Here is a 57671-nt window from a genome sequence, read left to right as displayed (position 1 = left end):
CATTCGAAACGTGAACGAAGACGATCTTCTAATGTCGGAATCTCCTTCGGTGGTCGATCGCTTGAGATTACAATTTGCTTACTCTCTTCATGCAATGCATTAAATGTATGGAAAAATTCCTCTTGCGTTTGTTCTTTTCCGGCAAGGAATTGAATATCATCTATTAATAAAACATCTACATTTCGGTATTTATTTCGAAAGTCCACCGCTTTATTATCACGAATCGAATTAATAAATTCATTTGTAAATTTTTCAGATGATAAATAAACGACTTTTGCGTTTGGGTTATGTTCGATCACATAATGTCCAATTGCATGCATTAAGTGGGTTTTGCCAAGTCCGACGCCCCCGTAAATAAATAGGGGATTATATGCTTTCGCTGGTGCTTCAGCTACAGCGAGTGAAGCTGCGTGAGCAAAACGATTACCAGATCCAATAACAAATGTATCAAAAGTATATTTTGGATTTAACATACTTTGTGGCAGATGATTGGACTCATCATTCATCTTTTTTGCTTTTGCAGGAGGATAGTCAACCTCCTCTTCAGTTTGACTTTGAGGAATAATAAAACGAATACTCAACTTTGCTCCTGTTATATCATAAATTGTTTCTGAAATTAGCTCTGAATAGTGAGATTCTAACCAATCACGGGCAAATTCATTGGGAGCTATAATGGTTAGTGTATCTTTTTTTAAAGCATGTGCTTTTGTTGATTTGAGCCATGTTTCATAACTTGGTTTACTTACCTTCTTTTCCAATTCCGTTAACGCACTATTCCATAAATCAGCGATATTTTCCAAGGGTGTCCCTCCTTTGCGAACATGATAAAAGAATAAGGTTGTGCAACAAATGTACAACCCCTTTGAACTTCAATGTATATTTATACGAAACGTATTTTAAAACCTAAAAACGTTGTTTGTATACGAGATAGAGTTTTCGACAAAAATAGCATATGTGGACAACTGTTTACCCACATGTGAGTATAACTGTCCACAAGTTATTCACAAATTGTGGATAAAGTTTAAATGTGTAAAAATTATTCAAGGTGAAAACACAACTATAATATCAAAAAAAAGTAGCCATAGCAATGAATTTTAGAAAGTTATCCACAAAATCAATACCTTGTGGAATAAACTTGTCCACAACACGATATACTGTGTAAAAGTCGAAAAATAATTTGTGGATATAAAAAAGTAAAAAATATATTTATCCACAAAAGAATGGGATACTTGTGAAAAAAGGTGTGAATAGATTTAAAGTGAATATTTGATGAAAATTTCGAGAACCATTGACATTTTCCTAGTTAATTAACTATAATTTATAAGACTGTCTTTAACAGATATTCCTCAGGGAGGTGTCATATAATGAAAAGAACTTACCAACCAAATAAACGTAAGCGCAGCAAAGTACATGGTTTCCGCAGCCGTATGAGCACAGCGAACGGACGTAAAGTGCTAGCAGCTCGTCGTCGTAAAGGAAGAAAAGTATTATCTGCGTAGACCACTGAACGATCAGTGGTCTTTTTTTCTAGCCGTAATGAATTTCCACTGATGAAATACAGGAGTGTCAATTGATATGAAGAAAAAGAATCGTATTAAAAAAAATGATGAATTTCAGGCCGTTTTTCAAAAAGGAAGATCTAGTGCCAATCGTCAGTTTGTTATCTACCAATTAGATAAGGAAACACAACCATACTTTCGAATCGGTCTTTCTGTGAGTAAGAAAATCGGGAATGCAGTAGTTCGCAATCGGATTAAACGTATGATTCGTCAATCCATTACAGAATTAAAAGATGAGATAGATTCTGGGAAGGATTTTGTTATAATAGCAAGGAAGCCTTGTGCAGAGATGACATACGAAGAGTTTAAGAAAAGCTTAATTCATGCCTTCAAACGTTCAGGGATAAAAATTACAAACAAGTAGCGTAGGAAAGGGAAAATGAATTACACTATATACATACCGAAACAAGGAGGAGCAGGCTGTGAAAAAGAAGATAGGCTTACTTGCCATGGTTATCGCTTTGATGGCGATTGCTGCAGGTTGTAGTGAAGTGAATCAGCCGATTACACCGAAAAGTACAGGGATTTGGAATGAATATTTCGTATACCCGCTTTCTCAGTTAATCACGTATTTTGCAAACTTATTTGGTAGTAATTATGGTTTAGCAATCGTTATTACGACACTTATTATTCGTTTTGCGTTATTACCATTAATGATTAAGCAAACGAAGAGTACAAAAGCAATGCAAGCACTGCAACCAGAAATGGTAAAATTGAAAGAAAAATATAGCTCTAAAGATCAAGCAACACAACAAAAATTACAACAAGAAATGATGCAACTATATCAAAAGCATGGTGTCAATCCACTAGCGGGTTGTTTGCCAATTTTTATTCAAATGCCAATTTTATTCGCATTTTACCATGCGATTATGAGAACGGCTGAAATTAAGCAACACAGTTTCTTATGGTTTGATTTAGGACATGCAGATCCTTATTATATTCTTCCTATTGTTGCTGCAATTACAACATTTATTCAGCAAAAGATTGCAATGACGGGTACTGTTGGACAGAATCCACAAATGGCGATGATGGTATGGCTTATGCCAATTATGATTTTAATCTTTGCAATTAACTTCCCAGCAGCATTATCTTTATACTGGGTAGTTGGTAACATCTTTGGTATCGCTCAAATGTATATGATCAAAGGCCCTGAAATTAAGGGTAGTAAGGCAGGAGGATCAAGCAAGTGAGTATAATTACTGCTAAAGGACAAACCGTCGAGCTGGCAGTACAAGATGCTTTAAGGCAATTAAAAGTTTCAAAAGAACAAGTAGATATAAATATTATCGACGAAGGCAAGCGAGGATTTCTAGGCTTGATTGGGAATCGACCTGCTGTGGTAGAGGTGATCGTAAAAAAAGATCCAGTCCAGGAAGCTGAAGAGTATTTACGTAATGTCGTTCAGGCGATGGGAGTGGATGTAGCGATTACAAAAAAAGTAAAGGGAAGAGATGTGGAATTCATTCTTTCTGGAAAAAATGTAGGTGTTTTAATTGGAAAAAGAGGTCATACTTTAAATTCTTTACAATATTTAACAAATCTTGTTGCGAATCGTAGTACAAAGCAATATGTTGGTATAACAATTGATGCTGAAAACTATCGTAGTAAGCGAAAAGATACATTAGAATCTCTTGCTTATCGATTAGCAAAACAAGTAGCAAGTACAAAGAAAAATGTTGTATTAGAGCCAATGCCTTCTTTTGAAAGAAAAATTATCCATCAAGCATTAGCGAATCATCCAAATGTTATTACATCTTCTGAGGGAAAAGATCCGCATCGGCATGTTGTAATATCTCCCAAATAACCGGTCACTCATTTGAGTACCGGTTTTTTCTATGAGTTTGTTCTAACAAGTTTTCATGTATCAAAATAAGAGGTTTATATGCAGATTTGACTGACGAAAAAATAGCTGTGGATAACTAAAAACACTAAACTTATCCACTGTGAATAAGTTTAGTGTTTTTTACATGAGGACATAATAAAATGAGTTAATATTCTTTTGTAGATAGGTTCATTATGGTATCCTAATAGTTTAGTGAAGGAAAAAATTATGTTGAAATAGAGAGAAATAAGCAAGTGAGGTGAAAGGACATGGAATTTGATACAATTGCTGCGATTTCCACGGCACTTGGGGAGGGCGCGATTGCCATTGTTCGAGTAAGTGGAGAGGATGCGATTGAGAAGGTCAATCGCATTTTTAAAGGAAAAGATTTAACAGCAGTATCTTCTCATACAATTCATTATGGTCACATTGTGGATTTAGATACAAATCAAGTTATTGAGGAAGTTATGGTATCTATTATGCGTGCTCCTAAGACATTTACACGTGAAGATATCGTAGAAGTGAACTGCCATGGTGGTCTTGTTTCTGTAAATAAAGTATTGCAACTGATTTTAGCACAAGGAGTACGTTTAGCTGAGCCTGGTGAGTTTACGAAGCGTGCTTTTTTAAATGGTCGTATTGATTTATCTCAAGCTGAGGCAGTAATGGATTTAATCCGTGCAAAAACAGATCGTGCAATGAATGTAGCGATTAATCAAATGGAAGGACGTTTATCCAAATTGATTGGTCGTCTTCGTCAAGAAATTTTAGAAACGTTAGCTCATGTTGAGGTAAATATAGATTACCCGGAATATGATGACGTGGAGGAAATGACACATCGTATTTTAATTGAAAAAGCAACTCATGTTCAAAATGAGATTGAAAAGATTTTGGAAACATCAAAGCAAGGAAAAATTTTGCGAGAAGGAATTGCAACAGCAATTATCGGAAGACCAAATGTCGGAAAATCTTCATTATTAAATAGTCTTGTTCAGGAGAAAAAGGCTATTGTAACAGATATAGCAGGAACAACTCGTGATGTTATTGAAGAATATGTCAACGTACGTGGTGTACCACTTCGACTTATTGATACAGCTGGAATTCGCGAAACAGAAGATATTGTCGAACAAATTGGTGTTGAGCGATCAAAAGAGATGATGAGCCAAGCTGATTTAGTATTAATAGTAGTAAATTATAGTGAGCCATTAACGAATGAAGATGAAGAGCTATTCCGTGCTGTACAAGGAAAAGATTTCATTGTCATTGTAAATAAAACAGATTTACCACAAAAGATTGAGATGGAACGCGTAACAGAATTAGCGAGTGAGAAACGTGTTATCACAACATCCTTAATTGAAGAAAAAGGCGTAGATGAATTAGAGAAAGCAATTGCTGATCTGTTCTTTGAAGGAACAATTGAATCAGCTGATATGACATATGTTTCTAATGCAAGACATATCGGTTTACTAACACAAGCAAGAAAAACGATTGGAGATGCAATTGCTGCAATTGAGAACGGTGTTCCAATTGATATGGTTCAAATTGATTTAACAAGAACATGGGAAATACTTGGTGAGATTACTGGTGATACAGTTCATGAAAGCTTAATTGATCAACTGTTTTCTCAATTTTGTTTAGGAAAATAATAAAGATCTTTCAAGATGATAGACGATAGTAGGAGGAATAAATAATGGGATACAATGCCGGTTCTTACGATGTCATAGTAATCGGTGCAGGCCATGCAGGATGTGAAGCTGGTCTTGCAGCAGCACGAATGGGATCAAAAACATTAATGTTAACAATTAACTTAGATATGGTTGCGTTCATGCCATGTAACCCTTCTGTTGGTGGACCCGCAAAAGGGATTGTTGTTCGTGAAATCGATGCATTAGGCGGCGAAATGGGACGAAATATTGATAAAACGCATATTCAAATGCGTATGTTGAATACAGGGAAAGGCCCTGCTGTACGCGCTCTTCGTGCGCAAGCGGATAAATTTTTATATCAACATGAATTAAAGAAAACCATTGAAGAAACGCCGAACTTAACATTACGTCAAGGAATGGTTGAACGTTTAATTGTTGAAGATGGTGTTTGTAAAGGAGTAATTACACAATCAGGTGCGGAATATACAGCGAAAACAGTTGTTATTACAACTGGAACGTTTTTACGTGGTGAAATTATTATGGGAGACTTGAAATATTCAAGTGGTCCAAATAACCAACAGCCATCTATTACATTATCAGAGCATTTAGAAGAGCTTGGATTTGAACTTGTTAGATTTAAAACGGGGACACCTCCTCGTGTAAATAGTAATACAATTGATTACAGTAAAACAGAGATTCAGCCAGGAGATGATCAACCGCGTGCGTTCTCATTTGAAACAACGAAGTTTATTTTAGATCAAATTCCGTGCTGGTTAACATATACAAGTGAAGAAACCCATCGCTTAATTGACAAAAACTTACATCGTTCTGCTATGTATTCTGGTATGATTAAAGGAACAGGTCCTCGTTATTGTCCATCAATTGAGGATAAAGTAGTACGATTTAATGATAAGCCACGTCATCAAATTTTCTTAGAGCCAGAAGGACGTAATACGCAAGAAGTCTACGTTCAAGGATTATCAACGAGCTTACCAGAAGATGTACAGCGTGAAATGTTGAAAACAATTCCTGGTTTAGAGAATGTTGAAATGATGCGCACAGGTTATGCGATTGAATACGATGCAATTGTACCAACACAGCTTTGGCCAACCCTTGAAACGAAAAAGATTAAAAACTTATATACGGCGGGGCAAATTAATGGTACGTCTGGTTATGAAGAGGCGGCTGGCCAAGGGATTATGGCTGGAATTAACGCTGCATGTCGCTCTTTAGGCAAAAAAGAAGTCATTTTAGGTCGTTCTGATGCTTATATTGGCGTTTTAATTGATGACCTTGTGACAAAAGGGACAAATGAACCATATCGTCTGTTAACTTCTCGTGCGGAATATCGTTTATTATTACGTCATGATAATGCGGATCTTCGCTTAACAGAAATCGGTCATGAAATTGGATTAATCCCAGAAGAGCGTTATGAACGTTATTCTCAAAAGAAAGAACAAATTGAACAAGAAAAGGCTCGTTTAGAGGGAATTATTATTAAACCACGTCCTGAAGTACAAGAGTTAATTCGTAGTGTTGGTGGAAGTGAATTAAAAGATGGTATACGTGCTAGCGACTTACTACGACGTCCAGAAATGACATATGAACATATTCGCTTACTTGCACCAAGTGAATTAGAAATCAATGATGAGGTTGCAGAGCAAGTTGAAATTCAAATTAAATATGAAGGATATATCGAAAAGTCCTTACAACAAGTAGAACGTATGAAGAAAATGGAAAGTAAAAAAATTCCTGTTGATATAGATTATGATGCTATTTCTGGTATTGCATCAGAAGCAAGACAAAAATTAAAAGAGGTTCGTCCACTGTCTGTAGGGCAAGCATCTCGTATCTCAGGTGTAAATCCAGCTGATATTTCCATTTTACTTGTATACATTGAACAAGGGAAAATTGCGCGAGTATCGAACCAATAAATAGTAAGGAGATATTGCGAGATGAACATAGAACAATTTCAATCTATGCTAGGAGAAAGAGGGATTTCCCTTTCTCCTAGACAATTAGAGCAATTTGAAATGTATTTTGAAACATTAGTAGAGTGGAACGAAAAAATGAATTTAACAGCGATTACGGAGAAAGAAGAAGTGTACTTAAAACATTTTTTTGACTCTATTACTGCTGCTTTTTACTACGATTTTTCAAATCCACTATCTATTTGTGATGTTGGCGCAGGTGCAGGATTTCCGAGTATACCATTAAAAATTTGTTTCCCGCACTTAAAAGTAACAATTGTTGATTCACTGCAAAAGCGGATTAACTTTTTGAATCACTTAGCACAAAAACTGGAGCTCAGTGACGTTGCTTTCTGTCATGATCGTGCTGAAACATTCGGTAAAAAAGAACATGTACGTGAATCATACGATATTGTAATGGCGCGTGCAGTAGCTCGCCTTTCTGTATTAAGTGAATTATGTTTACCGCTTGTAAAGGTTGGCGGAACATTTATTGCCATGAAAGGTGCAGCAGCTAATGAAGAGATTGAAAATGGTAAATATGCTGTAGAAGTGCTTGGCGGACAATTAGAAGAGGTATCTACGTTCCAATTGCCATTTGAAGAGAGTGAACGGAACATTTTATTAATCAAGAAAAAGCGCAAAACACCGAAAAAATATCCACGTAAGCCAGGTACACCCAATAAATTACCTATTGAAAAATAAATCTTATTAGACGTAAGATTAAATTATATAAATGGAACCGTAAATGTTTGATAAGGAATATGTTTATGTAGAATATTCAATAGGCCCAAAGGTGGTGGAATATGTATGAAAAATACGTTTTCTCGTTTATTTGGCTTTGGAGATAAAATGAGCGAACTCGAAATACAAAATGAAAGCCATGAAGATATAAATAAAAAGATACATGAAGAAATACATGAAATTCCGATAGCAAATATCATTCCAAACCGTTATCAACCACGGACGGTGTTTGATGATGCACGCATCGATGAACTAGCATTAACAATCCGTACGCATGGGCTTATTCAACCAATTGTTGTAAGGCAGTATGAAGAAGATTGTTATGAAATTATTGCCGGGGAAAGGCGTTTTCGTGCTGCAACGAAATTAGGATGGGAAAAGGTTCCTGCAATTATAAAAAACTTAAATGATACGGAAACAGCTTCAGTTGCTTTAATTGAAAACTTGCAACGTGAAGAGTTAACAGCAATTGAAGAAGCTGTTGCATATCAAAAGCTAATTGAGTTACATAATTTAACGCAAGAGGCACTCGCACAAAGACTTGGTAAAGGACAATCAACTATCGCAAATAAATTACGGTTATTAAAGTTACCTGAAGATATTAAAAGGTCATTATTAGAAAAAAGTATTACAGAGCGGCATGCTCGTGCACTTATTCCTTTGAAAAATGAAGAGTTACAGTTAAAAGTTTTACAAGAAATTGTGGAAAAACAATTGAATGTAAAACAGACAGAAGAGCGAATCGCAAAGTTACTTGAGGAAGTAAAACCGAAGCGTAAAGCAAAGAAAAAAGCGGTAAGTCGCGATATGAGGATTGCGATGAACACGATTAGGCAATCTTTACAAATGGTTGCAAAAAGCGGTTTGAATGTGAACTCTGAAGAAGAAGAATTTGATGAATATTATCAAATCACAATTAAAATTCCTAAGAAAAAATAATAGAGTGAAACTTTAATTGGTGGGGGCTTCATCCCCTACTGATTCGTAGTCTTCACGAACTGAGTTACCCGAAAATAGCGGGTTCAATATATGATAGAGGTCTCATCTTTTTGATGAGGCTTTTTTATTATATTGATACAAAAGAAAAACAATTTTTTAGGCGAAAGAGGATCATGTATTGAAACAATTCATGAGGTTTTTGTCTTATACATGACGGAAAAATAACGATATATCTTTTTTCTTATTGGAATGAAGAAGGAGTTTAAAAATAAATTTTGAAGTTTAATAAAGGACATAAAAGAAAATATTTGATTTCATGGTACAATAAATATAACTATTTTTAGAATAAGATAGAAAGGTTGAAAGTAGGTGACATCATGGGAAAAATCATTGCCATTGCTAACCAAAAAGGCGGTGTTGGAAAAACAACAACATCCGTTAATTTAGGAGCCGGATTGGCACAAATGGGAAAGAAAGTTCTTCTTGTTGATATTGATGCTCAAGGGAATGCAACAACTGGTGTTGGAATTGAAAAGTCCGAATTAGATCAATGTATTTATAATGTCCTTGTAGAAGACACAGCTGTTCAAGAGGTTATAAAGAAGACCGCAACTGAAAACTTAGATGTTCTACCCGCTACCATTCAATTAGCAGGAGCTGAGATTGAATTGGTGCCAACCATTTCCCGGGAAGTACGTTTGCAGAGGGCATTGCAACCAGTTCGTACTGAATATGATTACGTTATTATTGATTGTCCTCCATCTTTAGGTTTGTTAACAATTAATGCGTTAACAGCAGCCGATTCTGTCATTATCCCTGTTCAATGTGAATATTACGCATTAGAAGGATTGAGCCAACTATTAAATACAGTTCGTCTTGTACAAAAGCATTTAAATAAAAATTTAGCAATTCAAGGCGTATTATTAACGATGTTAGATGCGCGCACAAATCTAGGAATTCAAGTTATAGATGAAGTGAAAAAATACTTTAGAGATAAGGTATATCGTTCTATTATTCCACGCAATGTTCGTTTGAGCGAGGCGCCGAGTCATGGTAAACCGATTATGCAGTATGATGCTAAATCAAGAGGGGCTGAAGTATATATAGATTTAGCAGAGGAAGTGATTGCAGGTGGCTAAAGGACTGGGAAGAGGAATAAATGCATTTTTCCCTGATTTAGATGTGAAAGAAGAAGAAACGATTCAAGAGATTGCAGTAACTGAACTAAGACCTAACCCGTACCAACCTAGAAAAAACTTTCATAAAGAAGCGATTCAAGAATTAGCAATCTCTATTAAAGAACATGGCATTTTACAACCTTTAATTGCGCGAAAGAGTATTAAAGGGTATGAAATCGTAGCTGGTGAAAGAAGATATAGAGCTGCAAAGGAAGCAAATCTTGAAAAGGTACCAGTTGTTGTACGTAAATTGAGCGAGCAGCAAATGATGGAACTCGCTCTTCTTGAAAATTTACAGCGTGAAGATTTAAATCCAATGGAAGAGGCTATGGCCTATCAAATGTTAATGAATGAGCTAAATGTAACACAAGAACAATTAGCGAAGCGCCTTGGAAAAAGTAGACCGTATATCGCGAATTACACAAGGTTACTGACTCTCCCTTCATTTGTGCAAGATATGATTGCAAGTGGGAAGTTATCAATGGCACATGGACGCACCTTACTTACCATTAAGGATGAAGAACAATTAAAATCTTTATTAAAGCGCATTGAAAAAGAAGGCTTGAATGTTCGGCAATTAGAAAAAATTGTTCAAGAGATCAATCAGCGAGTTTCACGTGAAACAAAGAAGAAGAAAAAAGAAAGAAATATCTTTTTTATAGAACGTGAAACAATATTAAGAGAAAAGTTCGGTACAGAGGTGAAAATTAAGGAAACAAAAAAAGAAAAAGGGAAAATCGAAATCGAATTTTTTAATAAAGAAGATTTGAATCGAATTTTAGAACTACTTTCAGGGGGGAACTGAAAAGCAAACCATCTTATTATTTACAGATGGTTTGCCTTTTTTAATACAGATAACTTTTGATCTGTTTCTTTTATGCTTTGGGCGATTACATCGGCCATTTTCATCACTAAGCTTAATCTTGTATTTTGAAGCACAAAAAATTCCATAAAACCATTTAAATTTACAATGCCATGTATATGTAATTCTCCCACTGCTGGAAGTTTTTTATTCATTGCAGCGCCTGGTTTACTAGGTCCTTTTCCTACCGTTATGGAACCGATATTTTGTGACTTGCCAAGACATGCATCAACTGCAATAATAAAAGAATTCGGATTTGAAGATTGTATATTCTGAATATTTTCTTCGAGATTTAGAGCGTGCACAGGTTCATCAAGGGTGCCGAATACTTGGAAGTTTTGAATATTTATTTGTTCTAATTTTGTACCAACTAGCGGCCCAAGTGCATCACCAGTTGAACGGTCTGTTCCTATGCAAACTAGTATAAGTGGTGATTCGGTCGGTATGTGTGATAGTAAGAAATTGCTTAATATTTCTGAGGCTTCTACATCATGATGCATAACATTTTGTGATTCTTTTTCAAAAAAAGGTAAGCGAAAACTCCCAATATTCATGAAGCACCCATCCTTTTATTCATTTTTTTAATATGTTATACATTCTTTTTTTCTATTAAGAATATTACATTAAGCTAAGATGTGGGGAATTATAAGCATATATGTTGCAAATTATTTATAAGAGAGAAAAGAATAGTACCAGTATATATTTTTTTGTGTCATTTTATACCTTAATCAAAAGAGAAAGTGAAACTTTAATCAGTGGGGGTCTTCACCTCCCACTGATTATGAGCCCTCACCAATCGGGCTGTTACGGGCAGTTAATTTCTCACCTATCTTCCTTGTTTCTCTCTGAATCTTGAGGTGGGAGTCTTACTGCCCTAAAATAGCGGGATAAAAATGTAAATAAGATAGCAAAGTTTTTAAAGAAATAAGGGAAACTTCTGATACAATAAGGGATGAATAAAAGATTATTATTGGAGAGGTAAAACAGATGGATTTATTAACTAAATGGTTTGATTCTATTGATTGGTCCCATATTGGAATGGGAGCAATCAAAATAGTAGTTATTTTAGTGCTTGGTGCAATTGTAGTTAGAATTGCTAGGGCAATTGTAAGAAATGCATTTCGAATGGGCAGCCGTTCGCCGATTCAAATTTCAGAGCGCCGTACAATGACGGTAGCAAAACTGCTTGAAAATATTGTGGCATACGTTGTTATATTTATTATGCTAATTGCTATTTTAGGGATATTTGGCATTAATGCATCAGGTTTATTAGCGGGGGCAGGGGTAATCGGTTTAGCGGTCGGTTTTGGTGCCCAAAGTTTAGTAAAAGACGTTATTACAGGATTGTTTATTTTATTAGAAGATCAATTTTCAGTTGGTGATTATGTTCGCATTGGTCAGTTTGAAGGTGTTGTTTTAGAAATTGGGCTACGTACAACGAAAATAAAAAGTTGGACAGGCGAAATTCATATTTTACCTAACGGAGGCATTATGCAAGTAACGAACTTCTCTGTTAGCAACAGCGTCGCATTTGTTGATGTTTCTATCTCTTATGAGAGTGATATTGACCAAGCAGAACGAGTGATTGAAGAATTATTAGAAGAATTGCCTGCAAAATATGAAGATATGGTAACAAAGCCAGAATTATTAGGTGTTCAAACACTTGCTGCATCTGAAGTTGTATTGCGTGTAATTGCTGAAGTAGCGCCGATGAAACATGCAATTATTGCAAGAGCTCTTCGAAAAGAGATTAAAAATCGTCTTGATTTACACGGTATTGAAATTCCATATCCACGTATGGTTTTATATAATCGTGAAGAAATGGTTAATAACACAGCAAATTAATGGGAAGAGGGGATTAGAGAATGGAGCAGAAGCAATATAACTTGTACGATATTGTGGAAATGAAGAAAGCCCATCCTTGTGGTGAAAATCGTTGGAAGATTATTCGTATGGGAATGGACATCCGCATTAAGTGCGAGGGATGTGACCATTCCGTAATGATTCCTCGAAGAGAATTTAATCGTAAGATGAAAAAAGTACTTGTGAAACATGAAGAATAGATGTGAGGTAACAGTTACATAAGGTAGCTGTTACTTTTTTGAATTTTTAGGTAACTTGTCATTTTATTTGTTACTATCTATAATGATGGAAGATTGAGACATAGGAGTGAAAAATATGGGATTAACGGCTGGAATCGTTGGCTTACCTAACGTAGGGAAATCAACATTATTTAACGCAATTACACAAGCAGGGGCAGAATCTGCAAACTATCCATTCTGTACAATTGATCCAAACGTAGGAATTGTAGAGGTGCCAGATGATCGTTTAAATAAACTAACGGAACTAGTTGAGCCGAAGAAAACTGTTCCAACGGTATTCGAATTTACTGATATTGCTGGTATTGTAAAAGGTGCAAGTAAAGGTGAAGGATTAGGAAACAAATTCTTATCTCATATTCGCCAAGTAGATGCAATTTGCCAAGTGGTACGTTGTTTTGAAGATGAAAATATTACACACGTTTCAGGAAAAGTCGATCCAATTGATGATATTGAAACGATTAACCTAGAATTAATTTTAGCGGATTTAGAATCTGTTGATAAGCGTATTGAACGTGTTGCTAAATTAGCAAGACAAAAAGATAAAGAAGCGGTATTTGAGCATGAAATTTTAGTTCGTTTAAAAGAAGCGTTTGAAGCAGGGAAACCAGCTCGTACGATCGAGTTTACAGAAGAACAAATGAAGGTTGTTAAAGGGCTTCATTTACTTACAACGAAAGAAATGCTATACGTAGCAAACGTAAGTGAAGAGGATATTATGGATCCTTCTGAGAACCAGTATGTACAGAGGGTAAAAGAATTTGCAGCAAAAGAAAATTCACAAGTTATTGTTGTTTGTGCAAAAATTGAATCAGAAATTGCTGAATTAGATGAAGAAGAGAAAAAGGTATTCCTTGAAGAATTAGGCATTGAAGAGTCTGGTTTAGATCAATTAATTCGTGCCGCGTATGATTTGTTAGGACTAGCAACTTACTTTACAGCTGGTGTACAAGAAGTTCGCGCATGGACATTTAAAAAAGGGATGAAAGCACCACAATGCGCAGGAGTGATTCATACAGATTTCGAACGTGGATTTATTCGCGCTGAAACAGTTTCATATACTGATTTAATGGAATATGGTTCGATGACAGCGGCGAAAGAAGCAGGAAAAGTACGTTTAGAAGGTAAAGAGTATATTGTAAAAGACGGGGACATTATGCACTTCCGCTTTAATGTATAATTTGATATTTCCTAGGAAAATAGTGAGAAAAGCTTGGTGAATATATTATATGTTTACCAAGTTTTTTATTTATTGGTTAGTTGATTCATCTAACTTACTATGATATAATCTAAACTCGTGAGTAATTACTATTATAATAATTAATTGCTCCTTGCCCATTATGGGCCGTTTAGACCAAAAGGAGGTGAAAGTGTAATGAAAAAGTACGAAATCATGTACATCATTCGTCCAAACATGGAGGAAGAAGCTCAAAAAGCTTTAGTTGAGCGCTTCGCAAACGTTTTAACTAACAATGGTGCAGAAATCATTAACACGAAAGAGTGGGGTAAGCGTCGTTTAGCTTACGAAATCAACGACTTACGTGACGGTTTCTACATGATCTTAAACGTAAATTCTAACCCAGAAGCTGTGAAAGAATTCGATCGTTTAGCTAAGATCAACGAAGATATCATTCGTCACATCGTTGTTAAAGAAGAAGAATAATAATTAAGATATATAGGGAGAGTGGTTCGATTGATGAATCGTGTTATCCTCGTTGGTCGTCTAACTAAGGACCCTGACTTACGTTACACGCCCAATGGTGTTGCAGTAGCTACTTTCACGTTAGCGGTGAATCGTGCTTTTACAAATCAGCAAGGTGAGCGTGAAGCTGACTTTATTAACTGTGTAATATGGCGTAAACAAGCAGAAAACGTGGCAAATTATTTGAAAAAGGGTAGCTTAGCAGGCGTTGATGGCCGTCTTCAAACTCGTAATTATGAGGGACAAGATGGTAGACGTGTATATGTAACAGAAGTTCTGGCAGAGAGCGTACAATTTTTAGAGCCGCGTAATAGCGGTGGGGAGCAACGCGGTTCTTTCAATCAGCAGCCATCAGGAGCTGGTTTCGGAAACCAAGGCTCTAACCCATTTGGTCAATCTGGTAATTCTGGATTTACGAAGAATGACGATCCATTTTCAAATGTAGGGCAACCGATCGATATTTCGGACGACGATTTACCATTCTAATGGTATAGATCGGTTATTTTTAACAAAGAATGGAGGGAAATGAACATGGCAGGACGCAAAGGTGGACGTGCGAAACGTCGTAAAGTGTGTTTCTTCACAGCTAACGGCATTACGCACATCGATTATAAAGACGTTGATTTATTAAAACGTTTCGTTTCTGAGCGAGGTAAAATTTTACCTCGTCGTGTAACAGGAACAAGCGCAAAATACCAACGCAAACTTACAGTTGCAATTAAACGTGCTCGTCAAATGGCACTTTTACCATATGTTGGTGAATAATGAAGTATGAAATGCACAGTAGAGTCTAACTTTACTGTGCATTTTGCTATGCTTTTCTTTTTAGAAGGAGAGGTTTATAGATGAAAGGTACAAGGATTATTACAGAGGGAGCGGCATTATTAGCTATATATGCAGTGTTACTTCTCGTATCGCTATACGTTCCTATCTTAAGTCTCGTTGCAACGTTTGCATTGCCATTGCCTTTTATATTATTTATCATTCGCTATTCGCTTCCGAGTGCATGTATGTTGTTTGTTGTTTCTCTGCTGGTTACGCTTGTTGTTAGTTCGCCAATTAGCTTAGTAAAAACGGTTATGTGTGGCATAATAGGATTTACTTTAGGTTATATGTATAAAAAGAAAAGACAACCAGTTGAAATATTAATAATAGGAACACTTTCCTATTTAGTCTGCTTTTTGTTCATTTATATTGGAAGCATCAAATTTTTACAATTAGATTTAATGAAACAAATGCAAGATATGTTTAAAGAAGGAATCGAGCAAAGTGAAAAAATAATCAAGGCTGCTGGTGTACCGGTTTCACAAGAGCAAAAAGCGGAATTAGAACAACTGATGGGATTATTGAGAAACCTATTACCAAGCATACTTGTTATGGTGGCATTGATTTATTCGTGGCTAACAGTTTTGATAGCTGGAAATGTTTTAAGAAAATTACGGTATCCAATTGTTAAATGGCCTGAATTTCGAAATATGCAATTACCAAAAAGTATCATTTGGTACTATGTTTTATTGATTATATGTTCTGCTTTTATAAAGGCAGAGCCAAGTTCATATTTCGATATTGCATTTTCTAACGTATACTTTATTTTTTCAATATTGCTTTTGTTTCAAGGATTTGGGTTTATAACCTTTTTGGCACATGCTAAAGGGTATTCAAAGGCAATCCCAATTGTTGGATTTGTTATCTGCATGTTTGTCCCGCAATTGTTTTCTCTTGTAACAATCTTAGGTATAATTGATTTAGGTTTTCCATTCCGTTCTAGAATAAAGTCAAAATAAATGGTAGCGAAAGAACGTTGTAGTATTTGTGGTATACTATGGGAATCTGTAATGAACGTTGCTTAGGCTGACGTTTAATTTGTTCAACTAACGTGTGAGTATCATCTATGTTAGTTTTACTTTATAGGAGTTGGATTCATGCCTGAATTTTATAAAAGACAGCGGTTTTTATATCCTGTTTATGTGTTGGCCTTTTTTATGTTTGTACTTATAGCCATTCTTAGTTTCTTTCATTGGTTTATGGGAATGGTGGCCTTTTTTATTTTTTGTATTGTGCTTTTTTTTGCCATACGTTTTGAGTTAACTTTTCAAAAAAAGCTTGAAAAGTATACGACTGATATGATTACGAGGGTAAAGAAAGTAAGTAATGAAGCCTTTAATCAAATGCCGATTGGTATCTTACTATACAATAAGGAGTATGGAATTGATTGGGCAAACCCTTACTTATCTTCCTGCTTGGGGCAACATTCTTTGGCGGGTTGGCATCTATATGATGTATCAGAAACATTACTTCTTTTTATAAAAGGGGAAAGTTCTGATGATATTGTATCTTTAAATAATCGTAAGTTTCGTGTGTTCGTTAGAAAAGAAGAGAAATTAATCTATTTCTTTGATGTAACGGAGCAAACAGAGATTGAAAAAATGTATGAGGATCAACGCACAGTTTTAGCGATTATTTACTTGGATAACTACGATGAAGTTACCCAAGGATTAGATGATCAATTGCGCACGAATATAACGAGTCTTGTAACATCGCGCTTAAATGAATGGGCACTGAAATATGGAGCGTATTTAAAACGAGCTTCTTCAGAGCGGTTCTTCGTTGTATTAAATGAAAGCATTTTAATGCAAATGGAGAAAGGGAAATTTGATATTTTAGATCAAGTGCGTGAAGAAACATCGAAAAGGAATATTCCGCTTACATTAAGTATTGGTGTCGGATCAGGTGACTTGTCTTTATCTGAGCTTGGAGCAATGGCACAATCTGGTTTAGACCTTGCATTGGGACGAGGGGGAGATCAGGTAGCAATTAAGCAAGCGACAGGTAAGGTGAAGTTTTATGGGGGTAAGACAAATCCTGTTGAAAAGCGGACACGTGTAAGAGCAAGAGTGATTTCTCATGCGTTAAAAGATTTAGTAATTGAAAGTAGCAACGTGATGATAATGGGGCATAGAGCACCGGATATGGATGCAATTGGTGCCGCTATTGGTATTTTAAAAGTAGCTCAATTAAACGAGCGTGAAGGGTATATCGTGTTAGATGAGAATGACTCGGATAAAGGGATAAAACGTTTAATGGAGAAAGTAAAGCAAAATAAGGACTTATGGTCTCGTTTTATTACACCCCAGCAGGCTATGGAATTTGCGACAGATGATTCATTACTCGTTGTTGTGGATACGCATAAACCTTCCATGGTGATGGAGGAGAAGCTACTACACAAAATTGAGAATGTAGTTGTAATCGACCACCATCGACGTGGTGAGGAATTTATTGAAGATCCATTGCTTGTCTATATGGAGCCATATGCTTCGTCTACAGCGGAGCTCGTAACGGAATTACTTGAATACCAGCCGAAACGTTTAAAGATGACGATGCTAGAAGCGACGGCATTACTTGCGGGGATTATTGTAGATACGAAAAGTTTTACATTCCGTACAGGCGCTCGTACGTTTGATGCCGCCTCTTATTTACGGTCGCACGGGGCGGATACAGTTCTTGTACAAGAATTGTTAAAAGAAGATATGCAGCAGTATTTACGAGTTGCAAAAACAATTCAAAATGCGTACATTTATAAAAATGGAATTGCGATTGCCAAGGTAGATAGTGATGAATATTGTGACCAAGTATTGATTGCGCAATCTGCTGATACATTACTGACAATGACAGGGATCATTGCCTCTTTTGTTATTGCAAAACGCGGGGAAAACTTCATCGGAATTAGTGGACGTTCTTTAGGCGAAGTGAATGTACAACTCATTATGGAAAACCTAGGTGGCGGTGGTCATTTAACAAATGCTGCTACACAGATAAAAAATACAACAATCGATGAAGCGGAAGAGAAGCTTCAATTGGTTATTGAGGATTATTTAAAGGGAGGCACACAATCATGAAGGTAATTTTTCTAAAAGATGTAAAAGGTAAAGGAAAAAAAGGGGAAATCAAAAACGTACCAGATGGTTATGCGAATAACTTTTTATTAAAGCAAGGATTAGCTGCTGAAGCAAACAACAGTAACATGAAAACTTTGGAAGCTCAAAAGCGTAAAGAAGAAAAAGAGGCAGCGGCTGAGCTTGAGAATGCTAAAAAGTTAAAAGAAACACTAGAAAAATTAACTGTAGAGTTAAAGGCGAAATCTGGTGAGGGCGGTCGTTTATTCGGTTCCATCACAAGCAAACAAATTGTGGATGAACTGCAAAAAACACACAAAATTAAGCTTGATAAGCGCAAATTTGAAATGGAAGATGCAATTCGTTCATTAGGTTATACAAATGTAACTGTGAAATTGCATCCACAAGTAACAGCTACAGTAAAAGTTCATGTTAGCGAACAATAAAAATAAGTTAGGCAAGGAGGATTGCGTATGAGTGACGTACTTGCTGATCGTACCCCTCCGCATAATATAGAGGCTGAGCAGGCGGTTTTGGGGGCTATTCTTCTTGAACAAGATGCGTTAACAACAGCTTCAGAATTGCTGCTACCTGAGTCTTTTTATCGAACTGCACATCAAAAGATTTTTGAAATTATGCTTGGGCTCTCTGATAAAGGAGAACCGGTTGATTTAGTTACTGTAACAGCTGTGCTTTCAGATCGAGGTTTATTAGAGGAAGTTGGCGGCGTTTCCTATTTAGCGGAATTAGCTGAGGCTGTTCCGACAGCAGCCAATGTGGAATATTATGCTCGTATTATTGCTGAAAAAGCACTTTTACGGCGGTTAATTCGAACTGCAACTCATATTGTATCAGACGGATATGAAAGAGAAGATGATGTAGAAGGGCTTTTAAATGAAGCTGAGAAAAAGATACTAGAGGTATCGCATCAAACAAATGCAAAAGCGTTTCAAAATATTAAAGACGTTCTTGTAGAAGCTTACGATAAAATCGAACTTTTGCATAATCAAAAAGGTGAAATCACAGGTATACCAACGGGATTTACTGAATTAGATAGAATGACAGCTGGATTTCAGCGCAACGATTTAATCATTGTAGCAGCCCGGCCTTCAGTAGGGAAAACTGCTTTTTCATTAAATATTGCTCAAAACGTGGCGACAAAAACAGATGAAAATGTGGCGATTTTTAGTTTAGAGATGGGGGCCGATCAGCTTGTTATGCGTATGCTTTGTGCAGAAGGAAATATTGACGCACAAAGGCTTCGTACAGGTTCATTAACTTCAGAGGATTGGGCGAAATTGACCATGGCAATGGGAAGCCTTTCTAATGCAGGGATATATATTGATGATACACCAGGGATTCGCGTCAGTGAAATTCGAGCAAAATGTCGTAGATTGAAACAAGAACAAGGCCTTGGTATGATCTTAATTGACTACTTACAGCTCATTCAAGGAAGTGGCAAACCTGGAGAGAACCGACAACAAGAGGTATCTGAGATTTCCCGTACATTAAAAGGAATTGCACGTGAACTACAAGTTCCTGTAATTGCCTTATCTCAGTTATCCCGTGGGGTTGAATCTCGTCAAGATAAACGTCCAATGATGTCTGATATTCGTGAATCAGGAAGTATTGAACAAGATGCTGATATTGTAGCCTTTTTATATCGTGATGATTACTACGATCGTGAAACAGAAAATAAAAATACGATTGAAATTATTATCGCGAAGCAACGTAATGGTCCAGTAGGTACTGTAGAGCTTGCATTCGTAAAAGAATTTAATAAATTCGTGAACTTAGAGCGTCGGTTCGATGACGGACATGCACCGCCAGCTTAGGGAAGTATAAAAAAGAAACACATTTCTTATAATAAGATGTGTTTCTTTTTTTACATAGAAAAGATAGGGTTTTCATTTTGAAAATAACAAGTTCTTACGAACAAATATGATAAAACTTAAAAAAATGTTCGTTTTTAAATTGACTTCTCTTTTCATTTTGGTACAATTATATTGTTTGAAAAGTTCGTTTGAAAATCGCGGAGGTGCTTGAATAATGTCTTCAGTAGTAGTTGTAGGAACACAATGGGGCGATGAAGGAAAAGGTAAAATTACTGACTTTCTTTCTGAACATGCGGAAGTAGTTGCAAGATATCAAGGTGGAAATAACGCAGGACATACAATCGTTTTTAATGGTGTGAAATATAAATTACACTTAATTCCATCTGGTATTTTTTATAAAGAGAAGATTTGTGTAATTGGTAATGGTATGGTAGTAGATCCAAAAGCATTACTTGTAGAATTAAAATACTTACACGATCGCGGTGTAAGTACTGATAATTTACGCATCAGTAATCGCGCGCACGTTATCTTACCATATCATTTAAAACAAGATGAGTTAGAAGAAGAGCGTAAGGGCGATAATAAAATTGGTACAACGAAAAAAGGTATCGGCCCAGCATATATGGATAAAGCAGCTCGCATAGGTATTCGTATGGCGGATCTTTTAGATCGTGAAGCTTTTAAAGAAAAACTGGAACGCAATTTAGCGGAAAAAAATCGTTTATTTGAAAAAATGTATGATGCAGAAGGCTTTAACGTGGATGAAATCTTTGAAGAATACTATGAGTATGGTCAACAAATTGCACAATATGTATGCGATACATCTGTTGTATTAAATGATGCATTAGATGAAGGTCGTCGTGTATTATTTGAAGGTGCACAAGGCGTTATGCTTGATATCGACCAAGGTACGTACCCATTCGTTACATCTTCTAACCCAGTTGCTGGTGGTGTAACAATTGGTTCTGGTGTGGGTCCTTCTAAAATTAAACGTGTAGTAGGTGTATGTAAAGCATATACAAGCCGTGTTGGTGATGGTCCATTCCCTACTGAGCTTCATGATGAAATTGGTCAACAAATTCGTGAAGTTGGTCGTGAATATGGTACAACAACAGGCCGTCCACGCCGCGTGGGTTGGTTTGATAGTGTTGTTGTAAGACATGCGCGCCGCGTTAGTGGTTTAACAGATCTTTCTTTAAACTCTATCGACGTATTAACAGGTATTCCAACTGTGAAAATTTGTGTTGCATACAAATATAATGGAGAAGTTCTGGATGAAGTTCCAGCTAACTTAAACATTTTAGCAAAATGTGAGCCTGTATACGAAGAACTTCCAGGTTGGACAGAAGATATTACAGGGGTAAAATCATTAGAAGAACTTCCTGAAAATGCAAGACATTATGTAGAACGTGTATCTCAACTAACAGGTATTCCATTAGCTATGTTCTCTGTTGGTCCAGACCGTAGCCAAACAAATATTGTTCGTAATGTATATGGCATTTAATTATTGATTTTCATGTAAAGCTACATTAGACTTAGTAAAGAATCCGTGTTTACGCGGATTCTTTTTAACTTTTATAAAAAAAATTTAAAAAGTATTGTACAAATGAAAGTTATTATGTTATGATAACTCTTGTCGTCACGAAAATATGACGTTGGTGAGTATGAGCCATTAGCTCAGTTGGTAGAGCATCTGACTTTTAATCAGAGGGTCGAAGGTTCGAGTCCTTCATGGCTCACCATTTTCATTTTCGTGGCCCGTTGGTCAAGTGGTTAAGACACCGCCCTTTCACGGCGGTAACACGGGTTCGAATCCCGTACGGGTCATGTTTATATTTTGGTCCCGTGGTGTAGTGGTTAACATGCCTGCCTGTCACGCAGGAGATCGCCGGTTCGACCCCGGTCGGGACCGCCACTTTTGTTTATACCACCATTAGTGGTTTTATATATATGTTTTGGCTCGGTAGCTCAGTCGGTAGAGCAGAGGACTGAAAATCCTCGTGTCGGCGGTTCGATTCCGTCCCGAGCCACTCTCAGGATATTAGGTGGGTCTACTTAATATCCTTTTTATTTTGTGCAATTTTACAAATGAGGGTAGTTATTTTAAAATAGACTAAGGAGCCTCTAGCAGTTGAAGCTAGGGGTTTTTCTATAGATCGTATAGGATTCCGTGTAAAAGTGGATCATACATGATTCTATGAGAATAGAGGAGAAAATACTTAAATGAAGGGTGAACTTTAAGCAGGAACTGCCTATATGTTTAAGGATTATTGACCATATTTTTATGAGGAGGAAATACACGATGATGGGAAAAAAAATCTTAGTAGTTGATGATGAAAAGCCAATCGCAGATATTTTGAAGTTTAATCTAGAAAAAGAGGGCTTTGAAATTGTAATGGCCCATGATGGGGATGAAGCAATCGAAAAGGCTAATGAAGAACAACCAGATATGGTTTTATTAGATATTATGTTACCAGGAAAAGATGGACTAGAGGTTTGTCGTGAAATCCGTAAAAGTTCTGAAATGCCAATTATTATGTTAACAGCAAAGGACTCTGAAATCGATAAAGTATTAGGACTAGAACTTGGAGCAGATGATTATGTTACAAAACCATTTAGTACGAGAGAACTGCTAGCTCGTGTAAAAGCGAACTTACGCCGTCATCAACAGGGCGGGGCAGCAGAAAAAGAGGAAAATACAGAAATGGTCATTGGACCAATTGTTATTAATCCAAATGCGTATAGTGTAACGAAGCGAGAAGAGAGTATTGAACTTACGCATCGTGAATTTGAGTTACTACATTATTTAGCGAAGCATTTAGGACAAGTTATGACACGTGAGCATCTATTACAAACTGTATGGGGTTATGATTATTTTGGGGATGTACGTACAGTAGACGTAACAGTACGTCGTTTACGTGAAAAGATTGAAGATAATCCAAGTCATCCAACTCTAATTGTTACGAGACGTGGAGTAGGATATTACTTGCGTGACCCAGAGCAGGAATAAAACATGAAGAAAGTTGGTTTTTTTCAATCTATTCATTTTAAGTTTGTGCTCATCTATATGCTATTAATATTAATAGCAATGCAGGTTATCGGTGTATATTTTGTACGTGAGCTAGAAAAGAGCCTCGTGCAAAGTTTTAAAGACTCATTAACACAACAAACGAACTTATTGTCTTATAACTTAAAGCAGGAATTTAATAAAGAATTTAATAAAGAACGTGATAAAAACGAGATATCTTTCCAGCAGGCTGTTAATAACTCGATTGAGAAGTTTGCGAATGACCGAAAGCGTGATATTCAGGAAGTAAGTGTCTTTGATCGTAATAGGAAACTATTGGCGACTTCTGATAATTCGCCAGCTAAGAAAAGCCAGGTGAATCGAGCGTCTACCGATATAACTGTTCAACGAGTCATTGTACAAAATAAGCCGGAATCAAAGATTGAGAAGGATGGAAGTACGGGACATCGTGTTCAAGTTATGTTTACCCCAATTGAAAGGAATCAAGGGGAAGAGGAAGTAGCAGGAGTTATAAAAATCGTTGCTTCTATGGAAGATGTATATAAGCAAATGAAAGATATTAATCAAATTTTTGCAACAGGGACAGTTATTGCATTACTAGTAACTGCCGTTCTAGGTATTTTATTGGCTCAAACGATTACAAGACCAATTTCAGATATGAGAAGACAGGCTATTGAAATGGCGAAGGGAAATTACTCACGCAAAGTAAAAGTACATAGCCATGATGAAATTGGACAATTGGCACTATCTTTTAACAACCTATCGAAAAAATTACAACAAGCCCGTTCTTCAACAGAAAGTGAAAGACGCAAGCTATCATCGGTTTTATCACATATGACTGATGGTGTAATTGCTACGGATCGAAAAGGGGATATTATTTTATTAAATGACCCTGCTGAAAAAATGCTGAATGTTTCGCGTGAAACAGCATTGGATCAATCGATTTTAGAAATATTAGGGATTCAGGAAGAGTTTACACTAGATCATTTATATGAAGAACCTGATTCAGTTTTATTAGATTTCAGTACACGTAATGAACCGTACATTTTAAGAGCTAGTTTTTCTGTTATTCAAAAAGATACTGGTAAAGCAAATGGCTTAATTGCTGTATTGTATGATGTAACGGAACAAGAGCGAATTGATCGTGAACGTCGTGAGTTTGTAGCGAATGTATCACATGAGTTGCGAACGCCACTTACAACGATGCGAAGCTATCTTGAAGCGTTAAGTGATGGAGCGTGGAAAGATCCAAATATTGCTCCGCAATTTTTAACAGTCACACAAGAAGAGACTGAAAGAATGATTCGACTTGTAAACGCATTGTTACAACTATCTAAAATGGATAGTACAGAATATCGTTTAATGAAAGAATGGGTAGATTTTACGGAGTTCTTTAATAATGTCATTGATCGATTTGAAATGTCTAAGGAACAAAATGTAATCTTCAATCGTTCTTTTTCGAAAAAAGCAAGATTTGTTGATATGGATACAGACAAAATTACCCAAGTTTTATACAATGTTATTTCAAATGCCCTGAAATATTCACCGGAAGGCGGAACGATAACATATCGTTTACGCGATCGTGGGGATATGTTAGAAATTAGCGTTAGCGATCAAGGTATGGGAATCCCGAAAGAAAACGTCGATAAAATTTTTGAACGCTTTTATCGCGTAGATAAGGCGCGTTCAAGACAAATGGGAGGAACTGGTCTAGGTTTAGCAATTGCTAAAGAAATGATTATTGCACATGGTGGATCTATTTGGGCAAAGAGTGAAGAAGGAAAAGGAACGACAATTTACTTTACCCTCCCGTTGGCGAAAGAAGAAGAGGACGATTGGGAATGAATATGGAAAACTTTAAAACCATTGTGCTAATTAATTTAGTAGTTATTAGTTTGTTTCTTACGTTTAATCTATGGACATATGTGCCTGATTCTAATTCGATGCAGAACACGAAGTTTGTTGAAGGAACTACAGTGCCAGAAAGTGCGGATGTTTCGAACGTCATTCTTCCATCTTCTGTAATCGTTCATAAAGATAATAAACGTCATTTCGTAAGTGAAAAACAAGAAAATATAAACTTAATATATAACATTTTGAAAAATGGTGAATTACAAGATTGGACAAATATAACAAGTACAATTCCTAAGAGTGAGTTTTTATCCTATGTACATGGGGAAGGGAAAATTGAAATTGTCTTCCCTACCACTATTCCATTTGGAGCCATAAGAAGCGTGCTGTCGATTAAAGATAAAAAGTTAGAAAAGCAAAGTTTTGATCGAATTATTATTGATCCTTCCAGAAGCCGAGATCAAAACATTGATATCAATTTTGTTGCGTATAATAGTCGTCAAATTTATAGAATGACATTAAAAGATGTGAATGTACGAGATATTGTAAATGCAGAAAATAAATTTGTTGTATTAGCAAGGCCATATTTTGAGTATCGAATCAATAATGCAAAAAGCATATTCTTACCAGATGGAGCCACGGAAAAAAGAAATTGGATGTATATTACGAGCAATATGGAAATAGAGGCATTTAAAAATGCGCTGTTTAGTGATCCACGTTATGCAACGCTAATTTCGAATAATCATACAGATGAAACATATACGGATGGAATTCGTTCCATGCAGATTAAACAGAATGGTATTAAGCTTGAATATACAAATTCATCTATAACTCGTGATAATAGTATAGATGATAATATTCTTGTCCAAAAAAGTTTTGAATTTCTGAATGGACATAATGGTATAACAGATAACTATCGTTTTGTATATGTAGATCCTAAGGGTGAAACAAAATTCCGTTTATATGAGAATGATTTACCTGTATTTAATAAAGATCGATTAACGACAATAAAACAAATCTGGGGTTCTGAGGGACTGATTAGTTATCAAAGGCCGTTATTTAAATTTGCAGGAAGCAGTCAAGAAGACAAAGTTATACTTCCACCTGGTCATACCGTAATTCAGTCATTAGCCAATAATCCAGATATCGATAAGAATTTGATTCAAAATATCGGAATTGGTTATAAGTTTGTGTTAGGAAATCATCCGAGTGGACCGATGGGTACTAAAACAATAACTGGTATGTTAAAACCAATTTGGTACGTGGAGTATGGGGAAGACCATATGATGTATGAGTGGAGTGAAGAGAAAGGGGGAAGTCTGATTGGACTGGAATAGGATTAAAACAATTTTTATTGTTACCTTTTTTGTTTTAGACCTCTTTCTCGTGTTTCAATTCATTCAAAAGCAAAATAATAATGAATTAGAACTTATGACGGAAACAAAAATAGATCAGCAACTAAAAGCTGATCATATTACGGTTGATGATTTACCAAACGAACCAAAGAAAGATTCATTTATTATAGCGAAAAATAAAGTTTTTAAGGAAGAAGATATTCATTCTTTAAAAAATCAAACACCTAGATTACAAGAGGATGCTAAAAAAATTGAAAGTGATCTAAAGGAGCCAATACAAAATACGAAAACACTAGCTAAAGATAAATATGGTGATTTTTTAAGAAATTATGTGGTAGATGGTCAAAAGTATGAATTTGCAAAATCAGAGGCTTCAAAAATTTATTTCTTTCAAAAATATAAAGACAAACCTATTTTTTACAATGATCATGCGATGATTATCGTTACTTTAAATGAAAAGGATGAAATCGTTTCATATACGCAAACTATGTTAACGGATTTGAAAGAAATGGGTGAGAATGATAAAGCGAAAGAACAAGAGATTATTTCGGCTCAGAAAGCTTTAGAAAATTTATTTGTGAAGCAGGAATTAACCCCAAATACGCATATTAAAGAAGCGCAAATTGGTTATGCAACACTCGTTTCTTTAGCTGAATCGAATAAACAAGTATTGACTCCAACGTGGAATTTAAAGGAAAAAGGAAAAAAAGATCACTTTGTAAATGCCATTGAGGGACAAGTTATTAAGCTAGGCGAAGAAAAAGAAAAATACAATGGAGTGAATGGGAATGAGTCTGCATTTTAGTGTACTTGCGAGTGGCAGTACAGGAAATGCGCTGTATGTCGGAACTGACAAGCAAAAGTTGCTTGTTGATGCAGGCTTGAGTGGTAAAGCAACAGAGGCTTTATTTGAGCAAGCTGAATTAAATATTCAAGATATATCAGGTATTCTTGTAACACATGAGCACAGTGATCATATTAAAGGGCTTGGAGTGTTAGCACGTAAGTATAATTTACCCGTTTATGCAAATGAAAAGACGTGGAATGCGATGGAACATTTAATTGGAAACATTGCAACAGATCAGAAGTTCATTTTTTCAATTGGTGATGTAAAAACATTCGGAGATATTGAAGTTGAATCGTTTGGAGTTTCCCATGATGCGGCAGAACCGATGTTTTATGTTTTTCATCATGGTGGTAGAAAATTAGCACTAATCACAGATACAGGTTATGTAAGCGATCGTATGAAGGGTGTTATTAAAGGTGCGAATGCTTTTGTATTCGAAAGTAATCATGATGTTGAAATGCTTCGTATGGGCCGCTATCCATGGAGTATTAAAAGACGTATTTTAAGTGATGTAGGCCACGTTTCGAATGAAGATGCTGCACTTGCAATGACCGACGTTATTACAGATGAAACAAAGCATATTTATTTAGCTCATTTAAGCTTAGATAATAATATGAAAGAACTAGCGCGTATGGCTGTTTCGCAAGTACTAGAAGAAAAAGGATTTGGAGTTGGAGAAGCGTTTGAAATACATGACACAGATCCAAAGACTCCAACAAAAATTCAATACGTATAATTCTTCATTTTAGTAAACAATAAAGGTAAATATAGCTGTTTACAGGAAGATAGGTGAACAAATATGTCCTTTATTGATGAAGAAAATCGTATGAAACGTACAAGGGAAAAGAAGCACAAAGGTCTTGTTATTTCTAGCATAGCGGGGACTGTTGTAGGAGCTTCATGGTTTGCATTTGGAGCTCCTTTGTTTTCAAAGTCCGAGACTAAAAATATGCAGCAAGCAGAAGCAAGTGAAGGAAACATAGTGAATGAACCATCACAAATGATGCAACATTCCGGCTTTGTAGATGCTGTTGATCGCGCTTCCGAAGCGGTCGTTGGTGTAATCAATATTCAGCGTGATCATTTTTCTGAAGTAGATGCAGAAGCTGGCACAGGATCAGGTGTTATTTATAAAAAAACAAATGGTCATGCTTATATTGTCACAAATCATCATGTCATTGCTGGTGCGAATCGAATTGAAATTAGCTTAAGTGATGGGACAAAAGTTCCTGGAAAAATATTAGGAAGCGACATTGTGACCGATTTAGCTGTTATAGAAATAAATGCGAAGCCTGTCAAAAAGGTAATTGAAATTGGTGATTCGAATACAGTACGTCGCGGGGAAGCAGTTATTGCGATCGGAAACCCACTTGGATTACAGTTTTCAGGGACAGTAACACAAGGAATTATATCTGCAAACGAACGAATTGTTCCTGTAGATTTAGACCAAGATGGACATTATGACTGGCAAGTGGAAGTGTTACAGACCGATGCGGCTATTAATCCAGGAAATAGTGGCGGGGCGCTTATAAATGCAGCGGGGAAACTGATTGGAATTAACTCCATGAAAATCGCTGCAAAAGAAGTAGAAGGAATTGGTTTAGCGATTCCTGTGACAAGGGCCGTTCCTATTATGAATGAGCTTGAAAAGTATGGTACTGTAAGAAGGCCATATATTGGAATTGAACTTCGGTCATTAAATGAAATTCCAAACTACTACTGGGAAGAAACGTTACACTTGCCGGGTGGCGTTACAAATGGTGTGTGTATTTTAGACGTGAAAAGTCCATCACCAGGTGCTGCCGCAGGCCTTAGAGAGCATGACGTTATTGTCGCGGTAGATGGAAAGCCAATACAAGATATCATTGCTTTTCGGACAGCTTTATATAATAAGAAAATCGATGATAAAATGACTCTTACTTTTTATCGTGGTACAAAGCGCTCCACAACAACAGTGAAATTGGCTAGTCAAAAATATTAAAAACAGGAGGACTGCCTCCTGTTTTCTATTGTAGAAAAGTGAGGTGAGAAATATGAATTTCCCTTGTTGTTTAGAACATGTAGAGTTAGCGTTGGATATCATTGTGGATGAATGCGAAGTCGCACCTGTTATTAACAGTGTGGATAACTCAGAAAAAGAAGAAAAAACATGTGAATTTTGTCAAAACAAAGCGACATATGTTGTATCGAACGCAGATTCTCCCACAATATGTGGGTAATGATTGTGGATATGTGGATAAGTTTTGTGGATAACGTGTTTGTAAGGTGGGGAATACATGTGAATATCTCAATTATTTCAATCGGGAAATTAAAAGAAAAATATTTAAAACAAGGTATTGCAGAATACTTAAAACGATTATCATCTTATGCAAAAGTGGAAGTAATTGAATTACCAGATGAAAAAGCACCGGAAAACTTAAGCGAAGCAGAGATGTTAATCGTAAAAGAAAAGGAAGGTGTGCGTATACTAGACAAAATTTCAGATGATACGCATGTCATTGCACTAGCAATTGAAGGAAAGCAAAAATCATCAGAACAATTTGCAGAAAGCTTAGATTGCCTCGCTACATATGGAAAAAGCAAAATCGCCTTTGTAATCGGTGGATCCCTTGGCTTAAGTACAGAAGTAATGAAACGCTCAAATGAATCTCTATCATTTTCAAAAATGACATTACCGCATCAACTAATGAGACTTGTCCTTTTAGAACAAATCTATCGTGCGTTCCGGATTAATCGTGGGGAACCTTACCATAAGTAAGCACATAGTTATTTTTAGAAGAAGCATCAAAGAATAATTCAATATCTTTGATGCTTCTTTCAGTAGGAGAATTACCTGTATTGACGGTAATTTTATTAATAATTGAATGTAGAAAATCTTTTTGTTGTTCTGGAGAGATATTAGGTAGAATTTTAGAGAATGTATTTAAAACATTAGAGATTTGCTCAAAGGAAATTTCTTTAATTGTAGGTTTAGCTAATTCATATTCCAGAGATTTTTTTTGTTCTAATAGCTCTTCACGTTTAGCTTCTAGCTCATGTATTCTTTTTAATATTAATTGAGGAAGAGTGTCTTCTGTTTCGATTATGTTCATAAATTTTTGAATACTTTTTTGGTTATCAGCTAATGCTTTTGATATATAATTTAAGTTGTTTTGGATAGGCTCTTTTAATGTTTTAATATCCCTGTTAACTCTATCTACTATTTCTTGAAGTATAGTTGGTTTTGAAGTTATCTCTTCAATTTTTTTAAAAACATATTCTTCTGCAATATCTGCATTTATTAAATTGGACTTGCATACAGCACTACCTTTGTAATGGAAATTTCCACATTGATAATAACGTATGTATTCAGTACCGTTTTTATTTTTCTTTATTTTATGTCCAATCATTCCTTGTCCACACATTGGGCATCTTAACAACGTTGTTAGAGGGAAAGTACCAGAAAATGTTTTCGCAGGTTTATGTGATTTTTGATTTGAAATTATTCGGGAAGTTTCCCAAACATCTAAACTAATAATTGGTTCATGTGTTCCTTTTACCGTAGTGGTATTTTCACTTTTCCCTTTTCTTCTCTTTTTACTCCAATTTTCAACTTGATTAAATCGAATAAACCCTGCATAAGCAGGATTAGCAATAATAGTTCTAATAGAATTTATTGAGAATGATTTCTTTCGTTTTGTTTTGTAACCTTCATGGTTTAATTTATTAGCAATTGCTTTATAGCCTTTGCCATTAATATATAAATCAAAGATATATCTAACAATTTTAGCTTCTTCCTCAACAATTTTTAATTCTTTATCTATACAAGTATAACCTAGCATACTGCCACCATTCCATTTACCTTCTTTAGCTCTTTGGGTCATACCTAATTTTACGTTATCAACAATTGTATTCCTTTCTAACTCAGCAACTGCTCCCATCATTTGTAATGCAAATTTACCCATAGGTGTTTCTGTTTCGAAGTTCTCACTAAAAGAGCGAAAGACAACGTTATTTTTATTTAATTCTTCTACTATTTTTAATATATCAATTGTATTTCGAGCTAAGCGTGATATTTTCCAAACAATAACTTCACTAAATAATCCCTTTTTAGCATCTTCTAACATTTTTTGTAGCCCGTGTCTTCCGCTTATAGATGTTCCACTTATACCTTTATCAGCATACTCTTCAACAATTGTTTTTCCAGAAATTTCACAGTGGTTTCGTAATGTATTTAATTGTGCATCAATAGAATAACCGTTGTTAGCTTGTTCTTCTGTTGAAACACGTACATATAATGCTACTTTTGTTTTCATATGTATTATTCCTCCTCAAAAGAATTAATGAATTTTTCTGCCATTGTTTTTTTGTATTCTTTATTTGCTTTTGAAATTATTAATTGTATTTCTTCATAATCCAATTTTGAAAAATCATTTCCGAAAAATTCAAAAAGTAACTCAGCTTTTTCTTCGTTTTTCAATAGCTCAATAAGGTTGTTAAGAATAATGTCTGCTCTTGAGTTGTCAAAGTGTCCAAGTGTCTTTAATTGTTTATCAATCAATTGTAAAAATAAGTGCCTTTTTCTTTCAATTTGTTCTAATTTCTTACTGTAATAACCAGAGTTGATTTTCCATGACAGTTCTTCATCCAGTTTTACTGCCAATTCTAATTCAGCCTGTTTTTCCTCTTTTGACTGTATACCATAATAATTGAGCATTTTTTCAGCATCTTCCTTGATAAGACCAAGCTCCAGTAATATTTGTAGACAAGTTGTATAAGAGGGATTTTTTATTAATTCTCTTTCTAACTGTGAGACGTATGTAACAGCTTTTCCTACTTTTTGTGATAATACTTTAGATGGCATACCTACACGTTTTCTTAAGGCTTTTAGTTCTTCTCCAAAACTTGATTTATTCAATTTTTACACTCCTTTTGTTTTATTCATCGTTATTGTAGCATGCGAGTAGTATTTAGTCAATTTTAAGTAGCATGTCAAGTTGACAACATGCTACTTACATGCTACAATACATTTCTAAGCTACTTAAAAGGGAGGGATGTAATATGAATAAGAAAAAAGAAAAGCAGTTTGAATTGTTTTTAGATAAGCTTTCAACAATAGTTTTAGATTTTATTCCTAAAAATGATTCAGTAAGAAGTGAACCAAAAGAAGAGTCAGTGAAAGAAATTGAAGTAGCATAAGTAGCATGTGTTTCTTATAACATACAGAATTTATTATTGAATTATAGAAAGGAGACTTTTAATATGTTTGATACAGTAAAAATGAAGTTGGAAAACATACATATTGAAAAAGATTTATTTGAAACTATAGGAAATATAAAAACAACAACGTATTACGATAGGGAAACAGGTGTACTGAATGACCGATATATGTTTGAACAGGAAGATATTCCATACATAGTTTATTACTCCAATACAAAAAATTTAATTATTCAGCTATCCATTCCAAAATTTTTATATGGAGAAAATGTAAGTGTAATTAATAAAAATGATATAAATACGTTTTGGGAAAAGTTTGAACAGAGGATAAAGGAATTACTGGGAATTGTTGTGAAAAGGTCAGAATGGATTGTGTTAAGAATTGATGTTTGTTGGAACTTTAATGTTGGAAATAAAGTAAACGATTACATAAAATACTTGGGGAAAAAGAAGCTACCTTATAAAAGTACATACTGCATTAATCAAAGTGAAACGGTAATTTATAAAAATAAAAGTAGTAGAATTATGTTTTATGATAAACAGAAAGAATGTAAGGTGACAAAACAAACAGAAGATATTATTAGAAGAGCAGAAGGTTTATTAAGAATGGAGATTAATCCGTCCATCAAGACTATACAAGAATTATGCCAAGATAGAAAAGCAATAAATGTTTTAACAGTTAAATTTTTCAAGAGAATCACTGAAAGTACAATGAATGCAATTTCATTCAATGAATCAGAATTAGAAAATATGAGCATCTCTTATGGATGGCTATCGCTTCAAAAATTAAATAGGGTTGAAGCCATAATTGGCTTTAATGCCATTAATAACTTCATAGGAGAAGCAAAAGCTAAAGAAATATATGGCTCAACTTTTTATGTTAGAAAAAAATGGGTTGAAGAAACGGGTATTCCCCAATTGAATCAACTGCCTAATGTAACAATTGATTATAAAAGTTTAGAACATAATACTGAATAAAAGCCCAATTTTATGAAAATAATTAGTTAAAACATAAGAAAATAGTGAAATAGCTACGTGTGGAAAGTAGGATTATCCCCTCAATTAACATAACTTCACGTATAAACATCAATTATTATTCAAGCCAAAAAGTCCTCAGTTATTAAGAGGACTTTTCATATGCCGTTAAATCGGGAAATCTATCCAGATAAAAGAAGTTTTTATATACAGTCCTTCTACTTATGTTAAAAATATAGACCGTGTGATTCCGCTGAAAATCCTGTCAATTGAGAGGTTTTTCAGTGTGAATTGCCGTGCGATTTGTAAATTGATATCTCGTTTTAAGAATGAAAAAATTATAATTTTTTCCACTCTATTAGTTTTTCAATGATTTCAAATATTTTCCTCTGTTCATTCACGTTAATTTCTTGAAGCAGTCTAATAATATTTTGATAAGGTAACAAGTCATTACTTTTAAAATTAATATTATTTTTATTATTAGAAGGTTCAATAAAAGAGAAAAATTCTTCTAATGTAATATCTAATGCTGTGGTAATCGTGTTTAGACTTGAAACTGTTAAATTTTTTTCTCCACGCTCTACTTGTCCGATATATGTTGGATGAAGGTTTGCTTTGAATGCCAATTCTTCTTGACTTAAATTTTTGCTTTTTCTTAGTATCCGAATTTGCAAACCAATAATATTAGTTAGATTATCCATTTATATTTACACCCCACACTTAACATAAGATGTAAATGTCAGTATATCGACATACTATTGATATTATTAATTTTATAAAATATACTATAAATATTATTTGTGTTTGTTTTTTACATATTTAAAGGAGGGGATTAAATGGGGCGAATTGAAACAAATGGTACAATTCGAAACAAAAAAATCGGAAAAAATATGGTTTTCATTGTATTGGTTCTTATTTTTGTTATAACCGCTGTATTTGTTGGAATGAAATTGGGTTTTAATAATGCCAAAGTAGCTTTAAATGATAAAAAATTCACAGTAAAACAACTAGAAAAAGAAATAACAAGAAAACAAGAGCAAAATAAAGGAATAAAAGAAGAATTAAGTAAAATAGAAAACGAATACCAAGAAGTAAAAGCACTTATAGTTAAAAAAGAAGGTATTTCAAAAGATATTGAAGGTTTACAGAGAACTGCGGAACAAAAAAAGCAAGAAAATTTATCATTAGATAATCAAATTAATGAGAAAAAAAGGGAATTAGAATTGTTAACTAAAAGTGTGATAGAGAAAAAACAAGAGCCAAGGATTATGGTTGCAGGAACTTTTACTGTAGGAAAAGATATTCCTGCAGGTCGTTATAAAGTTGAACCTAATAAGGGTTCGGGTAATTATTTTGTTAATAAAGGGAATAAAACAAATATTATTTTAGGGAATAGTCATGATAACTTTCTACCAGAGTATGTAATAACGTTAAATGAAGGCGACCAAATTGAAACCAATGTATCTGTGAAATATACGGCTGTGGAGTGAATGGTTAATTAATTATTAGGCAAGTAAAACGAAATAAAAAATAAAAGAGGGGATATATATGGTGAAAAAATGGGGAGCTATATTATTGATAGTAGTATTAATGAATGGCTGTTCTGCTAAAACCGATGAAAATGTTAAAGAAGAAGAATCCAAAAATGAACAAACAGAAGAAATTGAAACTAAGCAAGTTACTCCAGAACAAAAAAATAAAACCGCAAATATACCTAGTAATAAAACAGAAAATAGTGCGGATGAACGTTTAGTTAATGGACTGAATATGTGTGTACCACTATTTAAGGAAGTAAAAGAAAAAGTTGCTCAATCTAACAATTTGGATAAAAAAACAATAGACCCGCAAAAAGTAGAGGAAGCAATTGCAAAGAGTGAAGAGATTTACAAATGTATTGAGAATAATATGAATGATTTATCGGGTACTATACAATATTCAAAAACTCGAGATACGTTTTTCTCCAGTATACAAGAGTTAATCAAATTTAAAAATAAAACGAAGCTTTTTCTGCAAAACAACAATTTTAATGATTATATAGAAGCAATGGCTCACTTCACTAAAGCCTTAGAAAAAATAGATGAAACTGTTACTGTATATCAAGAAGAACAGAAACAATAAGAATAATAACTGATTTTGATAAGTAGTTGAATATTTATGTTTTTTTATGAAGAACAGGAGAAGATGCCCTGTTCTTTTTATATTTTGTAAATTAACCTTGATTATGTCAGAGAAAAGATATCCCTTGTATCATTTGAGTAGACCCAATTGAAACAAAATCTCTTCTTTGATATACTTGGGATAACAATATCTCATATACATGTCTCAAAACAAGAAAGGAAAATGACTTATGAAATATGGGTATGCAAGAGTGTCTTCTTTACAGCAGGATTTAACTGCACAAATTAGACAGTTAGAAGAAGCGGGTTGTGAGGAAATCTTTAGGGAAAAGGTATCGGGTCGTAACAAAGACAAAAGAGATGAGTTTCAAAGGCTGTTGGAAACAGTAGAGAAGGATGACATTATTGTTGTTACTAAGTTAGACAGATTTGCAAGAAGTACAAAAGATGCACTTGCCACAATTGAAATGTTGAATGAGAAGGATGTGTCTCTCATTGTCTTAAATATGGGTGGTGACAAGATAGACACATCTACTGCTATTGGTAAGCTAATGGTGACAGTCCTTGCAGGAATAGCTGAGTTTGAAGCAGATATGATTCGAGAGAGACAACTTGAAGGGATTGCACTTGCAAAGGAAAGAAACGTGTACAAAGGTAAACCAAAGAAGTACACAGACAAACACAAAGGTTTGCAACATGCTTTAGAACTCTTCTATAACAGAGATAAGAATGGTATGACTGTGAAGGAAATTGAAGAGATAACAAAGATAAGTAGAGCGACAATTTATAGAGCAGTAAGAGAAGTGCAAGCACAATGAATAATACAAGGAATAGAAATATGACAATTAAAGAACGGTCTTTGGATTATCATAGTTGAAGATGGCTTGTTTAACAACGAGATGTATTTATACTTCAAACAGAATGTGTCTTGTTACAATGTTGGGATAGAAAAGAATGATAGGTTATTGATTAAAAAGGATGACAACATTCCTTCTTATGAACGGACAGCAGTAAAGAAACAGTACAAAAAACTACAAGAGGAAGGAATATTGTAAGACAGGGTGCATCCCTGTCTTTATCTTATAAATAAGCAGGTGGCTTAATAGCGGTTTTTCAAGATAAAAAATGTAACTAACAAGCAAGTTTTGATGAATTATAGAGAGAAAAACTAAAAGTATTAGTGGGGGTGCTTATGACCGATTCTAAGTTACTCTATTCATGAGAAGGTGGGAGCAGAGCTGTTCCCGCACTCTGGTGCAAATATAAAATTTTAAGAGTGGTAGTTCAGAAACTGTGATATAATGGATTTTTTTGATAATTTAAATGTATAGCCAAATATGCTATGATAAAATATAGAATCTTTGTTCGTATAGAGTTTTAAAGGGAGAGGTTTAAAGTGGCAAAAAATAAATTAGCTCAACCTTTTTTGAAGTGGGCGGGAGGAAAGCGTCAATTGCTTCCAGAAATTCGTAAGTATGTTCCAAAGAGAATTAATACTTATTATGAGCCCTTCATTGGAGCAGGGGCAGTTCTATTTGATATTCAACCCAAAAGAGCGGTTATAAATGACATTAATAGTGAACTTGCGAGTGTTTATAATGTAATCAAAAATAATGTTGATGAGTTGATTGAAGATTTGAAGAAACATGAAAATGACAAAGATTATTTTTATGAAATTCGTGATTTAGACAGGCAAGAAGAGTATAAAAATTTATCGCCTGTTCAAAGAGCTTCAAGGATAATTTATTTAAACAAAACTTGCTTTAATGGATTGTTTCGAGTGAACAGTCAAGGACAATTCAATGTTCCTTTTGGGAAATACAAAAACCCTCAAATTGTTAATGAAATTGTTTTAAGAGCTGTTCACAACTATTTGAGTTCTAATAATGTGACCATTCTTAATGGAGACTTTGAAACAGCAGTTGAGAAAGCAAAAAAGGGTGATTTTGTGTATTTTGACCCTCCATATGACCCAGTTTCAGATACTTCTTCATTTACTGGTTACAGTTTGGACGGGTTCAACAAAGATGACCAAAGAAGATTAAAATATCTTTTTGTTGAATTGGACAAACGAGGAGTAAATGTTTTATTGAGTAACTCAGCAACTGATTTTATTCAGGAACTATATGAAGGTTTTAATATTCAGATTGTCTCGGCAAGTCGAAACATCAATGCAAATGCTTCTGGCAGAGGGAAAATTGATGAAGTGCTGGTGATGAATTATGAACCAAACAGATAAAGCGTGGGATATATTATTTGACCGTCATAACATATTACAAAATGTCCAACGAAATGGCTTTTTTGAAATTCAAGCCAAAGAAATAAAGAAGGAACGTGAGCCAAGGTTGATGGCTAAGTTTGACCATTATAGTAATCTGCCAAAGCTTTTTAAGGATAACGGTCTGTCTATATTACCTATCTCTCGTTCAAGTTATATTATTGGTGAGTTTGATGTTTATGAAAAAGTCACTTATAACCAAAAATTAAAACCAATTCAAGTGGATTTTCCAAGTGACCTTACAACCATAGACCCAACTAACCTTTACTCTGAAAGTTCAGCTCTTCATTGTGCTCATGTTACTGGTATGATGGAGAATGTTTTGGGAGAACAGTCTTTTCAGACTATATCTGGGAGAATGTCCTCAAAAGAATTTGACTTTAATATTAGGACTAGAAAGGGTAATGACCACCTTGTTAGTATTAAAAACTCTCAAGTTGAAATTGACGGAGGATATGAGAGCCAAAGTCAATTTATGATAGTTGAAGCTAAAAATGCGACTGTTGATGATTTTCTTGTTAGACAGCTTTATTATCCTTATCGTTTGTGGCAAGCGAAAACTTATAAAGAAGTTAAGCCAGTTTTTTTCACTTATTCAAATGATATTTTCAGCTTTTTTATTTATGAATTTACTGACCCTCATAGATACAATTCAGCTAAGCTTATAGGGCAAAAGGATTTTATTATTGCTCATGAGGAGTTAGAGCTTGAAGATATAGTTGAGGTTTTTCATACGGTTCATATTCAACCAGAGCCAGAAATTCCATTTCCTCAAGCTGACTCATTCCCAAGAATTGTTGATTTACTAGGATTGCTCGTTGAGAATGATTTGAGTAAAGATGATATTACTAGGAATTATGACTTTGATGAGAGACAAACTGGTTATTACACTGCGGCTGGCATGTATCTTGGTTTAATTGAAAAGTACAAAGATGAAAACAGACAAGTTATGTTTACACTTACCAGAGCTGGAAGGGGCATAATGAGACTTAAAACAAAAGACAAATTTTTAAGATTGGCAAAGTCAATTCTGGTTCATGAACCTTTCAAGCAAGTTCTAGCTGAGTATTTCCAAACAAGTACACCTCCAGAAAAAGAAAGAGTTGTTGAAATAATGAAGAGGTGTAACTTGTATAATGTTAATTCAGAAAGTACGTATTTCAGAAGAGCTTCAACCGTTATGGGTTGGATAAATTGGATTTTAGAATTACCAGAAACATATTAATGAGCAGGTTTAATGTTAGCTCTTTTTGTATTCCAACTACATAAACTATTGCAGTATGGGGAATGAATATAGTTTTTATTTCAAAGTAAGTAATATTAGTACTAACAAATTTGGTTATTACCCCAATGGATAATTTGTAAAACATTCCTAGTGTTCAATCTTTCCGTGGTTAAGAAAAAAGAACGTCACTTTCAAAGAAGGACGTTCTTTTTTCTTAATTAAAAAGTTTGACCGTGTTCGTAGTTTGCAATAATTCCACCAGTATTGCCGTCTGAATTATTAGATGTAAGTGTATTGCCTAAATTATATACTAAGTTAGTTCTTTGAGGGGCAGGGTAATCTCCATGAGCAGACTGTAAAATTTCTATAGAACTATTTAATCCAAAAGAAACAATACCAATAATAGCTAAACTTAACACAATTGAACAAAGTTTTTTCATCACTTTAACGCTCCTTTTTCTGATAATTCTTGTTTAGCTTTATAAGCTGAATAGAAGTATTTTGCTGATTTTTCAAGGTTTAGCATCTCATGAAATTTGACCGCCAATATTTCTTCATATTCTTGTACGTAGCCTAATAACCGCTCCTTCTTAAAGTATGCAGTGCCTAAGATAATTATAGTTTCTAATTCCTCTAAAGGGATATTGTCGTTCATTCCTTTTAAAATTAAAAAATGATGCTTGTATTCTTCATTTTTTAATTTTTTACAAACATCCAAACCTTTTCTAATAAATCCATCTGCTACCTCTTTTTCTCCAAGTTTAAAATGTTCTCTTGCTTGTAAGAAAATAGCTTTGAAGTGGTTAGGGATTTTTTGATTAACTTCTGATAAATGGCGAATAGCCAAACTTGAAAGGTTTTGGCTTGCATATAGCCAACCTAAATTATTTCTAACTCTTAAAATTAAGGTTTCTTCATTTTGCTTCTGTAAAATATCTATTGCAGAAGTGAAATATTCTTCTGCTAATTCAAATTGTTGTAGCTGTACACAAGCCCCTCCTAAGATATTTTTACATAGAGCTACATTAATTTCGCAACCAGTATGTTTAGAAAATATCTCTTCTGCTTTAGATGCACACTTAATACCCATAAGTGAATGAAAAGTAATGTTATAAAAAGATGCAATTCTATAATAAAATTCAGCTTGTTCTAGTTCATTAAAAACGAATTTTAAAAGATTTTCTGCTTTCTCATAATGTTCTTTAGCTTCATTATGATTTGCAAGTAGAGTTGCATGAATAGCTTTGAAGAAATGATAGTAGTAAGATAGAAAGTCATCAGTTGGTGTATCAAAAGATTCGATTTTATCAAAACTTTCTTTTGTGATATTTAAACCATCAGTTAGTACCTTGTATCTAAAATCTAACAATGAATAATATAGTAATAGATTTTGGTTTTCTTCGATGTTGTTAATTTGCTCATCAATTTCTTTTTTTAATTGCTGTGCTTTAGTTACATGTTGTGCCAGCATAGCTACATACCAGTCATTTAATAATTTCGTAACTTGTTCATTCCCCTTCACTGGAACGTTCATAGAATCCCTTCCTTTTTGAATATTCTTATAATTCATGATAGCAAGAATAAAATACAATAGAAATGAATTTCTAATATTTCTCAACATTTATTTAATAATTTTGTTTTAATTATAGAAGAAAACCTCATTAATTATTTGTATTTAGAAAATTCGAATATTTGGAACGGTAAAATAATCCGACATGGTATAATTTTCTTATGAAATAATAGGAAAAGGAGGTACTGTATGGTTCAAATAAAAGTAACACCAGAACGTTTGGAACAATCGGCAAAGATAGTTCGTGAAGCTAAAAATAGATTAGAACAAATACATAAAGATTTATATCAACAAACGGAATATATTGCTTCAATGTGGAGTGGTGCAACAAGTCAAAGGTTTTATCAGATGTTTAATGAAACAAAACCTCAAATGTTTAATGTATTTCGGGAATTTGATAAAATTGCAGAAGAACTAATGAATGCAGCGGAAAAGTTCCGTAATGCTGATGAACTTTATGGCGGTAACTTAGTTGATGAAAGTTTATCTAATGAAGATATTGAAGAAGGGGCAATGTGTGGTAAACTTATTCCAAAATCTGATTTAGAGAAAGCTTGGGATGGTCTTTATACTGGTGCAGGACAAGCTGTTGGTGATGCTTGGGAAGGATTTAAAGCGTTAGGTGACGGTGAAACATGGTCAAATATGTGGGATGCTGTTGTTAATTATGATGAAACTTTTCCTGCAATGTGGAATGTTTTCTCGGACTCCTTTATGAACGATGTTTGGTATGGTGATGTTGAAAGTGGATTCCGTTGGGGCTCTTATCTATTGACATCAATCGGTACAGGATTACTTGGAGGAAAAGGGCTTGATAAGGTTTCTAAGCTTGCTAGAGGAGTAAATGTTTATAAAGTAACAGAAGCCTTCCCACCACGTTTACAACCTGCTTTTGCGGATGGGCTTACTAGTGGGACTATGACTAGTATGTTACCGCCAACAGGAAACTGGGGTAATTACCTAAGTGGTTATCTTATGTTTGCTAGACCATCATGGAGACAATCGGAGCTTGATGCAGGAGATACCTTTTCTAAACCAAAATATACAGACCAAATATCATTTAAAGATAGAGAAAAAGTTTCTTACGGTACTAAAGGGAGTACAAGACCAGACTTTTTCAGTTACGAAGAAGGTCGAAGTATAGAGATAAAAAATTATAATGTTACAACATCAAGTGGAAGAAATTCATTAATTAATATTGTTGTAAAACAATTTGAAGATAGGATAAAACATTTACCCGAAGGAGTTAAACAAACTGTTTTAATTGATGTGCGAGGACAAACGGTAACAAAAGAAACGTTAAAACAAATTAAAGAAGAAATAACGCAAAGAACATTTGGACAAATAGAGATTATCATCAAAAAAGACAGTAATTAAAAGGGAGTGAAGAAATATGGCAACAGGACTTATGGTTGATTTTTATTGGTATCAACTTGGTACATCAGATTTTGTACATTCGTTCTTTTCAACAATAAGCTACCATTTAGAAAAAGAAGGATGGGGAACAAAATATCCTCACTTAATGAAAGAACTATATAGTGGAAAACTTCCGCTAGAAAATATTCCAAAGGCGATTAAAGAAGCAAAAGAAGTGCATGAAAAATTGAAGCTGTTTTCACCATCAGAAGTAGTATGGGATATCGAGGATTTATCTAAACAGCCACCTTGGGGTGATGATATTTCATCAGACATAAAAGACCTTTCAAACTATTTTGTTACAAGTGATGGGAAAGATATGTTTGAGGTATTATTTTATGCTTTAAATGAAGCTCTTGAAGAAAAAGTAGATTTAAAAATAGAGACTTTGTAAACGATGTAATAATTGTATAGTATATAGTTTGCAATTTAATCACAGACTTTTAATTAGGAAGAAATATAAACATAAATTGCAAAAGTTTACATTGAAATAAAAGGTTAGACTAATTCTCCATAAGTTATGGAGAATTAGTCTAAATACATATAAATACTTTATGTAAATTAACTATGTTCTTTAGTGATGTTCGGTGAACCGTATCACAAGTGATGGTAAAGCGGAAGATTGATATAGAGTTTTTATTCAATTAATTGGTGGGAAATAGCATCCTAATGGTTCAAATTAGTATGATTATTGTTGTATTATAATGCTAGTAGGCTTCATCCAATAAATATAATATAAAGATGATTATTTTTAGTTGTTTAGAAGGCAAAATATAAGAAGCCAAGTTTATTATACTGATAAATACTAAAAGGGGGAGTTTATTTTGTTCAAAAATCTAATATATTTTGATTCAAATAAAGTTGCAGAATATAGGGCAGTACTAGAGGGGAAAAAATATGTAAAGATAAACAAGGTCAAAGTAAATTCAGGGAAGTCCGTAAACGCTAAAGTTTCAGTACTTTCAGGGGGGATAAGTGGAAGTAACGAAATGGAAGGGGAAATAGTAGAGAGCCTAATACTTGACTGTAATGAATTTGAAGATTTACTTGAAAGTAATAGTAAGGATAATTATTTTGATTTTTCACAGGATGAATGGGATGCTGAAACAATACCTAGAACATCTATTATTCGTTTTGAGGGAGATTTTCGGATTCCTACAGAGTTTGATATGATGGATTTAATTAACAAAGGAAAGCCTATGTTAACTTCAAGCATGAACATACAAAACGCTCAAGAAGAAGAATTATTCAATAAAATTTTTGCAAAGGAAAGCACAAAAATTCCAGCCTTTCTTGAATGCAACAAGTTTGAAGAGCGAGTAGGTTTTGCGAAATTAAATGCAAATAATCTCTGTTATGAATTAGAGCATTTAGAGGATTTTGAAGATGAAGAAGTAACTGTAATTGCAAAAGTTCTATCTCGAAAAAATGTAACGGATAAACCTATAGTTGTATTTGACATTATGAAGGATTTATTTTCTTTAGGTCGAGGAATTAGAAGAACAATGGGTAAAGAGGAAATTGAGGATATACAAAGTATCACAAGTGATAAAAATATTATAATCCTAGAAGTTTTAGCAATTTATCAATAGTAATGAAAGTCGTATCGTTATTGATAGTAAAATACAAATTTTTATAGAAGAATTTTGAGTAAAAGTCTCTTCGGTAAGTTATGAATATATAACTTATCGAAGGGATTTTTTATTACCAAAACATACATATTTAGTAATATACTACATTGGAAATATGATACAATAATTTAAAGGTGGGAAATAGTAAAGGGATTGCATGGATAAAAATTTAAATTTAATTTTTTGTAAAGGAGAAATTATGGATCCATATATCATAAATGATGCAGATGTTCAGAGCATATTACAACAAAAGGGATTAATAGCAACATCCATTACTAAGTTACCCAAAAGTGGGCAGAGGCAGGTATTCCAGGTAACCCTTAGTACCGGAAATGTAAGTATGCTTAAATTTGTTGATGTTTCACCCTATAACACATTTAACAGATTAGCATTTAGGGAAATATCAGCTAATGATTTTGAATCCGAACGTGATTATGAAATAGAGGCTAGATCAAAGAGAATTATTAGAGAGCTTAATGCATCAAAAAAATGTCCGATTCTACCTCAATTAGAGATTTTTGAAGAACATCAAATATTAATAAAAGAAAATTATCGTTTTATTTATTATTTTGAAACAAGATTTGAGGGAGATACACTAAATAGTAGTGAACTGTATCGGAGCCCTCAAAATATTGATGCGATTGTGGCATTTTTATTCCAAATGGTTAATCAAGTTAAGGTAATGCACGATAGTGGGTATGTGCATAGGGATTTAACGCCGCGAAATATTATATACCATCAAGGTAATTTTAAAATAATAGATGCTGGTTTGGTAAAATCAAATGAAGAGGAAAAACTTACTGGTACAAGAATGGCCATAGGAACGCCTTATTATATGGCTCCTGAGCAAGAAAAAAGAACTTCCGATTATACTTGGGACTTTAGAACAGATTTATTTCCATTGGGATTAATTGCAATAGAAATATTTCTCCCAGAAACCCGAACGATGGGTATGAAAAACATACGGGATATGCATTATGTATTCCAGTTATGGAAAGGGAAAGATTCTAGTTCTAAGTCTGTACTACTATTTAGTAAAGTAATATCTAGATTGGCAACACAACAAAGGCATAGAAGATGGTCAAATTTAGATGAACTATTAAATGAATTAGAAAATCTAATGGGTCAGGAGGAAAAATAATGATTTTTGCACAACATGGTCCTTCTTGGAAGCCAAAGTTAGATAGATTTTATGCTAACAGATTAATAGATGGTGTAATTTGGGATCCAAGGGAAGAAACTATAAGCCGAATTAAGGATGTAAGAGAAGATAATACAGATTATTCTTTAGGAAAAAATATAGTAGATTTAAAAGTGTATTATAAGCAATTTTCTGGATCAATTCCAAAAAAATTGAATGATCTTTCTTATTTTCCTGAACAAGATATAGATAGAGCTTTTTTAAGAAACACCAGCAATATTGAGAACTTAGTGGAGAGTTCTATTGATTTTCAATTAGATTTTAATGTAGATGCATTAATGGCCCCATCCCTATATTTGTATAGTTTTAATGATAGAATAGTTGATAAGCTTTTTGATATATGGGAAATTTTTAATGAGAGCGTATCTAATCGGGGAATAGAAGTTGAGAAATATGTTTCAGTTATTTTTAGTGAAAGCGCGCTGGAAAATAAATCATATATTGCAGACTTTTTAGATGATTTTAGTGATATATCTCATAATTTTGATGGTATATATATTACTATTGATCGAGAGAATAATAATAAACATAGGCATGATTTTAATCCTACTCGACTCCAAAATATGCTTCAATTTATTTATGATTTAAAAAACCTTGGGTTAAAGGTTATCATTGGTTATGTGGGGATAGAAAGCATCTTATATTTTGCAGTTGGAGCTGAGGCAATTGGTACAGGTTGGTTTTATTCATTAAGAAACTTTAATAAGGAACAAAAAGGTTTAGAACCAGTTGAAGGTATGGGAAGACAAAAGAAAAGATATACTTCCATGAAGATGCTATATGAATTAGCAATAGAGGACGAAATATTTAGTATTCCTGAGGAATATCAGGATGAAATGTACGGGAAGATTTTATGTGATTGTGAGTTAGATGATAAAATAAACTCAGGAAATATTGAAAGTATAAACTTAAATGAAATTTATCAACAATATTTTGAAGCCTTGAAGAAAGTTGTTGAAGATATCGTTGAAAAAGAAAGCATTGATGAAAAATTAAGGCTAGTGAATGAAATAGTTGATACAGCAGAATCTAATATAAACCGTTACAATGAACTGAATCCATTACAAAGGATTAATGGTAGGCATATAGGGAATTATAAGAATGCCTTAAATGGATTTCAAGAAGATAATTTTATTATTCTATAAGTAGCATGATAAAAAGAAGCTATTCAATTTAGTGATAGCTTCTTTTTATTGGGTTGAAATGGAGAAGGTCGAAGTTTCTAACTGATACTTAGCGATACTAGAAATTAATGAAGGATTAATCGTAAACTTCAAAGTTTCTTTTTTAGGGTTGAATAGGTATTCAATTTTGTTATCAGAAACACCAATCAGTCCAACATTATAGGTTTGAAAATAATCTAATTTATTTTGTTTTAATTTGTATGCTAATTCAATTGGTAAAACTACATATGAATAAGATGAGAATTTTTTATTAATGGAAGCTTGGAGTATAGCTTTTTTCCATTTTTGTAATTTTGCTTCATAAGATATGAATTGTAATATAGGGAATTCGAATTCTTCAGAGATAATATATCGATTTGAATTAATTTCTGTAACTATGTTTGTTTTAATTAACTTAGATAATATAGTGCTTAATGTTTTCTCTCCATAATCTGTACTTTTTTGTAGATAGGTAAAGGTACGAATTGCTTTTTTGTGTAAAAAGGCTAATACCTTAGCACATTGGTAAGATGAAAGTAAATTTGCTTGATCATAACTTAGTAAGTTGGAATCATTAATAATTACCTGAACTATATCTACATTTCCAAATCGCGCATTAAACTCCGTTAGGATTTTCTCATTTTCGTTTAAATCAGCTTCTTTTAGTTGTATAAATTTATTTTGTAAGCATAATTCGCTTGTGAACATTTAAAACACCTCTCATTAATCTTATATCATATTTTGCAATTATGTGTAACTATATTTGATTTAATGGAAGGGAATTTATTGAAAATTTACCTATAAATAATATATATGATCTTGATATTAAATTACTTGATAAATCCTCTTATTTTAATTAAATGATATATAAGGGTATTCTATATAATTTATGAAATAATATACAAATAAAATAAAACGCTTCTATAAAAAGCGCTTTATTTCTGATCAAAATCAATAATATCTCTAATATCCTCAATCTCAAAAGTTTCTGCAATCTTCTCTATATGTCTAAAGTTAATATTTTGCCTTTTTTGATTAGCTAATTCACTTAAAGCTGCGTGACGGATATCTGTTAATCGTGATAATTCTCTTAAGGAGATTCCCTTTTCTTTAGTTAATTCATGTATTTTTACTATAACTTTTTTTGTCATCTTTATCCCTGCCCAACTTATATCAGTTGACTTTATGGAAAAAGATACCATATAATTTTTCTAAAAGTGGTACGCTTTTACGTACCGTTCTATTCCTTTTATTTAATAAGTATATGTAGGTCTCTCGTTAATATCAAAAGAGAAATATTATACTTTTATAACTAAAGAGACGAAGTCTCCCTCTACGTAGTAGAGAAGAAGGTAAGGAAGTATAAGAGTTAAAGAAAGAAAATTCAATTTATTTAAAGTGGTTTAATTTAAGGAAGGGAAGATGAGAAATTTGAAAGAGGACGTAGTAGTACATAAAGAAGTAAAGAGACCTATTTGGAAAAAGAAAAGATTTTGGATTTTAGGTATTATTTTAATTCTATTTATTACTTCTAAATTAGGTAGTTCAATTGATACGCCAAGCGGAATAGAAGAAGATTTTTATAAAAGTTCCCTTTATAGCTTTCACGAATTAAATATAGCAATTGAGGAGAATGCATTTCCTGATAAAAAGGTGACTAAGTGGGTAGCTGATCATATGCGTGCAATGGAAAATTATCCGAATGATTATAGCGAAAAGGAAAGGATGATATTAATTCATTTTAGGGGGCTAATTACAAGTGTAGGATTGTTAGAACAATCAGGGGATAGAAATATGTTAGAAGAGAAAATTAATGAAGCTCGTTCAAATTTAGCCAATATTTTAGAGGTTGAAGAGGATTATTAACTTTAAAATGTATAATTATATAACTCAAAGAAGGAACCGTCCATTAAAATGGCGGTTTTTTCACATTTTAGACACATTTTTAAAAAAAGTTTAGAAAAAACATGTGAAACCGGGAGAATGTTTTGCATCTGTTCTGTTTCTTTAGACGAGAAATAAAAAGGAGGAGCAGGATATGTCTGGTTATAATTACAAATTTGTAGAGTTGGGGAGGTTTTTAAAGGTAGTTGAATATGAAAGAGAAGTAAAAACAGGGATAAATAAACATTATAATAGGCCATTAAAGAAACGAAATAAATTAAACTTCGTAAGTGAAGGAAACAAAAAAGAAACAAAAGTAAGAGGATTGAAAAATAAGGAAATTGATGATTTTCACCACCTTTTATACCTTAATTTTAAGAATTATAGAGATCAATTAATTACTTTAACTTATAGGGAAAATATAGCTGTAGAGAAAGCATGTAAAGATTTTGAGAGATGGATAAAACGTATGCGCTCCAAATTTGGAGATTTTAAATATTTAGCTGTCCGTTCTTTTCAAAAGCGTGGAACAATTCATTATCATGTATTGGTTAATATTCCAAGGATTCCACTTGAAATGTTACGCAATAAGGAATTTGAAAATATATGGGGGCATGGAGGAGTAAATATAAAGAAGATATACGATGTAAATGTTGTTTATTCTCAATCTAAACTATCTCAATATTTAGTAGATAATATGCAGAAGTTTAAGAAAGATGAAAGAGGATATGGAAAACAAGCTTACACATTTAGTAAAAATTTAAAAAAACCTAAGGTTAGAACTGGTAACTATGATGAATTTATGAAATGCCTTGAACTGATAAATTTGGAAGCTATAGATGAGAAAGGGTATAAAAATGAGTATCGGGGCGATGTAAAGGTAACTATTTATAAGAAAAAAGGTTCTTAAGAAAATAGTTTTAAAACAGATTAATTTTAAATAATTGTTTGATTCCCACTAGCTACAAGATATTTAAAGGTATTTTCTGAACAGAGTAATCCTTTAAAAATAAGAGATAAAAATTAATTTTAAATAAAGGGTTGGAATTGGAGTGCAAAATTAATATGATTTAAAATGTTAATATTTTACATTTTTTATTCGGAACGTTACGTTAATTTTAAATATCGTTACGCTAGGGGGATTTTTTGTGAACGTGATTGGCTATGTTAGGGTATCAACCCAAGGACAAGCTAAGGAAGGTTATAGTGCCTTATATCAACAAGATGAGATTAGAAAACTTTGTAAGGATAACAATTGGAGGTTGATTGATATATACAGTGACCTTGGTATTAGTGGAGCGAAAGTAGATGAAGAAGCACTTGAAGTAGAACGAGAGGGATTTCAAAATATGCTATCAAGACTTCGGATGAAAGATATAGATTATGTAGTTGTTTTAAATACAAACCGTTTATGGCGCTCGGATATTGTAAAAGTGTTGATACATCGAGAATTTAATAAGTATCAAGTTGATGTGAAAAGTATTGAACAGCCGAACTACAGTATTTATAAGAAAGATCCAAATGACTTTTTAATTAATGGATTGATGGAGTTATTGGATCAATATCAACGTTTAGAAATCGCTCTTAAGTTAGGACGTGGACGTAATAAAAAAGCCCAGGAAGGTGGATATGCAGGCGGAAGAGTGGCTTATGGTTATAAAGCTAGAAAAGGTCAAAAGCATATTGAGGTCAATGTTAAAGAAGCAGAAGCTGTAAAGCGTGTATTTACCTTAAGGGCACTCTATCCTAAGTGGTCACTATCGAATTTAGCTGAGCAATTGAATATCGAAGGGTTTACTACTGCAAAAGGGAAAAAATTTACGAAAGTACAAGTTAAAAGGATTCTGGATAGAAAATCTTTTTATCAAGGAATGTATAGCTATGGAAATATACATGTAGAGGGTAAGCATAAGCCTATTATTTAGAAATTAAAAGGGTGAGGAAATTGGAAAAGGAAGAAATGAACTTTAGTCGTAGTCAGCAGGAGTTAGAAAATATGATTATTCCAAGTATGGAAGAGACAAAATGGAATCAATTAATAGAAATATTAGGGTGGATTGTAATTGAAAATATAGAACTAAAAGACATTACTAATTAATCGGGGGAAGGAACATGAATCATAGTAAGCGTAAAGTAGCTATTTATATTAGGGTATCGACCGAAGAGCAAGCGAATGAGGGATTCTCTCTAGGAGCACAAGAAGATTATTTAAAACAATATGCTAACACTAAAGGTTATGAGGTATACGATATATATGTTGATGATGGCTATTCGGGAAAGGATTATAATCGACCTGAAATACAGCGTTTATTTAAAGACCTTTATCAAGAGAAATTTACGGGGATATTAGTTAAATCTGTTGACCGAATATCAAGAAGAGTAAGTGATGTTACTAAGTTAATAGATGATGTCCTTGCTCCAAGAAAATGTTGTGTGTTAGTAAGTGATAATAACTTAGATAGTTCTACGACTGGAGGGACTGCATTTATCCAACTATTGGCTACATTTGCTGAATATGAGCGTTCAATGATTGTACAAAGGGTAAAATCTGGTATGTCTAAGCGAGCAGAGTTAGGTTACTGGAATGGGGGACGTGTACTTGGATATGACGTTAAGAATAAGGAGCTAAAAATTAATAAAGAAGAAGCTGAGATTGTACGGAGGGTATTTCATTTAAGAGCTGGAGGAAAAGGGTATAAATCCATTGCTATTATTTTAAATCAACAAGGTTTTAAAACAAAGAGAGGAAGATTATTTAGTATAGGTACAATTAAAACAATTTTAGAGAATCCACTATATATCGGATACTGTAGATGGGGACGACATAAGAATTGGAACGTAGAAAGAAGAAAAGGAAAAGCAGACGAATATAAATTTGTTAAAGGTAAACATGAACCTATTGTATCTGAGGAGTTATGGAAAAGAGTCCAAGGTGTGAATTATGCCCACAAGAAAAGTATTTCTAAAAATCGTAATTTTAATGGGGAATTTGTACTATCTGGTATTTTACGTTGTCCATCTTGTGGAGCAGGGATGGTAATGTGTAAAACTAAAAAACGAGATAAATCAGGATATCATTTATATTATATGTGCCAAGCATTTCATAGTAAGGGGAAGTTGGCTTGTAAATCTAATCTTATTCGTAAGGAAGATATTGAGGAAAAGGTATTGCAATGTATTAATAAAATTATTTTAATACATTCAATTTTTGATAAAACGTTTGAACGTATCCAAGAGAAACAAGAAAGTGGAATAGAAAGGATAAAAAATGATTTATCATATATAAATGAAGAATTAAAAAGAAAGAAGCAATTTATAAAAAACTTAATAAGGATTATTTTGATGAGAAAATTCGAGTAGAAACATATACGGAATTATCCGAGCCCTTAAGAGAAGAGATAGTTGAACTAGAAAGGGAAAAAAGTAAATTAGATAGGAAAATTGAGAGTTCGGAAATACCTATTACGAAAGAAATGGTTATAAAGGCACTTGAAAATTTCACTAATCTATATGAAAATGCTACTTATGAACAAAAAAAGTCTCTATTGCGAGCAATAATCAAGAAAATAGAGGTTCAACCTAATCGTAAAGAAATAAAAGGAATAACTTATTGGTTTGATTGTAATAATGGGCAAGATGACGCTTTACTAGTTAGTAAAGAGGGGAGAACCGTATCACAAATAAATCCTTCATATCATTTCCCTCATGAAATATAATTTCATGATTGATACCTTCTTGAAAATATAGCGAAAATGTTAATTATGATATGAAAAAGAAATTATTATTTTAAGGTAATGTTTCAATAAAATATGTATGAATCCCCTTGGCATAATGAGGTCAAGGGGATTTGTGTTGATAGAACGGTTATAGAATAGGACTTAAAGAATACATCATATAAATGAATATTATTAAATATAATGAACCGATGTATAGTAGCTTTTTATGGACATGTAGGGTAGAAAGAATTCTATTTTGTTTTGCTGGGAGTTAAGTTCTATTGATATGAAAGAGGGCAAATGGAAAAAGGAGACGATTTAACATGGTGACAGGAAAGAGAGGGAATGTAAAGGTTCATTTGATTGTTTTTATTATTGTTGTCTTGAGCGGTGGATGGCTTGGGGTATTGCTTGATTCTGTCCTTACAGATCAAACGGAAGGTAATTCTTTAGGTATGGGACTTTGGTTAGTGTTACCGTTTTTCACGGCTATATTTTTTAGAATCATTCGCCGTGATTGGAAAGACATGGGGTTGAAATTAAATGTGAAAAATAATGTGAAGTGGTATGTTACAGCATTCTCTATTTATCCTTTTGTTACTCTCGTCAGTGTTGGATTTGCACTCTGTTTTGGTGCTGCGGACATATCGCATGTTGAACTATATTCGCTTTTATCCATTATGATGATTTCTATGGCAAGTAATTTTCTTAAAAATATATTTGAAGAGTTTGCATGGCGTGGCTATTTAACGCCGAAGTTAATCGAACTAAAAATGAATGATTGGCTACTGTATCTTATTTCTGGACTTGTTTGGGCTTTATGGCATAGCGCTTATTATATCGTATTTTTACCAAATCATTATTTTGAATCTACTTCAAGGGTGAGTACGCTCTTAATCGGGTGTGTGCTCATGGTGTGCTGGACGGTTATGTATGTTGAAATATATAGACTTACGAAATCCGTATGGCCATGTGTGTGTATGCATGCTCTTGAGGACGCTGTCCCGACAGTTTTGGTTACAATTAGTGGTGTCATTACATTTACAGATCAAGGGGATTTTTGGTTAAATCCTGTTAGTGGAATTGTCGCAACCGGCTTATTTCTTAGCTTTGGATTGTTTTTAAGGGTGATAAGAATCAAGAGGGACAATAGGCAGTCGATTATTGTGTGAATTGGAGTATGTAGAAAAAGAAAAATGGTAATAAGTATCTCAAATCAACATGTTCCCATTTCATAAAAAGTATGCTGTAATAGTGGGAGGACAATGGGTTGTTCTAAGTAGTCAAAGAAGTGGGGAATTGAGGTTGAAAAAGTTTAAGAAGTTTTACTTAGAGATTACGAGTGTGTGTAATCTTGCATGTAGTTTTTGTCCGCCAACAGAACGGCAGAAGCAGTTTCTGTCTGTGGAGGACTTTTCAAAGAGGTTAGACCAAATTAAGCCGCACACAGACTACATTTATTTGCATGTTAAAGGTGAGCCGTTGCTTCATCCTAAAATAGACAAATTGTTAGATTTAAGTCATGAAAAAGGGTTTAAAGTAAATATTACAACGAATGGCACTTTAATTCATAAGAGAAAACATAAATTATTAAATAAACCAGCGTTAAGACAGATTAATTTTTCGCTCCATAGTTTTGATGGACATCCTGGTTCGGAGGATAAGGAAGGGTATGTAAGGAATATCCTTTCTTTTATTCGAGAAGCAACAAGTGAATCGGATTTAATTGTTTCATTAAGATTGTGGAACTTGACGCAAGATAATAAGACAAATCTTGAGAGAAAGCGAAATAGAGAACTGTTAGAGATGATTGAAAAAGAGTTTAGTCTGCCGTACAAAATTGAGGAGAAGATTACACCCGGAAGCGGTATAAAGCTTGCTGATCGGATCTTTATTAACCAAGATTATGAATTTCAGTGGCCCGCTCTTCATGAGGAAGAAGATGATGGAAAAGGATTTTGCTATGGTCTTCGAACACAGGCGGGTATTTTAGCAAACGGAACAGTTATCCCTTGTTGTTTAGATGGTGAGGGCATCATTAATCTTGGGAATATTAATGAGGATTCGTTCTCCAATATTATTGAAGGGGAAAGAGCAAAAAATCTTGTAGATGGCTTTTCAAGAAGAGTTGCAGTAGAAGAGTTATGTCGAAAATGCGGGTATCGTAAAAGATTTGGGAAGTAGAAAACAAGCTCCTTAAGAATGATCATTCTTAAGGGGCTTGTTTTTTATTACTCGTGATACAACTGTTCTAATTCATCAATTAATGAACCTACATAAGAAACAGCCTTGCGGAGTGGATCTGGTTTTGACATATCCACTCCTGCATGCTTCATTAATTCTAGTGGTTTCATCGTTCCGCTGGCACGCAGTACTTCGAGCCAGCGATTTACTACGGGTTGTCCTTCTTCTTGAATTAATTAAAATATGGCAGTGGAGGCAGTTAATCCAGCAGAATACGTGTATAAAAAAAAGAGCAATTACGCCCAGGTAATTGCTCATCTGTCTGATCGATAAGACTTAATATACTTTATCTCCATTGAAAATGGAATTTTTCACAACGACATAATCTACAGTACGAATGGATTCTAATTTTGTTCCACCAGCATATGAAATAGAAGATTGTAGATCTTGTTCCATTTCAATTAAAGTATCTTTTAAAGAACCTTTATGTTCAACAAACATTTTTTTCCCTTCAACGTTCTTTCTCTCACCTTTTTGGAATTCAGAAGCCGAACCGAAATATTCTTTATACAGTTTTCCATCTTTTTCAATAGTTTCTCCTGGAGACTCTTCATGACCAGCAAATAGAGAACCAATCATAACCATAGTTGCTCCAAATCGAATGGATTTTGCGATATCTCCGTGTGTACGAATGCCTCCATCAGCAATAACTGGCTTACTTGCAGCTTTTGCACACCAGCGAAGTGCAGCTAACTGCCATCCACCAGTTCCGAATCCAGTTTTAATTTTTGTAATACAAACTTTACCAGGCCCAATCCCTACTTTTGTAGCGTCAGCACCAGCATTTTCGAGTTCTCTCACTGCTTCTGGTGTTCCAACGTTTCCAGCGATAACGAAGCTTTCTGGTAAATATTTTTTTATATGTTGAATCATTTGAATAACGGCATTTGAATGACCGTGTGCAATATCTATTGTAATGTACTCAGGTGAAAGCTGTTCAGCAGCTAACTGCTTTATAAATTCATACTCTTCTTCTTTAACCCCAACGCTAATAGAAGCAATTAATCCTCGTGATTGCATATCTCTAACGAATGCCATGCGTGTTTCAGGTTGAAAACGATGCATGATATAGAAATAATTATTTTCTGCTAAGTACGTTGCGATTTTCTCATCAATAATTGTCTGCATATTTGCAGGCACGACAGGTAATTTAAATTTATGTTTTCCTAAAGTGATACTTGTGTCACATTCAGAACGGCTATTTACAATGCATTTTGCAGGAATTAATTGAATATCTTCATAGTCGAATACATTTTCCATATTTTACACCCCTAAATACGAATAATTTTGTTGTCAATTGTAAAAAATGTTCGCCCCAATTGGTAATGTACATTATTTTATTAAAGAAGTCAAAGTTTTTTAGTCTATTTTTTAGGGTTTTACAGAAAAAAATCCGGAGAAAACGATTTAATATCGAATTAAATTATTAATTTAATTAAGAATGTTCGTGTTTAATAGTAGATGTTATTTGTTAAAAATTTTTAATTAAAAATATTGTAAGAAACTATTTGTTACACTCGTATATATAAGTAAAGGAGGGAGAAGGTATGAATGATAAGGAATTAGTGGGCGAATTGAAAAATCAAAATATAGAAGCATTAGATCAAGTTATTCTTCAGTATAGCAGGCTTATATATGGCGTTATAGGAAGTATATTAGGAGAAAATCACGAAAGAGTTGAAATTGAGGAATGCTATAACGATGTTCTTTTCATTCTGTGGTATAAAATAGATCATTTTCAAATTGAAAAGGGACAATTTAAGAACTGGATTATTTCGATTGCGAAGTTTAAGGCGTTAGATTATAAAAGAAAGTTTAAGCGAAAATTGATAGAACAAACAATGGAACGTTGCATTTTACAAGATAAAGAAGATGTAGAACAAGTTTTGTTGAAAGAGGAAGAAAAAGAATTTGTTTTAGAGGTCATTCAACGACTTGATCAGGTGGACTATCACATTTTTTATCGAAGATATATTGCAGATGAGAGTATAAAGCAGATTTCTGAAGAACTACATATGAGTACGAGTGCCATTTATACAAGATTGTCTAGAGGAAGGGAAAAATTAAAAAAGGGAATGGAGGGATATTATGAGGTATGAAAATGGCCTAGATCAAGTTGTTTTGGAGCAGTGGGATGAACGACAAATAGCTCATTTTGAAGAAATAGGAGAGCGTTTGATTGGGAATTTGGAAGAGAAGAAAAAAGATATTAAAAAGCAAATTGCAAGGGAAAATTTACGAGAGATAGAAAGAAAAGCACATTATGAGCTAGAGGAGGATGAATATATCGAATTACAGTTTCAAGCGAGTGCGACAGGGGGCTACTACTTAGGATCTCTTTTATGCTCCGCGGACTATTTTGCTATGCCATTAGTACTTGTCGATGTAGGAAATCGATTTGTCGTTTTTGGGACAAAACATAAAGTTATGATTTACGAAGTGAAAGAAATGTATCAACTGCAAAGAGAATATATTATTGATTACAATAATATCTCTAAATATTATTACAAAACAAAAAAGGACCGTACGATATTATGCTTTAAGGCAAAAAAGGATAAATATAATCAACTAAGAGAGTGTTCAAATTGGCTCTTATATGGTTATCTACAAGGAAGAATTAACATGATGATAGACCGATCAGATCGAGATGTGATTGCGAAATTTTTTGATCGTTATTGTCAAATTGATTATTAGCATAGTGGTAGTTTAATAAGAAAGAAGAGATTGTCTCCAAAAGCTTGTGTTTAACGACCTTTTGGGACAATCTCTTATATATGATTTATGAACAATGGGAGGAGAAAGAATTACAGTAAATGTAGGAATTGTTATCATAAATATATTTAACTAAGTGAAATATAGGTTCCATTTATAACTAGATGTTTAACATTTTGTTTTAGGTTTTCGTAATCATTTTTTGGATCAAATAAGTCTTTTTCAAATACAACAAATGATGCTCGTTTACCCGGTTCAATGCTACCGAATAGATTTTCATTTCGATTTTGTTTAGCAGCTTCAATTGTAATAGCTCGAATACCTGTAATTAAATCAATATTTTGTGGACGATCATCTTTCACTTTTGTTTCAGTATCATCTTTTCTAGTTACCGCTTTATATACTCCATAAAGTGGTCTAGTTGGCATATTACAAGCATCACTGTGAATAGATAAATCAAAATGATCATCATCTGTTACATCTTTTAGACGTAAGAAGTTTTGAGTTAGAAAATGTTTTGGATATAATCCTGCTTTGTCCCACATTGGCCAAATATCCATATAAGCAGGAAGAGCTGAAATACTAATAGATAAGTTATTAGCTCGTACGAATTCAAAAAATTCGTCATTCGAAAAAGCAAAGTGTTGGATGGACATTTTATAATCATCTCTAGGAGCTTTAGTTAATAATTCTTTTAATTTTTTTGCTAACGTTAGTTGTGATAGATCACCTTGGGAGTGAATATAAAAGTCATATCCATTTTTCCAGAATGGTAGAAAATCTTCGACAAAAGTTTCAATATTATGACCTTTAAAATCGTAATTCCATTTCCCAACTTCTCCATTTGTTAAAGGTTCGGATAACATGATTTGATGATCAATTACAGCACCATCGAAGAAGAATTTTAAGGCTTTCATTATTTTAAAGTCATCTGTATCGTATTTTGACATCATGTTATCTATATATTCGAAAGTTTTTTGGTTATCGTTATCAAATTGATTATTAACATGTTG

The 57671-nt window shown here is 33.8% G+C and carries 61 protein-coding genes, 4 tRNA genes and 1 pseudogene (2 of these 66 only partly in view); 54 read left to right on the top strand and 12 right to left on the bottom strand.

Annotated features, from left to right (window positions below; all coding sequences use genetic code 11):
• Positions 1-800: the 5' portion of a chromosomal replication initiator protein DnaA gene (gene dnaA, locus MR059_RS10320; protein ID WP_048723589.1), read on the bottom strand. It extends 541 nt beyond the left edge of the window; only the first 800 of its 1341 coding nucleotides appear in the window; it begins with the start codon at positions 798-800; the stop codon falls past the left edge of the window.
• A 564-nt stretch (positions 801-1364) separates the two neighbouring features.
• Here dnaA and rpmH point away from each other — a divergent pair.
• The 10 genes from rpmH to MR059_RS10270 all read left to right on the top strand — a co-directional run bounded on the left by rpmH (position 1365) and on the right by MR059_RS10270 (position 10663).
• Positions 1365-1499 (top strand): 50S ribosomal protein L34, encoded by a 135-nt coding sequence (rpmH, locus tag MR059_RS10315; RefSeq protein ID WP_000831901.1) that lies wholly within the window; start codon positions 1365-1367, stop codon positions 1497-1499.
• A gap of 76 nt (positions 1500-1575) precedes the next feature.
• Positions 1576-1923, top strand: coding sequence for a ribonuclease P protein component (gene rnpA, locus MR059_RS10310; RefSeq protein ID WP_012096472.1), 348 nt, complete (start codon positions 1576-1578; stop codon positions 1921-1923).
• A 58-nt stretch (positions 1924-1981) separates the two neighbouring features.
• On the top strand, positions 1982-2749 hold the full coding sequence (spoIIIJ, locus tag MR059_RS10305; protein WP_012096471.1) for a YidC family membrane integrase SpoIIIJ: 768 nt from the start codon (positions 1982-1984) through the stop codon (positions 2747-2749).
• Complete coding sequence (gene jag / locus MR059_RS10300; RefSeq protein WP_012096470.1) at positions 2746-3363, top strand: RNA-binding cell elongation regulator Jag/EloR; 618 nt, start codon at positions 2746-2748, stop codon at positions 3361-3363. Before spoIIIJ ends, jag begins: the two co-directional genes overlap by 4 nt.
• A 287-nt stretch (positions 3364-3650) precedes the next feature.
• Positions 3651-5027, top strand: a complete 1377-nt coding sequence (gene mnmE, locus MR059_RS10295) for a tRNA uridine-5-carboxymethylaminomethyl(34) synthesis GTPase MnmE (protein ID WP_012096469.1) — start codon at positions 3651-3653, stop codon at positions 5025-5027.
• Between the two features lie 44 nt (positions 5028-5071).
• Positions 5072-6961, top strand: coding sequence for a tRNA uridine-5-carboxymethylaminomethyl(34) synthesis enzyme MnmG (mnmG, locus tag MR059_RS10290; protein ID WP_012096468.1), 1890 nt, complete (start codon positions 5072-5074; stop codon positions 6959-6961).
• 21 nt (positions 6962-6982) lie between these two features.
• Positions 6983-7702: a 16S rRNA (guanine(527)-N(7))-methyltransferase RsmG gene (gene rsmG / locus MR059_RS10285; RefSeq protein WP_012096467.1), complete on the top strand. Its 720-nt coding sequence runs from the start codon at positions 6983-6985 to the stop codon at positions 7700-7702.
• Between the two features lie 105 nt (positions 7703-7807).
• Entirely contained in the window at positions 7808-8680 is an 873-nt protein-coding gene (gene noc / locus MR059_RS10280; RefSeq protein WP_012096466.1) for a nucleoid occlusion protein, read from the top strand.
• 377 nt (positions 8681-9057) lie between these two features.
• Complete coding sequence (gene soj / locus MR059_RS10275) at positions 9058-9819, top strand: sporulation initiation inhibitor protein Soj (RefSeq protein WP_012096464.1); 762 nt, start codon at positions 9058-9060, stop codon at positions 9817-9819.
• Positions 9812-10663, top strand: coding sequence for a ParB/RepB/Spo0J family partition protein (locus tag MR059_RS10270; protein WP_012096463.1), 852 nt, complete (start codon positions 9812-9814; stop codon positions 10661-10663). The genes soj and MR059_RS10270 overlap by 8 nt, the downstream gene beginning before the upstream one ends.
• A 20-nt stretch (positions 10664-10683) precedes the next feature.
• Here MR059_RS10270 and yyaC read toward each other — a convergent pair whose 3' ends face one another.
• Positions 10684-11274, bottom strand: coding sequence for a spore protease YyaC (gene yyaC, locus MR059_RS10265; protein ID WP_012096462.1), 591 nt, complete (start codon positions 11272-11274; stop codon positions 10684-10686).
• A 433-nt stretch (positions 11275-11707) separates the two neighbouring features.
• Here yyaC and MR059_RS10260 point away from each other — a divergent pair, with 433 nt between their 5' ends.
• The 23 genes from MR059_RS10260 to rlmH all read left to right on the top strand — a co-directional run bounded on the left by MR059_RS10260 (position 11708) and on the right by rlmH (position 30088).
• The gene (locus tag MR059_RS10260) at positions 11708-12565 is read left to right on the top strand and encodes a mechanosensitive ion channel family protein (protein WP_012096460.1); all 858 of its coding nucleotides are present in this window, start codon (positions 11708-11710) and stop codon (positions 12563-12565) included.
• A 20-nt stretch (positions 12566-12585) separates the two neighbouring features.
• Complete coding sequence (locus tag MR059_RS10255; protein ID WP_012096459.1) at positions 12586-12783, top strand: DUF951 domain-containing protein; 198 nt, start codon at positions 12586-12588, stop codon at positions 12781-12783.
• 115 nt (positions 12784-12898) lie between these two features.
• A complete protein-coding gene (ychF, locus tag MR059_RS10250) occupies positions 12899-13999 on the top strand; it encodes a redox-regulated ATPase YchF (RefSeq protein ID WP_012096458.1) in 1101 nt (366 codons plus the stop codon).
• A 195-nt stretch (positions 14000-14194) separates the two neighbouring features.
• The gene (rpsF, locus tag MR059_RS10245; protein WP_012096457.1) at positions 14195-14482 is read left to right on the top strand and encodes a 30S ribosomal protein S6; all 288 of its coding nucleotides are present in this window, start codon (positions 14195-14197) and stop codon (positions 14480-14482) included.
• Positions 14483-14512: 30 nt separating this feature from the next.
• Complete coding sequence (ssb, locus tag MR059_RS10240) at positions 14513-15007, top strand: single-stranded DNA-binding protein (RefSeq protein ID WP_012096456.1); 495 nt, start codon at positions 14513-14515, stop codon at positions 15005-15007.
• A gap of 45 nt (positions 15008-15052) precedes the next feature.
• Positions 15053-15286: a 30S ribosomal protein S18 gene (gene rpsR / locus MR059_RS10235; protein ID WP_012096455.1), complete on the top strand. Its 234-nt coding sequence runs from the start codon at positions 15053-15055 to the stop codon at positions 15284-15286.
• 80 nt (positions 15287-15366) lie between these two features.
• Positions 15367-16305 carry a YybS family protein gene (locus tag MR059_RS10230; RefSeq protein ID WP_012096454.1) on the top strand — a complete coding sequence of 313 codons (939 nt, stop codon included), beginning with the start codon at positions 15367-15369 and terminating at the stop codon, positions 16303-16305.
• A gap of 138 nt (positions 16306-16443) precedes the next feature.
• On the top strand, positions 16444-18417 hold the full coding sequence (locus tag MR059_RS10225) for a DHH family phosphoesterase (protein ID WP_012096453.1): 1974 nt from the start codon (positions 16444-16446) through the stop codon (positions 18415-18417).
• Complete coding sequence (gene rplI / locus MR059_RS10220; RefSeq protein ID WP_012096452.1) at positions 18414-18860, top strand: 50S ribosomal protein L9; 447 nt, start codon at positions 18414-18416, stop codon at positions 18858-18860. The genes MR059_RS10225 and rplI overlap by 4 nt, the downstream gene beginning before the upstream one ends.
• A 27-nt stretch (positions 18861-18887) precedes the next feature.
• A complete protein-coding gene (gene dnaB, locus MR059_RS10215; protein ID WP_012096451.1) occupies positions 18888-20249 on the top strand; it encodes a replicative DNA helicase in 1362 nt (453 codons plus the stop codon).
• A 214-nt stretch (positions 20250-20463) separates the two neighbouring features.
• On the top strand, positions 20464-21753 hold the full coding sequence (locus tag MR059_RS10210) for an adenylosuccinate synthase (protein ID WP_012096450.1): 1290 nt from the start codon (positions 20464-20466) through the stop codon (positions 21751-21753).
• Positions 21754-21915: 162 nt separating this feature from the next.
• Positions 21916-21991, top strand: a tRNA-Lys gene (locus MR059_RS10205).
• A gap of 13 nt (positions 21992-22004) precedes the next feature.
• Positions 22005-22076: transfer RNA gene (locus tag MR059_RS10200), tRNA-Glu, on the top strand.
• 12 nt (positions 22077-22088) lie between these two features.
• Positions 22089-22164: transfer RNA gene (locus MR059_RS10195), tRNA-Asp, on the top strand.
• A gap of 42 nt (positions 22165-22206) precedes the next feature.
• Positions 22207-22279 (top strand) — tRNA-Phe (locus tag MR059_RS10190).
• A 272-nt stretch (positions 22280-22551) separates the two neighbouring features.
• Complete coding sequence (gene walR, locus MR059_RS10185) at positions 22552-23259, top strand: cell wall metabolism DNA-binding response regulator WalR (protein ID WP_002174499.1); 708 nt, start codon at positions 22552-22554, stop codon at positions 23257-23259.
• A gap of 3 nt (positions 23260-23262) precedes the next feature.
• Positions 23263-25122: a cell wall metabolism sensor histidine kinase WalK gene (gene walK / locus MR059_RS10180; protein ID WP_012096449.1), complete on the top strand. Its 1860-nt coding sequence runs from the start codon at positions 23263-23265 to the stop codon at positions 25120-25122.
• A complete protein-coding gene (locus tag MR059_RS10175) occupies positions 25119-26465 on the top strand; it encodes a YycH family regulatory protein (protein ID WP_041810164.1) in 1347 nt (448 codons plus the stop codon). Before walK ends, MR059_RS10175 begins: the two co-directional genes overlap by 4 nt.
• Complete coding sequence (locus tag MR059_RS10170) at positions 26452-27288, top strand: two-component system regulatory protein YycI (protein ID WP_012096447.1); 837 nt, start codon at positions 26452-26454, stop codon at positions 27286-27288. Before MR059_RS10175 ends, MR059_RS10170 begins: the two co-directional genes overlap by 14 nt.
• Positions 27272-28066, top strand: coding sequence for an MBL fold metallo-hydrolase (locus MR059_RS10165; RefSeq protein ID WP_012096446.1), 795 nt, complete (start codon positions 27272-27274; stop codon positions 28064-28066). The genes MR059_RS10170 and MR059_RS10165 overlap by 17 nt, the downstream gene beginning before the upstream one ends.
• A 63-nt stretch (positions 28067-28129) precedes the next feature.
• Positions 28130-29311 carry a S1C family serine protease gene (locus tag MR059_RS10160; RefSeq protein WP_012096445.1) on the top strand — a complete coding sequence of 394 codons (1182 nt, stop codon included), beginning with the start codon at positions 28130-28132 and terminating at the stop codon, positions 29309-29311.
• Positions 29312-29363: 52 nt separating this feature from the next.
• A complete protein-coding gene (locus MR059_RS10155; protein WP_012096444.1) occupies positions 29364-29549 on the top strand; it encodes a CxxH/CxxC protein in 186 nt (61 codons plus the stop codon).
• A gap of 59 nt (positions 29550-29608) precedes the next feature.
• Positions 29609-30088, top strand: coding sequence for a 23S rRNA (pseudouridine(1915)-N(3))-methyltransferase RlmH (rlmH, locus tag MR059_RS10150; protein ID WP_012096443.1), 480 nt, complete (start codon positions 29609-29611; stop codon positions 30086-30088).
• On the opposite strand, the gene MR059_RS10145 is transcribed toward rlmH, so the two are convergent.
• Positions 30060-31625, bottom strand: a complete 1566-nt coding sequence (locus MR059_RS10145) for a recombinase family protein (protein WP_012096442.1) — start codon at positions 31623-31625, stop codon at positions 30060-30062. The two genes, rlmH and MR059_RS10145, sit on opposite strands and share 29 nt — an antisense overlap.
• Before the next feature lie 5 nt (positions 31626-31630).
• Positions 31631-32227, bottom strand: a complete 597-nt coding sequence (locus MR059_RS10140) for a helix-turn-helix domain-containing protein (protein ID WP_012096441.1) — start codon at positions 32225-32227, stop codon at positions 31631-31633.
• 143 nt (positions 32228-32370) lie between these two features.
• On the opposite strand from MR059_RS10140, the gene MR059_RS10135 reads away from it, so the two are divergent.
• Together MR059_RS10135 and MR059_RS10130 are read left to right on the top strand one after the other, a co-directional pair.
• The gene (locus MR059_RS10135) at positions 32371-32508 is read left to right on the top strand and encodes a hypothetical protein (protein WP_160300284.1); all 138 of its coding nucleotides are present in this window, start codon (positions 32371-32373) and stop codon (positions 32506-32508) included.
• A 63-nt stretch (positions 32509-32571) separates the two neighbouring features.
• The gene (locus MR059_RS10130) at positions 32572-33504 is read left to right on the top strand and encodes a hypothetical protein (protein WP_012096440.1); all 933 of its coding nucleotides are present in this window, start codon (positions 32572-32574) and stop codon (positions 33502-33504) included.
• Between the two features lie 335 nt (positions 33505-33839).
• Here MR059_RS10130 and MR059_RS10125 read toward each other — a convergent pair whose 3' ends face one another.
• Entirely contained in the window at positions 33840-34202 is a 363-nt protein-coding gene (locus MR059_RS10125; RefSeq protein ID WP_012096439.1) for a helix-turn-helix domain-containing protein, read from the bottom strand.
• Between the two features lie 135 nt (positions 34203-34337).
• On the opposite strand from MR059_RS10125, the gene MR059_RS10120 reads away from it, so the two are divergent.
• From MR059_RS10120 to MR059_RS10100, 5 genes are all read left to right on the top strand, one after another.
• Complete coding sequence (locus MR059_RS10120; RefSeq protein WP_012096438.1) at positions 34338-34991, top strand: hypothetical protein; 654 nt, start codon at positions 34338-34340, stop codon at positions 34989-34991.
• 58 nt (positions 34992-35049) lie between these two features.
• Positions 35050-35619 (top strand): hypothetical protein, encoded by a 570-nt coding sequence (locus MR059_RS10115; protein WP_012096437.1) that lies wholly within the window; start codon positions 35050-35052, stop codon positions 35617-35619.
• 229 nt (positions 35620-35848) lie between these two features.
• A complete protein-coding gene (locus MR059_RS10110; protein WP_012096436.1) occupies positions 35849-36436 on the top strand; it encodes a recombinase family protein in 588 nt (195 codons plus the stop codon).
• Positions 36437-37014: 578 nt separating this feature from the next.
• Positions 37015-37857 carry a DNA adenine methylase gene (locus MR059_RS10105; RefSeq protein WP_012096435.1) on the top strand — a complete coding sequence of 281 codons (843 nt, stop codon included), beginning with the start codon at positions 37015-37017 and terminating at the stop codon, positions 37855-37857.
• Positions 37841-39121, top strand: a complete 1281-nt coding sequence (locus MR059_RS10100) for a type II restriction enzyme (protein WP_012096434.1) — start codon at positions 37841-37843, stop codon at positions 39119-39121. The genes MR059_RS10105 and MR059_RS10100 overlap by 17 nt, the downstream gene beginning before the upstream one ends.
• 218 nt (positions 39122-39339) lie before the next feature.
• On the opposite strand, the gene MR059_RS10095 is transcribed toward MR059_RS10100, so the two are convergent.
• Together MR059_RS10095 and MR059_RS10090 are read right to left on the bottom strand one after the other, a co-directional pair.
• The gene (locus MR059_RS10095; RefSeq protein WP_049759285.1) at positions 39340-39561 is read right to left on the bottom strand and encodes a Phr family secreted Rap phosphatase inhibitor; all 222 of its coding nucleotides are present in this window, start codon (positions 39559-39561) and stop codon (positions 39340-39342) included.
• Complete coding sequence (locus MR059_RS10090; protein WP_012096432.1) at positions 39561-40655, bottom strand: response regulator aspartate phosphatase; 1095 nt, start codon at positions 40653-40655, stop codon at positions 39561-39563. The genes MR059_RS10095 and MR059_RS10090 overlap by 1 nt, the downstream gene beginning before the upstream one ends.
• A gap of 225 nt (positions 40656-40880) precedes the next feature.
• On the opposite strand from MR059_RS10090, the gene MR059_RS10085 reads away from it, so the two are divergent.
• The 5 genes from MR059_RS10085 (at position 40881) to MR059_RS10065 (ending at position 46084) form a co-directional block, all read left to right on the top strand.
• Positions 40881-42068: a WXG100 family type VII secretion target gene (locus MR059_RS10085; protein ID WP_012096431.1), complete on the top strand. Its 1188-nt coding sequence runs from the start codon at positions 40881-40883 to the stop codon at positions 42066-42068.
• Between the two features lie 16 nt (positions 42069-42084).
• A complete protein-coding gene (locus MR059_RS10080; protein WP_012096430.1) occupies positions 42085-42501 on the top strand; it encodes an immunity 70 family protein in 417 nt (138 codons plus the stop codon).
• A gap of 430 nt (positions 42502-42931) precedes the next feature.
• Positions 42932-43699: a DUF6414 family protein gene (locus MR059_RS10075; RefSeq protein WP_012096429.1), complete on the top strand. Its 768-nt coding sequence runs from the start codon at positions 42932-42934 to the stop codon at positions 43697-43699.
• A 196-nt stretch (positions 43700-43895) separates the two neighbouring features.
• Complete coding sequence (locus MR059_RS10070; RefSeq protein ID WP_012096428.1) at positions 43896-44879, top strand: protein kinase domain-containing protein; 984 nt, start codon at positions 43896-43898, stop codon at positions 44877-44879.
• Complete coding sequence (locus tag MR059_RS10065) at positions 44879-46084, top strand: hypothetical protein (RefSeq protein ID WP_012096427.1); 1206 nt, start codon at positions 44879-44881, stop codon at positions 46082-46084. Before MR059_RS10070 ends, MR059_RS10065 begins: the two co-directional genes overlap by 1 nt.
• Before the next feature lie 45 nt (positions 46085-46129).
• On the opposite strand, the gene MR059_RS10060 is transcribed toward MR059_RS10065, so the two are convergent.
• Positions 46130-46810, bottom strand: a complete 681-nt coding sequence (locus MR059_RS10060) for a hypothetical protein (protein WP_012096426.1) — start codon at positions 46808-46810, stop codon at positions 46130-46132.
• 227 nt (positions 46811-47037) lie between these two features.
• Entirely contained in the window at positions 47038-47253 is a 216-nt protein-coding gene (locus MR059_RS10055; protein ID WP_012096425.1) for a helix-turn-helix domain-containing protein, read from the bottom strand.
• Positions 47254-47524: 271 nt separating this feature from the next.
• On the opposite strand from MR059_RS10055, the gene MR059_RS10050 reads away from it, so the two are divergent.
• The 7 genes from MR059_RS10050 to MR059_RS10020 all read left to right on the top strand — a co-directional run bounded on the left by MR059_RS10050 (position 47525) and on the right by MR059_RS10020 (position 53886).
• On the top strand, positions 47525-47968 hold the full coding sequence (locus MR059_RS10050; RefSeq protein WP_012096424.1) for a hypothetical protein: 444 nt from the start codon (positions 47525-47527) through the stop codon (positions 47966-47968).
• A 172-nt stretch (positions 47969-48140) separates the two neighbouring features.
• Entirely contained in the window at positions 48141-48896 is a 756-nt protein-coding gene (locus tag MR059_RS10045) for a rolling circle replication-associated protein (RefSeq protein ID WP_012096423.1), read from the top strand.
• A 238-nt stretch (positions 48897-49134) separates the two neighbouring features.
• Positions 49135-49911, top strand: a complete 777-nt coding sequence (locus MR059_RS10040) for a recombinase family protein (protein ID WP_012096422.1) — start codon at positions 49135-49137, stop codon at positions 49909-49911.
• 35 nt (positions 49912-49946) lie between these two features.
• Entirely contained in the window at positions 49947-50084 is a 138-nt protein-coding gene (locus tag MR059_RS10035) for a hypothetical protein (protein WP_162533128.1), read from the top strand.
• Positions 50085-50098: 14 nt separating this feature from the next.
• Positions 50099-51346 carry a recombinase family protein gene (locus MR059_RS10030; protein ID WP_242161742.1) on the top strand — a complete coding sequence of 416 codons (1248 nt, stop codon included), beginning with the start codon at positions 50099-50101 and terminating at the stop codon, positions 51344-51346.
• Positions 51347-52025: 679 nt separating this feature from the next.
• Positions 52026-52874 carry a CPBP family intramembrane glutamic endopeptidase gene (locus tag MR059_RS10025; RefSeq protein WP_012096418.1) on the top strand — a complete coding sequence of 283 codons (849 nt, stop codon included), beginning with the start codon at positions 52026-52028 and terminating at the stop codon, positions 52872-52874.
• Positions 52875-53007: 133 nt separating this feature from the next.
• Positions 53008-53886: a radical SAM/SPASM domain-containing protein gene (locus MR059_RS10020; protein WP_012096417.1), complete on the top strand. Its 879-nt coding sequence runs from the start codon at positions 53008-53010 to the stop codon at positions 53884-53886.
• A gap of 47 nt (positions 53887-53933) precedes the next feature.
• On the opposite strand, the pseudogene MR059_RS10015 reads toward MR059_RS10020, so the two are convergent.
• Both MR059_RS10015 and guaC read right to left on the bottom strand, forming a co-directional pair.
• A pseudogene (locus MR059_RS10015) lies at positions 53934-54173 on the bottom strand (oligoendopeptidase F); the annotation flags it as partial.
• A gap of 49 nt (positions 54174-54222) precedes the next feature.
• Positions 54223-55206: a GMP reductase gene (gene guaC, locus MR059_RS10010; protein WP_012096416.1), complete on the bottom strand. Its 984-nt coding sequence runs from the start codon at positions 55204-55206 to the stop codon at positions 54223-54225.
• Positions 55207-55493: 287 nt separating this feature from the next.
• Between guaC and MR059_RS10005 the strand changes: the two genes are divergently transcribed.
• Positions 55494-56045: a sigma-70 family RNA polymerase sigma factor gene (locus tag MR059_RS10005; RefSeq protein ID WP_012096415.1), complete on the top strand. Its 552-nt coding sequence runs from the start codon at positions 55494-55496 to the stop codon at positions 56043-56045.
• Complete coding sequence (locus tag MR059_RS10000) at positions 56035-56640, top strand: hypothetical protein (RefSeq protein ID WP_012096414.1); 606 nt, start codon at positions 56035-56037, stop codon at positions 56638-56640. The genes MR059_RS10005 and MR059_RS10000 overlap by 11 nt, the downstream gene beginning before the upstream one ends.
• A gap of 146 nt (positions 56641-56786) precedes the next feature.
• Here the strand turns inward: MR059_RS10000 and MR059_RS09995 are convergent, their stop codons facing one another.
• Positions 56787-57671, bottom strand: partial view of an amidohydrolase family protein gene (locus MR059_RS09995; protein ID WP_012096413.1) — the 3' portion only. The gene runs 798 nt beyond the window's last position; 885 of the gene's 1683 nt are visible here — the last part of the coding sequence; its start codon lies beyond the right edge, outside the window; it ends in the stop codon at positions 56787-56789.

It is taken from the genome of Bacillus cereus group sp. BfR-BA-01522 (genome assembly GCF_022662635.1).
Taxonomy (GTDB): domain Bacteria; phylum Bacillota; class Bacilli; order Bacillales; family Bacillaceae_G; genus Bacillus_A; species Bacillus_A cytotoxicus.
The sequence above is the reverse complement of the archived record's forward strand: the minus strand, read 5'-3'. Positions and strand labels throughout refer to the sequence as shown.

Excerpts from the sequence above, each read along its gene's own strand:
- MR059_RS10070 (WP_012096428.1), top strand. The coding sequence starts at position 43,896 with ATGGATAAAAATTTAAATTTAATTTTTTGTAAAGGAGAAATTATGGAT.
- MR059_RS10110 (WP_012096436.1), top strand. The coding sequence starts at position 35,849 with ATGAAATATGGGTATGCAAGAGTGTCTTCTTTACAGCAGGATTTAACT.
- MR059_RS10025 (WP_012096418.1), top strand. The coding sequence starts at position 52,026 with ATGGTGACAGGAAAGAGAGGGAATGTAAAGGTTCATTTGATTGTTTTT.
- ychF (WP_012096458.1), top strand. The coding sequence starts at position 12,899 with ATGGGATTAACGGCTGGAATCGTTGGCTTACCTAACGTAGGGAAATCA.
- noc (WP_012096466.1), top strand. The coding sequence starts at position 7,808 with ATGAAAAATACGTTTTCTCGTTTATTTGGCTTTGGAGATAAAATGAGC.
- MR059_RS10230 (WP_012096454.1), top strand. The coding sequence starts at position 15,367 with ATGAAAGGTACAAGGATTATTACAGAGGGAGCGGCATTATTAGCTATA.
- soj (WP_012096464.1), top strand. The coding sequence starts at position 9,058 with ATGGGAAAAATCATTGCCATTGCTAACCAAAAAGGCGGTGTTGGAAAA.
- MR059_RS10225 (WP_012096453.1), top strand. The coding sequence starts at position 16,444 with ATGCCTGAATTTTATAAAAGACAGCGGTTTTTATATCCTGTTTATGTG.
- MR059_RS10165 (WP_012096446.1), top strand. The coding sequence starts at position 27,272 with ATGAGTCTGCATTTTAGTGTACTTGCGAGTGGCAGTACAGGAAATGCG.
- MR059_RS10085 (WP_012096431.1), top strand. The coding sequence starts at position 40,881 with ATGGTTCAAATAAAAGTAACACCAGAACGTTTGGAACAATCGGCAAAG.
- MR059_RS10120 (WP_012096438.1), top strand. The coding sequence starts at position 34,338 with ATGGGGCGAATTGAAACAAATGGTACAATTCGAAACAAAAAAATCGGA.
- MR059_RS10100 (WP_012096434.1), top strand. The coding sequence starts at position 37,841 with ATGAACCAAACAGATAAAGCGTGGGATATATTATTTGACCGTCATAAC.
- MR059_RS10030 (WP_242161742.1), top strand. The coding sequence starts at position 50,099 with ATGAATCATAGTAAGCGTAAAGTAGCTATTTATATTAGGGTATCGACC.
- MR059_RS10130 (WP_012096440.1), top strand. The coding sequence starts at position 32,572 with ATGTTTGATACAGTAAAAATGAAGTTGGAAAACATACATATTGAAAAA.
- mnmG (WP_012096468.1), top strand. The coding sequence starts at position 5,072 with ATGGGATACAATGCCGGTTCTTACGATGTCATAGTAATCGGTGCAGGC.
- MR059_RS10135 (WP_160300284.1), top strand. The coding sequence starts at position 32,371 with ATGAATAAGAAAAAAGAAAAGCAGTTTGAATTGTTTTTAGATAAGCTT.
- MR059_RS10060 (WP_012096426.1), bottom strand. The coding sequence starts at position 46,810 with ATGTTCACAAGCGAATTATGCTTACAAAATAAATTTATACAACTAAAA.
- MR059_RS10055 (WP_012096425.1), bottom strand. The coding sequence starts at position 47,253 with ATGACAAAAAAAGTTATAGTAAAAATACATGAATTAACTAAAGAAAAG.
- rpmH (WP_000831901.1), top strand. The coding sequence starts at position 1,365 with ATGAAAAGAACTTACCAACCAAATAAACGTAAGCGCAGCAAAGTACAT.
- MR059_RS10115 (WP_012096437.1), top strand. The coding sequence starts at position 35,050 with ATGGTGAAAAAATGGGGAGCTATATTATTGATAGTAGTATTAATGAAT.
- rnpA (WP_012096472.1), top strand. The coding sequence starts at position 1,576 with ATGAAGAAAAAGAATCGTATTAAAAAAAATGATGAATTTCAGGCCGTT.
- MR059_RS10260 (WP_012096460.1), top strand. The coding sequence starts at position 11,708 with ATGGATTTATTAACTAAATGGTTTGATTCTATTGATTGGTCCCATATT.
- MR059_RS10160 (WP_012096445.1), top strand. The coding sequence starts at position 28,130 with ATGTCCTTTATTGATGAAGAAAATCGTATGAAACGTACAAGGGAAAAG.
- MR059_RS10045 (WP_012096423.1), top strand. The coding sequence starts at position 48,141 with ATGTCTGGTTATAATTACAAATTTGTAGAGTTGGGGAGGTTTTTAAAG.
- MR059_RS10035 (WP_162533128.1), top strand. The coding sequence starts at position 49,947 with ATGAACTTTAGTCGTAGTCAGCAGGAGTTAGAAAATATGATTATTCCA.
- walK (WP_012096449.1), top strand. The coding sequence starts at position 23,263 with ATGAAGAAAGTTGGTTTTTTTCAATCTATTCATTTTAAGTTTGTGCTC.
- dnaB (WP_012096451.1), top strand. The coding sequence starts at position 18,888 with ATGAGTGACGTACTTGCTGATCGTACCCCTCCGCATAATATAGAGGCT.
- MR059_RS10095 (WP_049759285.1), bottom strand. The coding sequence starts at position 39,561 with ATGAAAAAACTTTGTTCAATTGTGTTAAGTTTAGCTATTATTGGTATT.
- MR059_RS10210 (WP_012096450.1), top strand. The coding sequence starts at position 20,464 with ATGTCTTCAGTAGTAGTTGTAGGAACACAATGGGGCGATGAAGGAAAA.
- MR059_RS10145 (WP_012096442.1), bottom strand. The coding sequence starts at position 31,625 with ATGAAAACAAAAGTAGCATTATATGTACGTGTTTCAACAGAAGAACAA.
- rpsF (WP_012096457.1), top strand. The coding sequence starts at position 14,195 with ATGAAAAAGTACGAAATCATGTACATCATTCGTCCAAACATGGAGGAA.
- MR059_RS10080 (WP_012096430.1), top strand. The coding sequence starts at position 42,085 with ATGGCAACAGGACTTATGGTTGATTTTTATTGGTATCAACTTGGTACA.
- guaC (WP_012096416.1), bottom strand. The coding sequence starts at position 55,206 with ATGGAAAATGTATTCGACTATGAAGATATTCAATTAATTCCTGCAAAA.
- MR059_RS10125 (WP_012096439.1), bottom strand. The coding sequence starts at position 34,202 with ATGGATAATCTAACTAATATTATTGGTTTGCAAATTCGGATACTAAGA.
- MR059_RS10005 (WP_012096415.1), top strand. The coding sequence starts at position 55,494 with ATGAATGATAAGGAATTAGTGGGCGAATTGAAAAATCAAAATATAGAA.
- rsmG (WP_012096467.1), top strand. The coding sequence starts at position 6,983 with ATGAACATAGAACAATTTCAATCTATGCTAGGAGAAAGAGGGATTTCC.
- MR059_RS10175 (WP_041810164.1), top strand. The coding sequence starts at position 25,119 with ATGAATATGGAAAACTTTAAAACCATTGTGCTAATTAATTTAGTAGTT.
- walR (WP_002174499.1), top strand. The coding sequence starts at position 22,552 with ATGATGGGAAAAAAAATCTTAGTAGTTGATGATGAAAAGCCAATCGCA.
- rplI (WP_012096452.1), top strand. The coding sequence starts at position 18,414 with ATGAAGGTAATTTTTCTAAAAGATGTAAAAGGTAAAGGAAAAAAAGGG.
- MR059_RS10155 (WP_012096444.1), top strand. The coding sequence starts at position 29,364 with ATGAATTTCCCTTGTTGTTTAGAACATGTAGAGTTAGCGTTGGATATC.
- yyaC (WP_012096462.1), bottom strand. The coding sequence starts at position 11,274 with ATGAATATTGGGAGTTTTCGCTTACCTTTTTTTGAAAAAGAATCACAA.
- MR059_RS10050 (WP_012096424.1), top strand. The coding sequence starts at position 47,525 with ATGAGAAATTTGAAAGAGGACGTAGTAGTACATAAAGAAGTAAAGAGA.
- MR059_RS10065 (WP_012096427.1), top strand. The coding sequence starts at position 44,879 with ATGATTTTTGCACAACATGGTCCTTCTTGGAAGCCAAAGTTAGATAGA.
- MR059_RS10255 (WP_012096459.1), top strand. The coding sequence starts at position 12,586 with ATGGAGCAGAAGCAATATAACTTGTACGATATTGTGGAAATGAAGAAA.
- rpsR (WP_012096455.1), top strand. The coding sequence starts at position 15,053 with ATGGCAGGACGCAAAGGTGGACGTGCGAAACGTCGTAAAGTGTGTTTC.
- MR059_RS10090 (WP_012096432.1), bottom strand. The coding sequence starts at position 40,655 with ATGAACGTTCCAGTGAAGGGGAATGAACAAGTTACGAAATTATTAAAT.
- mnmE (WP_012096469.1), top strand. The coding sequence starts at position 3,651 with ATGGAATTTGATACAATTGCTGCGATTTCCACGGCACTTGGGGAGGGC.
- MR059_RS10000 (WP_012096414.1), top strand. The coding sequence starts at position 56,035 with ATGAGGTATGAAAATGGCCTAGATCAAGTTGTTTTGGAGCAGTGGGAT.